At 68.0% G+C, this 57,671-nt stretch carries 47 protein-coding genes, 1 tRNA gene and 1 pseudogene (1 of these 49 running past the window's edge); 21 read left to right on the top strand and 28 right to left on the bottom strand.

Going from position 1 to position 57,671, the window contains the following annotated elements:
* The 5 genes from ATO4_RS17470 to mutS all read right to left on the bottom strand — a co-directional run.
* Positions 1-240, bottom strand: partial view of a VOC family protein gene (locus tag ATO4_RS17470; protein WP_083592824.1) — the 5' portion only. It extends 153 nt beyond the left edge of the window; 240 of the gene's 393 nt are visible here — the first part of the coding sequence; the start codon lies at positions 238-240; its stop codon lies beyond the left edge, outside the window.
* Entirely contained in the window at positions 237-1,877 is a 1,641-nt protein-coding gene (murJ, locus tag ATO4_RS17465; protein WP_083592823.1) for a murein biosynthesis integral membrane protein MurJ, read from the bottom strand. Before murJ ends, ATO4_RS17470 begins: the two co-directional genes overlap by 4 nt.
* Positions 1,874-4,747 (bottom strand): [protein-PII] uridylyltransferase, encoded by a 2,874-nt coding sequence (locus tag ATO4_RS17460; RefSeq protein WP_083592822.1) that lies wholly within the window; start codon positions 4,745-4,747, stop codon positions 1,874-1,876. The genes murJ and ATO4_RS17460 overlap by 4 nt, the downstream gene beginning before the upstream one ends.
* 138 nt (positions 4,748-4,885) lie before the next feature.
* Entirely contained in the window at positions 4,886-5,314 is a 429-nt protein-coding gene (locus ATO4_RS17455) for a hypothetical protein (RefSeq protein ID WP_083592821.1), read from the bottom strand.
* 182 nt (positions 5,315-5,496) lie between these two features.
* A complete protein-coding gene (gene mutS, locus ATO4_RS17450; protein ID WP_083592820.1) occupies positions 5,497-8,205 on the bottom strand; it encodes a DNA mismatch repair protein MutS in 2,709 nt (902 codons plus the stop codon).
* A gap of 378 nt (positions 8,206-8,583) precedes the next feature.
* On the opposite strand from mutS, the gene ATO4_RS17445 reads away from it, so the two are divergent.
* Entirely contained in the window at positions 8,584-8,874 is a 291-nt protein-coding gene (locus ATO4_RS17445) for a hypothetical protein (protein WP_083592819.1), read from the top strand.
* A 258-nt stretch (positions 8,875-9,132) separates the two neighbouring features.
* Here the strand turns inward: ATO4_RS17445 and ATO4_RS17440 are convergent, their stop codons facing one another.
* From ATO4_RS17440 to ATO4_RS17425, 4 genes are all read right to left on the bottom strand, one after another.
* Positions 9,133-9,975 carry a GNAT family N-acyltransferase gene (locus ATO4_RS17440; RefSeq protein ID WP_245308804.1) on the bottom strand — a complete coding sequence of 281 codons (843 nt, stop codon included), beginning with the start codon at positions 9,973-9,975 and terminating at the stop codon, positions 9,133-9,135.
* Positions 9,976-10,380: 405 nt separating this feature from the next.
* On the bottom strand, positions 10,381-10,884 hold the full coding sequence (lspA, locus tag ATO4_RS17435; protein WP_083592817.1) for a signal peptidase II: 504 nt from the start codon (positions 10,882-10,884) through the stop codon (positions 10,381-10,383).
* Positions 10,881-11,750, bottom strand: coding sequence for an RNA methyltransferase (locus ATO4_RS17430; protein ID WP_083592816.1), 870 nt, complete (start codon positions 11,748-11,750; stop codon positions 10,881-10,883). Before ATO4_RS17430 ends, lspA begins: the two co-directional genes overlap by 4 nt.
* Entirely contained in the window at positions 11,747-12,889 is a 1,143-nt protein-coding gene (locus ATO4_RS17425) for a class I SAM-dependent methyltransferase (protein WP_083592815.1), read from the bottom strand. The genes ATO4_RS17430 and ATO4_RS17425 overlap by 4 nt, the downstream gene beginning before the upstream one ends.
* A gap of 164 nt (positions 12,890-13,053) precedes the next feature.
* Between ATO4_RS17425 and ATO4_RS17420 the strand changes: the two genes are divergently transcribed.
* Entirely contained in the window at positions 13,054-13,521 is a 468-nt protein-coding gene (locus ATO4_RS17420; RefSeq protein ID WP_083592814.1) for a carbon monoxide dehydrogenase subunit G, read from the top strand.
* A gap of 180 nt (positions 13,522-13,701) precedes the next feature.
* Here ATO4_RS17420 and ATO4_RS17415 read toward each other — a convergent pair whose 3' ends face one another.
* On the bottom strand, positions 13,702-14,907 hold the full coding sequence (locus tag ATO4_RS17415; protein ID WP_083592813.1) for an IS110 family transposase: 1,206 nt from the start codon (positions 14,905-14,907) through the stop codon (positions 13,702-13,704).
* 254 nt (positions 14,908-15,161) lie between these two features.
* On the opposite strand from ATO4_RS17415, the gene ATO4_RS17410 reads away from it, so the two are divergent.
* Positions 15,162-16,133 (top strand): alpha/beta hydrolase, encoded by a 972-nt coding sequence (locus ATO4_RS17410; protein WP_083592812.1) that lies wholly within the window; start codon positions 15,162-15,164, stop codon positions 16,131-16,133.
* A gap of 7 nt (positions 16,134-16,140) precedes the next feature.
* Here the strand turns inward: ATO4_RS17410 and hisN are convergent, their stop codons facing one another.
* Both hisN and ATO4_RS17400 read right to left on the bottom strand, forming a co-directional pair.
* The gene (hisN, locus tag ATO4_RS17405) at positions 16,141-16,932 is read right to left on the bottom strand and encodes a histidinol-phosphatase (RefSeq protein ID WP_083592811.1); all 792 of its coding nucleotides are present in this window, start codon (positions 16,930-16,932) and stop codon (positions 16,141-16,143) included.
* A 271-nt stretch (positions 16,933-17,203) separates the two neighbouring features.
* On the bottom strand, positions 17,204-18,067 hold the full coding sequence (locus tag ATO4_RS17400; RefSeq protein ID WP_245308801.1) for an N-formylglutamate amidohydrolase: 864 nt from the start codon (positions 18,065-18,067) through the stop codon (positions 17,204-17,206).
* 194 nt (positions 18,068-18,261) lie between these two features.
* On the opposite strand from ATO4_RS17400, the gene ATO4_RS17395 reads away from it, so the two are divergent.
* Both ATO4_RS17395 and ATO4_RS17390 read left to right on the top strand, forming a co-directional pair.
* The gene (locus ATO4_RS17395) at positions 18,262-18,627 is read left to right on the top strand and encodes a response regulator (protein ID WP_083592809.1); all 366 of its coding nucleotides are present in this window, start codon (positions 18,262-18,264) and stop codon (positions 18,625-18,627) included.
* Positions 18,628-18,856: 229 nt separating this feature from the next.
* Positions 18,857-18,931: transfer RNA gene (locus tag ATO4_RS17390), tRNA-Val, on the top strand.
* 171 nt (positions 18,932-19,102) lie between these two features.
* On the opposite strand, the gene ATO4_RS17385 is transcribed toward ATO4_RS17390, so the two are convergent.
* From ATO4_RS17385 to blaOXA, 6 genes are all read right to left on the bottom strand, one after another.
* Positions 19,103-19,549 (bottom strand): RbsD/FucU domain-containing protein, encoded by a 447-nt coding sequence (locus ATO4_RS17385; protein ID WP_083592808.1) that lies wholly within the window; start codon positions 19,547-19,549, stop codon positions 19,103-19,105.
* 131 nt (positions 19,550-19,680) lie between these two features.
* Complete coding sequence (locus ATO4_RS17380; protein WP_083592807.1) at positions 19,681-19,860, bottom strand: hypothetical protein; 180 nt, start codon at positions 19,858-19,860, stop codon at positions 19,681-19,683.
* 165 nt (positions 19,861-20,025) lie between these two features.
* Positions 20,026-21,060, bottom strand: a complete 1,035-nt coding sequence (locus ATO4_RS17375; protein ID WP_083592806.1) for an NAD-dependent epimerase — start codon at positions 21,058-21,060, stop codon at positions 20,026-20,028.
* A 172-nt stretch (positions 21,061-21,232) separates the two neighbouring features.
* Entirely contained in the window at positions 21,233-22,021 is a 789-nt protein-coding gene (locus tag ATO4_RS17370; protein ID WP_083592805.1) for a polysaccharide deacetylase family protein, read from the bottom strand.
* A 16-nt stretch (positions 22,022-22,037) separates the two neighbouring features.
* On the bottom strand, positions 22,038-23,288 hold the full coding sequence (locus ATO4_RS17365; protein ID WP_245308800.1) for a glycosyltransferase family 4 protein: 1,251 nt from the start codon (positions 23,286-23,288) through the stop codon (positions 22,038-22,040).
* Positions 23,289-23,412: 124 nt separating this feature from the next.
* Positions 23,413-24,225: a class D beta-lactamase gene (gene blaOXA / locus ATO4_RS17360; protein WP_083592804.1), complete on the bottom strand. Its 813-nt coding sequence runs from the start codon at positions 24,223-24,225 to the stop codon at positions 23,413-23,415.
* Positions 24,226-24,334: 109 nt separating this feature from the next.
* Between blaOXA and ATO4_RS17355 the strand changes: the two genes are divergently transcribed.
* Genes ATO4_RS17355 through ATO4_RS17345 form a run of 3 tightly spaced genes read left to right on the top strand, consistent with a single transcriptional unit; the run spans position 24,335 to position 28,498 of the window.
* Positions 24,335-26,335 (top strand): ABC transporter substrate-binding protein, encoded by a 2,001-nt coding sequence (locus ATO4_RS17355; protein WP_083592803.1) that lies wholly within the window; start codon positions 24,335-24,337, stop codon positions 26,333-26,335.
* Positions 26,332-27,330: an ABC transporter permease gene (locus tag ATO4_RS17350; RefSeq protein ID WP_083592802.1), complete on the top strand. Its 999-nt coding sequence runs from the start codon at positions 26,332-26,334 to the stop codon at positions 27,328-27,330. The genes ATO4_RS17355 and ATO4_RS17350 overlap by 4 nt, the downstream gene beginning before the upstream one ends.
* Positions 27,331-27,340: 10 nt before the next feature.
* The gene (locus ATO4_RS17345) at positions 27,341-28,498 is read left to right on the top strand and encodes an ABC transporter permease (RefSeq protein WP_083592801.1); all 1,158 of its coding nucleotides are present in this window, start codon (positions 27,341-27,343) and stop codon (positions 28,496-28,498) included.
* Between the two features lie 264 nt (positions 28,499-28,762).
* Here the strand turns inward: ATO4_RS17345 and gndA are convergent, their stop codons facing one another.
* The 3 genes from gndA to ATO4_RS17330 form a co-directional block, all read right to left on the bottom strand.
* Positions 28,763-30,190: an NADP-dependent phosphogluconate dehydrogenase gene (gene gndA, locus ATO4_RS17340; RefSeq protein ID WP_083592800.1), complete on the bottom strand. Its 1,428-nt coding sequence runs from the start codon at positions 30,188-30,190 to the stop codon at positions 28,763-28,765.
* Between the two features lie 86 nt (positions 30,191-30,276).
* Positions 30,277-31,038 carry an ABC transporter permease gene (locus ATO4_RS17335; protein WP_083592799.1) on the bottom strand — a complete coding sequence of 254 codons (762 nt, stop codon included), beginning with the start codon at positions 31,036-31,038 and terminating at the stop codon, positions 30,277-30,279.
* On the bottom strand, positions 31,035-31,979 hold the full coding sequence (locus tag ATO4_RS17330; protein WP_083592798.1) for an ABC transporter ATP-binding protein: 945 nt from the start codon (positions 31,977-31,979) through the stop codon (positions 31,035-31,037). The genes ATO4_RS17335 and ATO4_RS17330 overlap by 4 nt, the downstream gene beginning before the upstream one ends.
* Positions 31,980-32,293: 314 nt before the next feature.
* Between ATO4_RS17330 and ATO4_RS17325 the strand changes: the two genes are divergently transcribed.
* From ATO4_RS17325 to ATO4_RS17290, 8 genes are all read left to right on the top strand, one after another.
* Positions 32,294-33,184, top strand: a complete 891-nt coding sequence (locus ATO4_RS17325) for a neutral zinc metallopeptidase (protein WP_083592797.1) — start codon at positions 32,294-32,296, stop codon at positions 33,182-33,184.
* 60 nt (positions 33,185-33,244) lie between these two features.
* Positions 33,245-33,622 (top strand): DUF559 domain-containing protein, encoded by a 378-nt coding sequence (locus tag ATO4_RS17320; protein WP_083592796.1) that lies wholly within the window; start codon positions 33,245-33,247, stop codon positions 33,620-33,622.
* 225 nt (positions 33,623-33,847) lie between these two features.
* On the top strand, positions 33,848-36,109 hold the full coding sequence (gene glyS, locus ATO4_RS17315; protein ID WP_083592795.1) for a glycine--tRNA ligase subunit beta: 2,262 nt from the start codon (positions 33,848-33,850) through the stop codon (positions 36,107-36,109).
* A gap of 461 nt (positions 36,110-36,570) precedes the next feature.
* Positions 36,571-38,085: a glycoside hydrolase family 25 protein gene (locus ATO4_RS28105; protein ID WP_083592794.1), complete on the top strand. Its 1,515-nt coding sequence runs from the start codon at positions 36,571-36,573 to the stop codon at positions 38,083-38,085.
* 139 nt (positions 38,086-38,224) lie between these two features.
* Entirely contained in the window at positions 38,225-39,190 is a 966-nt protein-coding gene (locus ATO4_RS17305; RefSeq protein ID WP_083592793.1) for an L-threonylcarbamoyladenylate synthase, read from the top strand.
* A gap of 83 nt (positions 39,191-39,273) precedes the next feature.
* A complete protein-coding gene (locus ATO4_RS17300) occupies positions 39,274-40,731 on the top strand; it encodes an FAD-binding oxidoreductase (RefSeq protein ID WP_083592792.1) in 1,458 nt (485 codons plus the stop codon).
* A 180-nt stretch (positions 40,732-40,911) separates the two neighbouring features.
* Entirely contained in the window at positions 40,912-41,487 is a 576-nt protein-coding gene (locus ATO4_RS17295) for a DUF6101 family protein (RefSeq protein ID WP_083592791.1), read from the top strand.
* Between the two features lie 374 nt (positions 41,488-41,861).
* Positions 41,862-43,472 (top strand): caspase family protein, encoded by a 1,611-nt coding sequence (locus tag ATO4_RS17290; protein ID WP_210191092.1) that lies wholly within the window; start codon positions 41,862-41,864, stop codon positions 43,470-43,472.
* Between the two features lie 270 nt (positions 43,473-43,742).
* On the opposite strand, the gene ATO4_RS17285 is transcribed toward ATO4_RS17290, so the two are convergent.
* The 4 genes from ATO4_RS17285 to ATO4_RS17270 are packed head-to-tail and all read right to left on the bottom strand — an operon-like array spanning position 43,743 to position 47,414.
* The gene (locus ATO4_RS17285) at positions 43,743-44,165 is read right to left on the bottom strand and encodes a DCC1-like thiol-disulfide oxidoreductase family protein (protein ID WP_083592789.1); all 423 of its coding nucleotides are present in this window, start codon (positions 44,163-44,165) and stop codon (positions 43,743-43,745) included.
* Positions 44,162-45,499, bottom strand: coding sequence for an SDR family oxidoreductase (locus ATO4_RS17280; protein WP_083592788.1), 1,338 nt, complete (start codon positions 45,497-45,499; stop codon positions 44,162-44,164). Before ATO4_RS17280 ends, ATO4_RS17285 begins: the two co-directional genes overlap by 4 nt.
* Complete coding sequence (locus ATO4_RS17275; protein ID WP_083592787.1) at positions 45,496-45,963, bottom strand: DUF2269 domain-containing protein; 468 nt, start codon at positions 45,961-45,963, stop codon at positions 45,496-45,498. Before ATO4_RS17275 ends, ATO4_RS17280 begins: the two co-directional genes overlap by 4 nt.
* Entirely contained in the window at positions 45,960-47,414 is a 1,455-nt protein-coding gene (locus tag ATO4_RS17270) for a glycosyltransferase family 39 protein (protein WP_176223043.1), read from the bottom strand. The genes ATO4_RS17275 and ATO4_RS17270 overlap by 4 nt, the downstream gene beginning before the upstream one ends.
* Positions 47,415-47,755: 341 nt before the next feature.
* On the opposite strand from ATO4_RS17270, the gene ATO4_RS28810 reads away from it, so the two are divergent.
* The 3 genes from ATO4_RS28810 (at position 47,756) to ATO4_RS17255 (ending at position 50,762) form a co-directional block, all read left to right on the top strand.
* Positions 47,756-49,336: a glycosyltransferase gene (locus tag ATO4_RS28810; RefSeq protein ID WP_176223042.1), complete on the top strand. Its 1,581-nt coding sequence runs from the start codon at positions 47,756-47,758 to the stop codon at positions 49,334-49,336.
* Positions 49,337-49,344: 8 nt separating this feature from the next.
* Positions 49,345-49,677: a lipid-A-disaccharide synthase N-terminal domain-containing protein gene (locus ATO4_RS17260; protein ID WP_083592785.1), complete on the top strand. Its 333-nt coding sequence runs from the start codon at positions 49,345-49,347 to the stop codon at positions 49,675-49,677.
* Between the two features lie 254 nt (positions 49,678-49,931).
* A complete protein-coding gene (locus ATO4_RS17255) occupies positions 49,932-50,762 on the top strand; it encodes a lytic murein transglycosylase (RefSeq protein ID WP_083592784.1) in 831 nt (276 codons plus the stop codon).
* Positions 50,763-50,900: 138 nt separating this feature from the next.
* Here ATO4_RS17255 and ATO4_RS17250 read toward each other — a convergent pair whose 3' ends face one another.
* Complete coding sequence (locus ATO4_RS17250) at positions 50,901-51,632, bottom strand: glutathione S-transferase (RefSeq protein WP_083592783.1); 732 nt, start codon at positions 51,630-51,632, stop codon at positions 50,901-50,903.
* A gap of 283 nt (positions 51,633-51,915) precedes the next feature.
* Here ATO4_RS17250 and mepA point away from each other — a divergent pair, with 283 nt between their 5' ends.
* Together mepA and ATO4_RS17240 are read left to right on the top strand one after the other, a co-directional pair.
* Entirely contained in the window at positions 51,916-52,911 is a 996-nt protein-coding gene (gene mepA, locus ATO4_RS17245; protein WP_083592782.1) for a penicillin-insensitive murein endopeptidase, read from the top strand.
* Between the two features lie 304 nt (positions 52,912-53,215).
* Positions 53,216-54,241 (top strand): glucokinase, encoded by a 1,026-nt coding sequence (locus ATO4_RS17240; protein WP_083592781.1) that lies wholly within the window; start codon positions 53,216-53,218, stop codon positions 54,239-54,241.
* Positions 54,242-54,596: 355 nt separating this feature from the next.
* On the opposite strand, the gene ATO4_RS17235 is transcribed toward ATO4_RS17240, so the two are convergent.
* On the bottom strand, positions 54,597-55,835 hold the full coding sequence (locus ATO4_RS17235; protein WP_083592780.1) for a porin: 1,239 nt from the start codon (positions 55,833-55,835) through the stop codon (positions 54,597-54,599).
* A 513-nt stretch (positions 55,836-56,348) separates the two neighbouring features.
* Positions 56,349-57,671: pseudogene (locus ATO4_RS27800) on the bottom strand (hypothetical protein); the annotation flags it as partial.

Below are 57,671 nucleotides of genomic sequence, written 5' to 3'. Positions count from 1 at the left end.
CAGGAAGACGCGGCCGCCGCCCTGCTTCCCGACGACGCTTCGTTGCTCCTCATTCGCCGCTTTTGCCAGCAGAAGCTCTGCGCCGACGCCATCCTTCGGCGCGACGCGCACCCAGCGCTTGCCCTGCCCGAGCGGCGTATCCTCGACGAGGGCGAAATCGAGGCAGCGTTGGAACCAGTCGATCGCCAGCTCATAGTCCTCGACGACGAGTGCGACGCGAGCGATCCGGGTCCGGCTCATTCGTCCTCCGGCTTGGTGGCCGATGGAGCGGCCTGCCGCCGCCGCCGCCGCATCAGGGTCATCAGCTGGCTGCGGTCGGCCGCACCGGTGAGAAAGGCGAGACCGAAATAGATCGCCATCGCCGCAAGCACCAGCGCGCCCAGCGCCGGCAGCTGGCGGTGCACGCCGTCGTCGGAACCCAGCCATGGCGAAAGCTCGATGAGGCCGAAGATCAGGACGACGCCCATGACGGCCGAACAGAGGCAGACGAGGAAGGCCCGCTTCAGCAAGGCGCGGTCGATTTCCCAAAGGCCGCGTCGATAAAGCCCGAGGAACAGGAGGCCGGCATTGAGCCAGCCGGCGATGGTGGTGGCGAGCGCGATGCCACGCTCGGCGAGGAGCCAGAACAGGCCGAGGGAGAGAACGATGTTGGCGCCGGCCGAGATCAGCGTGGCGATCATCGGCGTCTTGGTGTCCTCGCGCGCGAAATAGCCGGGAGAGAACACCTTGATCATCACGAAGGCCGGCAGGCCGAGGGCGTAGAGCCCGAGGACGGCTGCGACGGCGCGTGTCGCCTCGGGTTCGAATTCGCCGCGCTCGTAGATCAGCCGGATGATCGGCTCGGGGATCAGGAACAGCGCGACGGCCGCCGGCACGGTGAGGAACAGCGCGAATTCCAGGCTGCGGTTCTGGGTGTGTTGCGCCTCGCGCAGATGGCCGGCCTTCAGCGCCCGCGCCAGTTCCGGCAGGAGGACGACGCCGATGGCGACGCCGACCATGCCGAGCGGGAGCTGGTAGGGCCGGTCGGCATATTGCAGGATCGACACCGCGCCCGGCTTGAACGAGGCGATCGCCTGGCCGACGAACAGGTTGATCTGGGTGATGCCGCCGATCAGTGCGGCGGGGCCGGCAAGGATCAGGAGCCGCTTCAGGCCCTTCGTCCAGCGCGGGCGCCGCATGGCGACGCCAAAGCCGGCCAACCGCATGGCGACAGCCACCATGAGGAGCTGGGCAAAGCCGGCGGCGAGTACGCCCCAACTCATCATGAAGCCGATGGTCGGCTTGTCGGCATCGACGTGCAGAGCATAGCCGAGCACCGCGATCAGGATGAAGTTGAGCAGCGTCGGCGCCGCGGCGGCGGCAAAGAATCGGCGAAACGCGTTGAGGATGCCCGACACCATCGCCATCAGCGACATGCAGGCGAGATAGGGAAACATGATGCGCGAGAAGGCGACCGTGACGTCGTAGCGGTCGGCGCAGGAGATCACCGCTCCGCCGGCCTCCGGGTCGTCCATGCAGACCGCAAGGCCGGGCGCGATGATCGTCTTCACCAGGAAGGGCATGAAGATCATCGCCAGCACCGTCAGCCCGGTCAAAATGACGAAGAGCGTCGAGAAGACCTCCGAGGCGAAGCGCCGGGCTCCCTCCTCGCCCTCCTCTTCGAGCGACCGCGCAAACAGCGGGATGAAGGCCGCGTTGAAGGCGCCTTCGGCGAAGAGCCGGCGAAACAGGTTGGGAAAGCGAAAGGCCAGGTTGAAGGCGTCGGCGACCGGACCGACGCCGAGCGCCGAGGCCATCAGCATCTCGCGGGCGAAGCCGAAGATGCGGCTGACGAGGGTCGCTCCGCCGACGGTCGCGAACTTCGACAGGAGGCTCATGAACGGGACAGTCCGTAGGCCTTCTCCGCCGACAGGATCCCGGCGGTCATCGGCTCCGAGCCGGGATTTTCGAAGACATGGGTCAGCCAGGCGACGATCCGCTCGGTGCGGCTCTCGCTGGTCACCTTGGTCCCGAGGAGGTCGGTGACGTAGAAGACGTCGACCGCCTTCTCGCCATAGGTCGAGATGTGCGCCGAGCGGATGTCGAGATTGAGATCGGCCATGGCGCGGGTGAGATCGGACAGGAGCCCCGGCCGGTCGAGCCCCTCGATCTCGACGACGGTGAACTGGTTCGACAGCTCGTTGTCGACCCTGACGCTCGGATGGATCGAGAAGGCCGCCGGGGGTCGCTTGGATTTCTGCCCCGAGATCAGCTTGCGGCGCGAATCCTTGCCCTGCAGCAGGCTGCGGATGTAGCCCGAGATGCGCTCGCCGCGGCGCAGCTCGTCCGCGTCCTGGGCAAATTCCCGGTTGAGCACCAGAACGTCGAGCGCGCGGCCGTCGGACATGGTGAAGACCTGGGCGTCGGCGATGTTGGCCCCGGCCCCGGCGCAGGCGCCGGCAAGGATCGACAGGAGCCGCGGGTGATCGGGCGCCAGCACCATGATTTCGGTGATGCCCTGGAAGCTGTCGGTGCGGACGCTGGTCTTCAGGGGCTCCGTCGCCCCGGCCTCGCGGATGAAGGCGGCGTGCCGCACCTGTTCGTCGAGAGGCGTCGTCAGGAAATAGTTCGGATAATGGAGGTCGAGATAGGCCGCCCGCTCCGCCTCGCTCCAGTCCGAGAGGCGTTCGGCCAGGCGCTCGCGCGAGGCGCCGAGCCGCTCGGCCCGGGTCGAGCGGGTGAAGCCGCCGGTCAGCGTCGGCTCGGTCTCGAGATAGAGCGTGCGCAGCAGCTGGCCCTTCCAGCCGTTCCAGACGCCGGGGCCGACCGCGCGGATGTCGCAGACCGTGAGGATCATCAGGAGGTTCAGCCGCTCGAGCGTGCGCACCCGCTCGGCGAAGTCGAGGATGGTCTTGCGGTCGTTGATGTCGCGCTGCTGTGCCGTCATCGACATGACCAGGTGGTCCTCGACCAACCAGGCGACGAGTTCGGTCTCGTGTTCGTCGAGGCCGAGCCGGGGACATAGACGGCGGGCGATCCGCGCGCCGGCGACCGAGTGATCCTCCGGCCGGCCCTTGGCGATGTCGTGGAGAAGCAGCGCCACGTAGAGCGCCCGCCGGTCCTTGATCGCGCCGACGAGTTCGCTCGCCATCGGATGGTCGATGGTCAGGTCGCCGCGCTCGATCCGGGAGAGGTTGTCGATGGTGCGCAGGAGATGCTCGTCGACCGTGTAGTGATGATACATCGAGAACTGCATCATCGCGACGATCTTGCCGAATTCCGGGATGAAGCGCCCCAGGACGCCCGCCTCGTTCATCCGGCGAAGGTGGAACTCCGGATTGTTCCGGTCGGTCAGGACGTCGAGAAACAGGCTGTTGGCTTCGCGATTGTCGCGCAGCTCGCCATTGATCAGCCGAAGCGAGCGGCGGATCAGCTTCAGCGTGTCGGGATGGTATTCGAGGTTGTTCGAGGCGGCGAGCCGGAACACCCGGATAAGGTTCACCGGATCGTCCCGGAAGACCGTCGGCGAGGAAACGTTGATGCGGTTGTTGTCGATGTGGAAGTCGATCGTGCCGGGGATCTTCTTCGCCCGGCCGCGCAGGTTGCGCACCAGATTGCGGATCCCCGCGATCCCCGGGGCCGGCTTGGCGTGCTGCTCTTCCAGCGCCGCGCAGAGGATGCGCGTCAGATCGCCGACGTCCTTGGCGATCAGGAAGTAGTGCTTCATGAAGCGCTCGACGTCCTTCAGGCCAGGATGGGCATTGTAGCCGAGTCGCTCGGCGATCTCCGGCTGGAGATCGAAAGAGAGGCGCTCTTCCGCCTTGCCGGCGGCGAAATGCAGGTGGCAGCGCACCGCCCAGAGAAAGTCCTCGGCCTTCTGGAACAGCTTGAGCTCGCGCCGCGAGATGACGCCGAGTTCGGCCAGCGCCTCGGTCGTCGTCACCCGGTAGTGATACTTCGCGATCCAGAACAGCGTGTTGAGATCGCGCAGGCCGCCCTTGCCCTCCTTGACGTTCGGCTCGACGAGGTATCGCGTGTTGCCGAGCTTGGCGTGGCGGGCGGAGCGTTCGGCGAGCTTGGCGGCGATGAACTCCTCGCTGGTCCCCTCGACGACCTCGCGCTGGAACCGCTCGCCGAGTTCGGCGAAGAGCGACACGTCTCCGACGATCAGCCAGCGCTCCAGGATCGCGGTCCTGATCGTCATGTCGGCGCGGGACAGCTTGATGCACTCGTCGACGGTGCGGGTCGCGTGCCCGACCTTGAAGCCGAGATCCCAGAGCAGATAGAGGAGATATTCCACCACCTGCTCGCCGAGCGCCGTCTGCTTGTAGGGAAGGAGGAACAACAGGTCGATATCGGACCCCGGCGCCAGCGTTCCGCGGCCGTAACCGCCGACGGCGACGATGGCCATGCGCTCGCCGGAGGAGAGATTGGACGAGGGGAAGACGTGATTGAGGGCGTAGTCGTGGATGCGCTCGATCAGGATGTCCTGGATCGATGCCAGGCGCCTGGCGCAGTCGTGGCCGGCGCGATCCTCCCGGAAGGCTTCCTCGACGCGCGAGCGCGCTTCCCGAACGGCGTCCCGCAGCAAGGCAAGAACCTTCGCGCGCGCATCGTCCGAGGCACCGCCCGCGCTGTCCGCCTCCGCGATTGTCGTCAGTCTCGCCGTGATGCCCCCCGCATCGATGAAGCCTGAGACGTCGATCTGCTGGCTGGCATGGCCGGCATCATCGGGGTTGACGCGGTTGGCGACCGCTTGCTGTGACATCTGCAATCCTGCGGCGTCTGGAATGGGCCGCCCGGCTATATCCCAACTCCCCGAATCGGCAAAGCGAAGGGGCCGCCCAGCGTCAGCTGGAGCGGCCCCTCGAAGTTATCCGGCTGGGCGGCGAAGTGCCGCGAAGCCTTACTGGGTCTGGCTGGCCGGCGACTCGTCCTGAAGCGCCTTGCCCGACTGCGTCGTCGGAGGCTGTTCCGGAGAGAAGGTGGCCCCCGAACCCGGGACCAGCGTGTCGCTCTCGACGTTGGCCCCACCGGTGGTGGCGCCGGTCGTCACGGTGTCCTCGTCGGCGACATCGTTACGCTCGTCAGCCCGAAGCAGCTCACGCTGCGACTCGTTACCCGGAACCATGGTCTGGGTGTCGGGGGAAACCGTCTCGGCCGAATTCATGCCGGGATTGTCCCCGACATCGTCGCGGCTCTCGGCATTCTGCAGTTCACGCTGGGCATCGGAGCCCGGAACGATCGTCTGATCGGTGGCAGTCTGAGCAACAGCGCCGTAGCTGAGGAGGGACGCGCCAAGAAAGGCGGCCGAGAAAATGGCGGTCGTCTTCATGATATTCCTTTCAGATGTCCATGGTCGAAATCGTTCGACTTGCTGCTGCTATGCAGCGAAAGCGGTCCGTTTCGACTTGCTATGGTCACACAACGGCATCTCATGGGAATGGTTCCGCCCCACCGCCCGAAGCATGATCACGACCGGAACACGGCACCGTGAGCCATGGCCTGCGATCTCGATCAGTCGGAACCGGCAAGGAGCCCCTTCAACCGGTACAGCTCGTCGAGAGCCGCCTTCGGAGACAAGGCATCCGGTTCGAGTGACCGCACGGCCTCGACGAGCCGAGCATTCGCCTGCGGCACGGCCGCCTTCTCCGTCTCCACGCTCTGGCGGGCGACCGCAGCGGAAAACAGCGGCAGGTCGTCGATGAAGGCGGTGCGTTTGGCCTCCGAGCCGCCGCGCTCGAGCTCGGTCAGGACATGGCGCGCCCGCGCGACCACTGCGGCCGGCAGTCCGGCGAGCTTCGCCACCTGAATGCCGTAGGAGCGATCCGCGACACCGGCGGTGACCTCGTGCAGGAAGATCACCTCGCCCTTGTATTCCTTCACCCGCATCGTCGCATTGCTGATCCGCGGGAGCTTCTTGGCCAGCGCCGTCATCTCGTGGAAGTGGGTCGCGAACAGTGCCCGGCAGCGATTGACCTCGTGCAGGTGCTCGACGGTGGCGAAGGCCAGCGAGAGACCGTCATAGGTTGAGGTCCCGCGGCCGATCTCGTCGAGGATGACGAGGGCGCGCCGGCCCGCCTGGTTGAGGATCGCCGCCGTCTCGACCATCTCGACCATGAAGGTCGAGCGCCCCTCGGCGAGATCGTCGGATGCCCCGACCCGCGAGAACAGCCGGTCGACGATGCCAATGTGGGCCTTCTCGGCCGGCACGAAGGCGCCGATCTGGGCGAGCACCGCGATGATGGCGTTCTGCCTGAGAAAGGTGGATTTGCCGCCCATGTTGGGGCCGGTGAGGAGCCAGATCGCGCCCGCCGCCTCGCCGGTCCCGGCGCCGCCGTCCCGCGGCGAGAGATCGCAGTCGTTGGCGACGAAGGGATCGGCGGAGCCGGCCTTCAGCGCCGCCTCCACCACCGGATGCCGGCCCCCGACGATCGCGAAGGCGAGCGAGAGATCGACGACAGGCCGTGTCCAGGCCGCGTCCGCCGCCATCTCGGCAAGTCCCGCCGACACGTCGAGGACGGCGAGCGCCTCGGCGCCCCGGCGCAATGCCTCGCCCGCCGCCAGCACGGCTTCGCAGAGTTCGTCGAAACAGGCGAGCTCGATCGCCAGAGCATCGCTCGCCGCCCCGGCGATCCGGGCCTCCAGCGCGCTCAGCTCCTCGGTGGAAAAGCGCATCGCATTCGCCATGGTCTGGCGGTGGACGAAGGCCGCAGCCCCTTCCCCCGCCATCAGGGTCCTGGCGTTCGGCTCGCTCAGCTCGACGAAATAGCCGAGCATGTTGTTGTACTTGATCCGAAGGCCGCGAATGCCGGTCTCGGCCGCGTAGCGCGCCTCGAGTTCGGCGATCACCCGGCGCGAGTTCTCTGCGAGCGCCCGCGCCTCGTCGAGACCGGCGATCGCGCCCTCCCGGACGAAACCGCCGTCGCGCTTGTAGGGCGGCGGGGCGTCGGCGAGGTGGGAGGCGAGCGCTGCGGCGAGATCGCGCGGCAGGGCCAGCAGCGCCCGGCGGGCCTCGTCGATCTCCGCCGGCAGGTCCGCGGGCAGCGTCTCGCCGAGCGCCAGCGCCGCGGCGAGGCAGTCGCGCACCCCTGCCAGATCGCGCGGGCCGCCGCGCCCGAGGGCAAGGCGGGAGAGCGCCCGCTCGCAGTCCGGCAGGCCGGCGAGCGCCTTGCGCAGGCCCCGCCGCAGATCCGGGTCCTCGACAAGGCAGGCGACGGCGTCCTGCCGCCTGGCGATGGCGGCCGGATCGGTGAGCGGGGCGGCGAGCCGGGACGTCAGCAGCCGGGCGCCGGCGCCGGTGACGGTCCGGTCGATGGTCGACAGCAGCGAGCCCTGGCGCTTGCCGGACAGCGTGCGGGTGAGTTCGAGGGATCCGCGGGTCGCCGGATCGATCTCCATGATCGTTCCGGCCGAGACCTGCACCGGCCGCTCCAGCATCGGCCTGGCGGCGAGCTGGGTCTTGCCGAGATAGGCGATCAGCGCGGCCGCTGCCGAGAGTTCGGCCCGGGAGAAACGGCCGAGGCCTTCCAGCGTCGCGACCTTGAAGAAGCGGCAGATCCGCGCCTCGGCGGTGGCCCCGTCGAAGAAGGCCTGCGGCTCCGGGCGGACCGTGCGGCCGAAGCGCTTCAGGCGCGGGGCGAAGGCGGCGTCGTGGAAGAGGCTCTCGGCGACGACGATCTCGCTCGGCTCGACGGCGGCGATCTCCGCCTCGACGCGCTCCGCGGACACGGCTGCGGTCCGGAACACGCCGGTGGACAGATCGGCCCAGGCGATGGCGTAGTCGGGGGCCTCGCCGCCGCCGATCCGGGTGAGCGTCATCAGGTAGTTGGCGCGGCCGGGCTCGAGCAGGGCCTCCTCGGTGATCGTGCCGGGGGTGACGAGACGCACGACATCGCGCTTGACGACGGACTTGGCGCCGCGCTTCTTCGCCTCGGCCGGGTCTTCCATCTGCTCGCAGACCGCCACCCGGTGGCCGAGGGCGATCAGTTTCTGCAGATAGTCGTCGGCGGCGTGGATCGGCACCCCGGCCATGGGAATGTCCTCGCCGAGATGCTTGCCACGTTTCGTCAGCGTGATGCCGAGGGCGCGCGAGGCTTCGGCCGCATCCTCGAAGAACAGCTCGTAGAAGTCGCCCATGCGGTAGAACAGCAGGCAGTCGGGATTGGCGGCCTTGATCTCGATATACTGGGCCATCATCGGCGTCGGGGCGGCGTCGCTGGTCATCGGCCGGGTGTCACCTCGTGGCGGGTCTTGGCGTGTGGCTCGTCGGCCGTCGAGACGGCAAGGGCTCGGCGGCGGCCGGAAGAACGAGCCGAATCGCTATCGGGGGGATCGGCGCAGCGCAAGCCGCGCCGAAGCGCCGTCCCCGCCATTCGCAGGCAGGCCGTCCGGGCGAACCGGCGGAACGAGGAGGAACGGCAGGCAATCTTGCGCACGCTCCTTCAACTCGGCCTTCGGCATGGCCAACTAAGGTCGTGGTTCGGCCCCTGCAGGCTTGCAATCGTCGACCTGGTCAGCTTCCGTTCATCGGGGCGATGCGATGAAGAGGCAAGAGTGCCCGTACGCCGGTGGCGTGCGGTACTCGACAAGTGAGGAATGCTGATGTTGACGAGAACCACGCGCCTAGCGATCGCCGCGCTGTTCGGGCTCCAGATCGCCGCCCTCGCCCCGGCACAGGCTGCCGACGAGCGGGTGAACGTGCTGCAATACGCACTCGCCCATCCGACCGACAATGCCCGCCTGCCGGCCCCGCCGGCGCTCGGCGATTCGGTGCCCGGCGCGATCAAGCTGCAGCAACCGGAGGGCAGTAAACGCTTCGCCTATTTCTACTATGGCGGCCAGCCGGTCATCGTCGATCTGAAGACCCGCAGCATCGTCCGCATCGGCGGCTGAGGGCGCCCGCGGCGAGCGAGGCGCGCCGGTCTGCCGGGCGGACGGCTGCCTTGGACGGCCGATCCTGACCCTGCTGGCATCGTCCCTTGCATGACATCCGGCAGCGAGCGAGGCTCGCCGAGCCATGCTGCCGATGGCGCCGAGCGACGCCTCGCCGCGGCCCCTCAAACAGCTGCGGACGAATTGCGATGAGCATGACGCGGCGGCCTGAGGCCGCCTCGGGCCTTGCGACCGGTCAAGCCGGCGGCCGGAGAGGCTTCACGCCGCGAAGCGGCTGGCATCGGCGCCGTAATGGCCGACATAGCGCGGATTGATCCTGTCGCGCGGCAAGACGATCAGGACGTCGGTCGTGCCGAACTGATGATCGACCACAGCCCCCACGCCGACATAGCCGCCGAGCCTCAGATAGCCCTTGAGCAGCGGCGGCAGCACGGCGAGCGCCTTGCGCGGATCGAGATCGACCGGCGGATCGGCGAAGAACGTGCCGCGATGGGCAAGCGCCCGCACGCGCCATTCCTCCGGCGCGGCGGCATTGGTCTGCAGGAAACCGAGCGGGGCTGCGAGCATCGCCGGATCGGTGCCGGCGAGCGAGGCGCAGCCGAACAGGACGTCGACATCGTGGGCGATCACATAGGCCCAGATGCCCTGCCACAACAGTTCGACCGTGCGCTTGCCGCGATAGTCCTTGAGGACGCAGGACCGGCCGAGTTCGAGAAAGCGCTTGCCGGAATGGCGGGCCAGCATCGGCGCGATGTCGAATTCCTGCGCCGTGTAGAAGCCCCCCGCGAGCATCGCCCGCTCGCCGCGCATCAGCCGGTAGGTGCCGACGATGCGGCTGAGGATCGGGCCGCCGCGGGCATGGTCGATGACGAGGAGATGGTCGCAGTAGCGATCGAACGAGTCCCGGTCCCGCCGGGTCATCTTCTGCAGCTTCGAGGGCTGGGCGTTCATTTCCTCATAGAAGACCCGGTAGCGCAGCTGCTGCGCCGCCTTCACCTCGGCTGCGTTGCGTGCCAGCCGCACCTCGAGGTCGCCGAGCCGGCCGAGTAGCGGGGCGGCAGGATCGAAGCGTCGCACGAGATGGAGGATCTTCGCCGGCATCTGGCCGAAGCCGCCGCCGCCGCCCTCGAAGCCGATCCTGCGGAAGCCCATCGGGCTGGACCGCCGAACCCTGCTGACGGCTGCTGCGGCCTCCTCGAGGACGAGATGCCGGGGGTCGTTCGCGTCGTTTGCGATCCCGAGACTTTGAGCCGTCATCCCTGTTCTCCATCCACCACCGGGTGTTCCCTGAGGTTTTACGAATTTTCAGCAACGATTTCGTGACTGGACCACAATCCATATGACGCTCGACGTTACTGCAAAACAAGGCCGCATCACGAAGGTTGTCTCTTTGTGCAGGGGACAGGCCGCGGCAGATCCCCGCCTGCGCCCTCTCCCATGCAACTCGGCGACCTGGTTCGGCGGGAAGATTCACCGAGCCGGTTCAACGGGATCGTCGGCGCGCCATCACTCGGCGTCGCCGGAGCCCACGGCTCCATCGCGCCCTGTCCGGGCGAGGACGAACTCGTCCAGGAGAATGATGATCGCGCCGATGGTGATGCAGGCGTCGGCCAGGTTGAAGACGGCGAAGTCGAAGGCCGGCGTATGGAAATAGACATAGTCGACGACGTAGCCGAGCCGCACCCGGTCGATCAGGTTGCCGATCGCGCCACCGACGATGATGGCGAGGCCGAAATGGGTGAGCCGTCGATCGGCCGGCGTCTTCCACCACAGCGCCAGCACGACCACGAGAACGCCCGAGGCGAGCAGAGACAGCCCGACATCGCCGAGATCCGCGAACATCGAGAAGGCGATGCCGGTGTTGCGGGCGTGAAACAGCGCCAGGAAGGGCACGAGCTCGATCGCCGCGCCGAGCGGCATCGTCGCGACGACGAGCGCCTTGATCGCCTGGTCGAGGGCGACGGCGAAGAGGACGACGAAAAAATTCACGATCATCAGCGGGCGGGTCATAGGGTCAAGGCTCCGCGGCGCGCCTCGAACAGCATCACGCCGGTGGCGACGGCGAGGTTGAGGCTGTCGGCGCGTCCGGCCTGGGGAATGCGCACGAGGACGTCGCAGGCGCCGGCCATCTGGTCGGACAGGCCCGCCTGCTCGTTGCCCATGAAGAGAAGCGTCGCGGAGCTGGCATAGTCCGGGTCGCGGAAGTCGACGGTCCCGGCCATGTGGGTGCCGACGATCGTTCCGGCAAAGCCGGAGCGCCATTCCAGAAACTCGGCCTCCCGCGCCTTCACGACGGGGACCGCGAAGATCGAGCCCATGGTGGCGCGCACGGTCTCGATGGCGAACGGATCGACGCAGTCGCCGACGAGGACGACGGCCTTCGCCCCGGTCGCATCGGCGGTGCGCAGGATGGTGCCGAGATTGCCGGGGTCGCGCACCCGGTCGAGGGCGACGGCGACCTCGCCGGGCTCGAGCCGGATCCGGGCGAGCGGCGTCAGCTGGCGCTTGAAGACGCCGATCGCGCTCTGCGGATTGTCGCGCCTTGCGATCGCCTCGAGCACCTTGGCGCTCGCCTCGACGACGTCGGCGCCGAAGCCGACGGCGCGCGAGACGGCACGGGTGAGGACGTCGCTGCCGCCCTGCAGCGCCGCCTTGGAGACGACGAGGGTCTTCAGCTCCCAGCCGGCCTCGATCCCGTCGAGGACGAGCTTCAGGCCCTCGACCAGGAACAGGCCGGTCTCGTCCCGGTGCCGCTTCTGGGCGAGTGCCCGGATGTCCTTGACGATCGGGTTGGAGACACTGGCGATCTCCTTGATCCGGCCGGGCGCGGCGAGCGGCCCGGACGGACGGCGCGGTTTCATGGTGTCATCGGTCATTCGGCAATCCAGCGGCAGAACAGCGAGGTCGACAGGAGCCTCGGCTCCTCGCCCGCCTCGCCGATCACCAGTTCGCCCGCCTCGATGGCGCCGCCGAGGCCGCGGAAGGCCTCGCCCATCACGGCACCGAGGGAATAGAAGGAGGCGCGGATCGAATAGGCGGTGAGGACGACGCAGTCGGGCGTGTCGGACAGGAGTGCCCGGGTCAGGGCGACGAGATAGGGCAGATCCTCGAAGAGCTGCCAGGTCTCGCCTTTCGGGCCCCGGCCGAATTTCGGCGGATCGAGGAGGATGACGTCGTAGCGGCTGCCGCGCTTCACCTCGCGTTCCACATAGCGCACCGCATCCTCGCAGATCCACCGGATCGGCCGGCCCGAAAGGCCGGCGATCTCCTGGTTCTCCCGGGCCCAGCCGATCGCCTTCTTCGAGGCGTCGACATGGGTGACCTCGGCTCCCGCCCGTGCGGCGAGGAGCGAGGCGAGGCCGGTATAGCCGAAGAGGTTGAGAACGCGCGGCGCCTCGCCCTGCTTCGCCCTTCTCCGGATGCGGTCCTCGACGAAGGCCCAGTGGGCCGCCTGTTCGGGGAACACGCCGACATGGCGAAACGAGGTGAAGCGGCCGAGATAGGACATCCCGTCATGGGCGAGCGGCCAGGTCTCGCCGAGGGGTTCGCGCGGAAACTGCCAGCGTCCGAGCCCCTCCTCCTCGACGTCGCCGGTGAACAGCGCGTCGGCGTTCTCCCATTCCGGCGCGCCCAGCCGGCGCGGCCAGATCGCCTGATTCTCCGGCCGGCGGACCCGCAGGTCGCCGTAGCGCTCGAGTTTCTCGCCGTCGCCGCTGTCGAGGAGTTCGTAGTCCCGGCCCGGCGAAACGGCGAGGACGACGGGCGCGACGAGCCTTGGCCGCGCACCTCCGGGCGGCTCCAGTTCGAGCCGCTTGGCCGGCGCTGCGGGATCCTCGCCCTGAGGCCGGCCGCCGCGTCGCTCGCGTCCGCCGGCATTGCCGGCATCGCGTTCCGGACCGGGGCGATCGCCGGTCTTCGCGGGCGGCCTGTCGCCAGCGCCGCCACGCCCCTTCGCGCGGGGCGCCCGAGGCTCCTGCGGAACGCTCGATTGCTGCGGGCGGCGGCTTCGCGCCAAGGGCGTCCTCCTTGCGGGTCGAAATGCCGGCTCGCCGGCTCGTCGGCCTCTCTATCGGTTCTCGCACGGCTTGGCAAAACAGCGAAAACCGTCAACTTATGACGGCTCGTGATAAAGGGGAGATCGGCCGCATCGACCGGCCGAGAGCACAAGGGAGGACCGACATGGATCTGAAGGGCGAATACCGGCTGCCGGCAAGCCGCGAGACCGTCTGGGCGAAGCTCAACGACCCGGAGGTGCTGAAACGCTGCATTCCCGGCTGCGAGGAGCTGGAAATGACCGGCGAGAACGAGATGAAGGCGACCGTCATCGCCAAGGTCGGGCCGGTGAAGGCGAAGTTCAACGGCGAGGTCCGGCTCGAGAACATCAATCCGCCCGAGAGCTACTCGATCGTCGGCGAAGGCAAGGGCGGCATCGCCGGCTTCGCCAAGGGCGGCGCAGACGTCCATCTCGCCGAGGACGGCGCCGAGACGATCCTGACCTACAGCGTCAGCGCCCAGGTCGGCGGCAAGCTCGCCCAGCTCGGCGGAAGGCTGATCGATTCCAGCGCCAAGAAGCTGTCGGGCCAGTTCTTCGACAATTTCGCCAAGGAGGTCGAGGCGGCCGAGACGGGCGCTGCGCCGGCGGCCTGAGGACGGCGCGGGCACGGTCCGGGCCGCCGGCCGCCCTGGCCGGACCCGGCCTTGACGAAATTCGAACGAGATCCGGATCAGGATGACCGGTGCAGCCAGGGCAGGCAGGCCGGACGCATCCGGTCGCCTGACCGGCGTCGAGGACGGACGATGAGACACCCTGTGTCCACCCCATTTGTTTCAGGCAGCGATTTGAGCTGCGGCGCGATGTTTCTGCGGGTCGTAAAGGGCGTGGTTTTGCCATGCTTTCCAGAGGACGCGGAGCCAGGCCCTGGCGAGAATTCGGATGGCATGGGGATGTCTGCAGCCGCGGTCTCGGGCTTTTCGGTAGGTGGCGGCGGCCCATGGGCAGGCGTGTCGCGAGTTGTCCGCAAAGCAGGTGACGGCGGCCCTGAGGTTCTTGTTGCAGGCCCATCGGAAGACGACGCCGCGACTTTTGCCGGAGGCATGGGTTACAGGGCAGACGCCGGCCTCTGCGGCGAGTTGGTCTTCGGTTGGGAAGCGTTCGCGGACGTCGCCGAGTTCGGCGAGGATCTGCGCGGCGCAGATGCGGCCCGAGCGCGGGAAGGACATGACGACCCTGCCGTCCGGCAATTCGGCGACGGCGTGTTCGATCTTCGCGGACAGTTTGGCGATCTCGCCGACGATGCGTTCGAGAACGATCGCAAGGGCCCGGGCGAGTTCGCCTTTCGCCTCGGCTTCGGCGTCACCGGCAAGGCCGGCCGGCGCGGCGCGCAGGCGGGCCAGGAGCTCGGCGGGCGAGCGCCGGCCGCAGTAGGCGTTTTGGGCCATGAAGCTGGCGAGGCGCTTCTCGCCGAGGCGGCTGGCGCTGTCGGGTGTGGGATAGCGCAGGATGAAGGCGAGCGCGATCGGGCTGTCGATGGCGGCGAAGATGGCGGCCGCGCCCGGCCAAAAGCCCTCGAGCAGGCTGCGGAGTTGGTTGGCGATCGCGGTTCGCGCCGCCACCAGATCGCCCCGGCCGCGCACCAGCGCCCGCAAGGCCTTGATGTCGTCGGACACCGGCAGCAGGGGACGGAAGCGGTGGCCGTCGGTGCGCAGGATGTCGGCAAGCATGAAGGCGTCGCCCGGGTCGCTCTTGGCCGCGGCCGCCCGGTAGCGGGGCCGGCAGGCTTTGACCACATTGGGATGGACGGGCACGACGGGATGTCCGGCTTCGACCAGCGTGTCGACGATCAGGCCCGATGGCCGCTCGATGGCGATGGGCAGGTCGGCTGGCGGGGCGATGCGCTCCAGCCGCGCCACCATGTCGGCAAGCCCCGCCGCATCGTGGCGAACGTCGAGCCGGCCGACGACCTGACCGGCGCCGTCGATGATGCACAGGGCATGGCTTGCGCCGCCCCAGTCCAAGCCTCCATGAAAGGGCATGTGCCGATCTCCTCGGATTGCGTTACACTGACCCGAGCTGGGAGATCGTGCGGATCGCTCACTGACAGGCGCTCTGGCCGACAAGCACTGGCGCTTCACCCTGTGGTCCGTCCCGGTCTCCCGGCACCTGCCGTGCGGCGGGTCTCATCGGGGCCGTCGAGCGGCAAGCGACACGGGCCGTCACGGCAGATGCTCGGGTTGGCGGATGCTACGCCATTTGATCGCTCCGCACCCGCCAACCCGAAGGTGCACCAGTGAGCGACAACGAAGACCAGACGAGCTTTGTCGAGGTGCCCGGCAACCCCGCGCCCCGCAGGCTCACCTGCGGCACGCTGGTGACCTCCGACGGGCGACGGCTGCGTCATGCGCTCGCCAGGGTCTCGGGCGCCTCGCGCGGTACCGTGATTCTTCTGCAGGGCCGCAACGAGACGATCGAGAAGTATTTCGAGACGATCGCCGACCTCAACGAGCGGGGCTTTTCGGTCGTCACCTTCGACTGGCGCGGCCAGGGCGGCTCGGACCGCCTGCTGCGCCGGTCGCGGCTCGGCCATGTGAAGCATTTCGGCCAATATCTGGTCGACCTCGAATGCGTGATCCAGGAGATCGTGCTGCCCGACTGCCAGCCGCCCTACACCATCCTCGCCCATTCCATGGGCGGGCTGATCGCGCTCCACGCCGCCTCGCGGCTGGCCAACACCATCGATCGCATGGTGCTTCTGGCACCGCTGGTGGGCTTTGCGTCCAGCGTTCCTTCGGTCGCGACCCTCGGGCGTCTGTCGGCGGCGGCGCGCTGGCTCGGCCTCGGCACAAGGCCGGTCCGCCGCTCGATCCCGAGCCGGATCCCCAATCCGGCGGACAACCCGCTCACCTCCGATCCGCGGCGTTTCCGGCGCAACCGGGAACTCGCGGAAACAGCGCCCGACCTCTTCGTCGGCAGCCCCACCGTCGCCTGGCTCGCGGCGACCACCCGGGCGATGCGGCGGCTGGAAAGCTCGGCCGAGATTGCGGCGCTGTCGGTTCCGACGCTCGTCGTCATCGCCGGCGCCGACCAGGTCGTCTCATCGGCGGCTGCCGAGCGCCTCGCCTTCCGCATGCGCTGCGGGTCGAGCCTGACGATCCCGCTGGCCCGCCACGAACTGCTGCAGGAGGCGGACCGCTTTCGCGAAGAGGCGCTGGAGATCTTCGACGCCTATGTCGGCGGCCAGGCGGCGCTGGCGGCGCAGTAGAGGGGCATCAGCCCGCCAGCATCGCCACGGCCGCCGCGTGCAGTTCGGGCGTTGCCGCCGCGATCACGTCGCCGCCCTGTTCCGCCCGCCCGCCGGCAAGGGTCGTGACCAGGCCGCCGGCCTGCTCGATCAGCGGGATCAGCGCGGCGATGTCGTAGGGCTTCAGGCCGCTCTCGACGACCAGGTCGACATGGCCGGCGGCCAGCATCGCGAAGGCATAGCAATCGGTGCCGAAGCGGGTGAGGCGTACGGTTCGCTCGAGCGCCTCGAAACCGCCGAGGAGATCGACGGAAAACAGCCGGGGCGAGGTGGTGAACAGCGCCGCGTCGCGCAATTGCGCCACCTTGCGGGTGAGGAGCGGCCGCGCCTCGCCGTCGCCGCGCTTGAGGAACGCGCCGGTGCCGTCGGCATAGAAGCGCTCGCCGGTGAAGGGCTGGGACATGATGCCGAGCCGGCCGCGGCCGGCGACATAGTGGCCGATCAGCGTCCCCCAGACGGGAATCCCGGTGATGAAGGCCCGCGTGCCGTCGATCGGGTCGATGACCCATTGCCGGCCTTCGCCGTCGCCGCGACCGGCCACCGTGCCGAATTCCTCGCCGAGGATGCCGTGGTCCGGAAAACGATCCGTGATCAGTGCCCTGATCGCCGTCTCGGCGGCCCGGTCTGCCTCCGTCACCGGATCGAAGGCGCCCGGCCCGAGCTTGTTGTCGACGCCGCCGCCGCTGCGGAACCGCGGCAGCGTCTCGCGATCGGCGGCGTCTGCCAGCATCAGAAGAAAATTCGCGTCGGGCTCGCTCATGGGTCCTGCTTTTCTGCCTTGCTGGGGCGACGGCACGATGAATGCGGAAAGTTCTCACCACAATGTGATGATTCGGACGCGGCAGATTGGTCAAGGCTGTTGACACATTTGGCAGCGCAACATAGCTTTTGCGTTGCGGCATCCGTGCCGTTGCCCTTATGGGCGTTTCCTCCCTAGACTTCAGACCGCGCTGCTTCAACGCAGTGCGGTTTTTTTTGCCCGGCGCAATCCGTTGCAGATGCCACGATCCGGGTGGTCTCGGGACCGGCCTCTATTCCGCGGCGGCCGGGCGGGCGCCATATTGCGCCGCGACATCGGCGGCAAAGCGCTCGACGAAGGTCTGCAACTGCTCCTTCAGGCGCGGAAAGCCGTGATGGGGGCGGAAGGTGCGCTCATCCGCATAGAGCCCGCGATTGATCTCGACCTGGATCGCATGAAAGCCTTCGGCCGGGCGCCCGTAATGCTCGGTGATGTAGCCGCCGGCATAGGGCTTGTTGCGGGCGACGTCGAAGCCAAAGCTCGACAGATGCGCGCTCGCCATGGCAACCAGCCGGCCCGAGGCGCTGGTACCGTAGCGGTCGCCGATCACGATGTCGGGCCGCCGGCCGCCGGGCAGCGCCCGGACGCTCGACGGCATCGAATGGCAGTCGATCAGGATCGCGAAACCGAACCGGTCCCGGGTGCGCGTGAGGAGTTCGTCGAGCGAGTGGTGGAACGGACGGTAGATCGCGTCGATCCGCCGCAGGGCCGCGGCCACGGGCAGCATCCCCCGATAGATCTCCTCGTTCTCCGCGACGATCCGCGGCACGGTGCCGAGCCCCCCCGCCACTCGCAGCGAGGCGGAGTTGACGAAGCCCGGCAGGGCGTCGCTGAACATCTTCGGATCGAGCTCGAACGGCTCGCGATTGACGTCGAGATAGGCCCTTGGAAACCGCGCTCGGATCAACGGAGCGCCGAATTCCGGCGCAAAATCGAAGAGTTCGTCGACGAAGACGTCTTCGGACCGGCGGATGGCCTCGCGGCCGAGCCTCGTTGCGGCCATCAGGTCGCTGGGATAGTCGCGGCCGCTGTGGGGCGAGCAGAAGACAAAGGGGATTGCCGGTTCGGACGGCTCGACGATTTCGAAAGCCGGCACCAGGCCATCACTGGTCTTGAGTGTCGGAATGTCCCTCAATCGTCCCTCATTCAAAGTTCGTACCGGAAAACTAGGGCCGAAGCCGCCATTTCGCCAATTCCTTTTAGAAAATATTGGACCTCTCTGGTATGAAATTCGTGTAAGAATAGGGTGATGAACGAGCCGGACACACCGGTCGGATTCGGGTTTTGGGAATGTCGAAGATACTGCTTGCTGAAGACGACAACGACATGCGCCGCTTTCTGGCGAAGGCGCTGGAGCGCGCCGGCTATGAGGTGGTCGCGTTCGACAATGGCGGAAGTGCCTATGAGCGGCTGCGCGAGGAGCCGTTCTCGCTGCTCCTGACCGACATCGTCATGCCGGAAATGGACGGGATCGAACTGGCCCGCCGCGCCACGGAGCTCGATCCGGACCTGAAGGTGATGTTCATCACCGGCTTTGCCGCGGTCGCCCTCAACCCCGATTCGAAGGCGCCGAAGAACGCCAAGATCCTGTCGAAGCCGTTCCACCTGCGCGAGCTGGTCGACGAAGTCGGCAAGATCCTCGAAGACGCCGCCTGAGGCGGCCCCCAGATAGCCGCGGCCGCCCGAATCAGGCGGCCTCGGCGCCACAGGCCCGGGATGGCGCCATCTCGCCCCCTGCCCGCAAAAGTCCTGCGAAGGGCCCGCGGCAGGCCCGTTTCAGCCGCCGAAAACCCCGCATCCGCCGCTGTCGCATTTGTTTCGCGAAAGCCGGTTTTTCCCTGTTGACGGATCGCGCGGTCATGTGATCTATGCCGCTCCGTCGGATGGGCGTGTAGCTCAGCGGGAGAGCACTTCGTTGACATCGAAGGGGTCACAGGTTCAATCCCTGTCACGCCCACCATTCGACGCCTTCCCTTCTTCGGAACAATGATCCGTCGCCGCGTTGCGGCGGGTGATGCCACTCGCGGCGCGAGCCGGCGCCGCCTTGGATACGGTTCGACCGTGGAGGCGCCTCGACCGTTCGGCTCCCGCGCCTGCCGTCCGATTCGCCGGCTGCTCGCACCCCGACCGCTCAGTCGAAGATGACGCCCTTCTTGAAGATGAAGCAGCCATAGGGCCGCGATTCGCCGGTGCGCACGACCGCATGGGCGCCCTTCGCCTCCTCGTAGAAGTCGAAGCGCTCGACCGCCTCCATGACCACGGCCCGGCCCTCGGCGGCGTCGGCGATCGCCTGCATGTCCCGATGGACCTCGAAATCGGCCTCGGGCTCGCCTTCCGGCGCCATGTAGCGCAGCGGGGCCTCGACGAAGCTGTCCAGCGGCAGCAGCGACAGGATCGCCGTCGCAGCTTCGTTGGTGCCGACGCCTGACAGCTGCACGAGGACGCCGGTGACGGTTTCGGCCGCGACCGAGGCGGCGGGGAAGTTGCGGTCGACGAGGACCAGCTCATCCCCGTGGCCCATCGCCGCCAGGATCTGCAGGAGCTCGGGCGTGACGAGCGGCGGAATGGTCTTCAGCATGGCGAGCCCCCTTGGCGCTTGCGGCAACGATCGCCGCCCACACGGCTGTTATGGGGAGCCTCGTCCCGCCGACCAGACGGAGCAAGCGCTGATTCGCGCCGGCAACGGCGCCCGTTGCCGGACGGCGACCGTCAGGGACGATCCGCTGCCTCTTCCTCTTCGGCGTCCTGCTCGTCGTCCGGCACGTCCCGGCCGATCAGCCGCTCGTCGTCCTTCTTGCCGTCGAAACCATTGTCCGTACGCTCGACGGCGTTGCCGACGATGTCGGGCTGGTGGATGTCGTCGTCGCGTCGCTGCTTCGGATCGGCCATCGCCGTTTCTCCCATGTTCGTTCGATGTGGGGAGAAAGTCGGATCGGCGCCGAGACGTTCCCTGGCGCAGGTTCCTGGCGACGGAGCCGGTCCGGCAAGGCGATCGGGCCGCCGCCCGGCGGAGCCGGCCCTCGGGCGCCCGAGGGTGCGCCGTGCCCGGCGGCTTCAGCCCGCGTGCCGCCTGTAGGGGAGGAACCAGTCGACGAAGGCGGCGATGCCTTCCTCCACCGTGGTGGTCGGGCGATAGCCGAGGGCCGCCTCGATCTCGCTGACGTCGGCGAGCGTATCCTCGATGTCGCCGATCTGCATCGGCTTCATCTCGATGATCGCCTTCCTGCCGAGCGCCGCCTCCAGCACCTCGACATAGTGCTTCAGCTCCACCGGCCGTCCGTTGCCGATGTTGAAGATGCGGAACGGGGCGCTGCTCGACGCGGGGTCGGGAAGGGCTGGGTCGAAGCCGGCATTGGGCGGCGCGATCCGGTCGCTCGCCCGCACCACGCCCTCGACGATGTCGTCGACGAAGGTGAAGTCGCGGCTGTGGCGGCCGTGATTGAACAGGGCGATCGGCTGGCCGGCGAGGATCCTCTCGGCGAAGGAGTAGTAGGCCATGTCCGGGCGGCCCCAGGGGCCATAGACCGTGAAGAAGCGCAGGCCCGTCACCGGAAGATCGAACAAATGGCTGTAGGCATGGGCCATCAGCTCGTTGGAGCGCTTGGTCGCGGCATAGAGCTGGAGCGGATGGTCGACCCCGTCATGCTCGGAGAACGGCACCTTGCGGTTGGCGCCGTAGACGCTGGAGGACGAGGCAAAGGTCAGATGCGGCACCTTCGCATGGCGGCAGACTTCCAGCATGTTGGCGAAGCCGACGAGGTTGCTGGAAACGTAGCTCTCAGGATGGGTCAGCGAATGACGCACCCCGGCCTGGGCCGCGAGATGGATCACCCGGTCGAAGGGCCCGTCGGCAAAGGCGCCGTCCAGCGCCGCACGGTCCGCCAGATCGGCCTCGACGAAGCGGAAGTCGGCGCCGGTCGCCTCGCGCAGCCGGGCGAGCTCGGCGAGCCGCGCCCGCTTCAGCCCGGGATCGTAATAGTCGTTGACGCTGTCGAAGCCGACGACGCGGTCGCCGCGGCGAAGAAGCTTGCGGGCGGTGTGGAAGCCGATGAAGCCGGCGGCGCCGGTGAGAAGGACACGCTGAGACATTTTCGCCTCTTATTCTCCTTCGACCGGAGAATCAAAGCGCGTGGTTCCCGCATCCGCCGCTGCCGCAGCTTCCCGAGCCAATGGCGTCCACCGATCGGGTCAGCCTCGGGACGAGCGACGACTTTCGATCGATCCGTCGCGACCATAGCCGCCAGGGCGGCGTGTTCCGCTTCTACGGGAGGTGCTCGCCGGCCGGCACCGACGGCAGCAGGTCCGGCCATGCGGCGGCGGGATGATTCGCCAGCAGGGCGAGCAGCCGGTCGGTCAGCGACCATGCCGCTTCGTCATGCTGGAGATGGTGGGTCAGGAGCCCGATCGGCTCGCCGCCCCCCGCCGCGTCGCCTCTGGCGCTATCGGCGCGGCTTGCGAGGAGCTGCGCGAGACGCGCGTCCGCAGCCTCGCATGTCAGGCCTTGCATGGCCCGCCAGTCCATGACGTCGAGATGGGTGTTGATCTCCGCCGGCCCGCCGGGTGCGGCCGGCTTCGGCGAACCATAGACCGAGACGACCTCGAACCCGAGCCCCGGCAAGAGCGCCCGGGCGATCGGCCCGATACGGTTCCAGGGCGGCACGAAGACCGGCCGGAATTGCCCGCCGAAGAGGGTTTCCAGCTTCGCCCGGCCCGCCGTGATCTCGCCTGCCATGTCCTCCGCGGGGCGATGATCGCCGAATTCGGCGCGCTTCTCGCCGGTGGGCGCATGATTGGCGTGGGCATGGCCGTGGAGAAGCACGGATACGCCGCGCCCGGTGCTGATCCGCCCGGCCAGCGCCGGCTCGGCGCCCTCGGGAATGACGGCGACGGCCAGCGGCAGGGCATGCCTGCCCGCCAGATCCAGGAGCCGCTCCAGCTCCGGCGTCACCCGGCGCGCGTCGTCGTCCCGCCACCAGAAGGTCACCTTGCGCCCCGCGCCGGCCAGCCGGTCGAGCGCTTTGCACGCCAGCGGGAAATCACCACCACTCATCGGCGCCCGGTCCCGGTCATGCGGCCCTGGCGCCGAGCGCCTCCCCGAGCAGCGAGGCCACCCGGTCGAGCCCCGGCTCCGGCGAGAATTGTTCGCGCACGCGGATTTCGCCGGCTTCGGCCAGCCTGAGGGCCAACGGCTGGTCGTCCATCAGCCGGGCGATCGCCTGTCCCAGCGCTTTCGGATCGCGCTCCTCGACGAGCAGCCCCGTCTCGCCGTCGGTGACGAGTTCGGGGATTGCCGACACCCGCGTCGAGACCACCGGCAGCCGGTGCGCCTGCGCCTCCATCAGGACGTTGGGCAGCCCGTCGCGGTCACCGGACCTGGCGATCCGCGAGGGCAGGACGAACAGGTCGGCCTTCTCCAGGAGATCGAACACCTCGCCGCGCTCGCGGCTGCCGTGCCAGGTGATCCGGTCGGCGATACCGGCCTTCTCCGCCCGCTCCTTCAGCGTCTTCGCCAGCGCGCCGCCGCCGACATGGTCGAACCGCCAGTTCCGGCCCTTCAGCCCGGCCAGCGCCCTGATGAGGTCGCCATAGCCCTTCTTCTCCACCGCGCGGCCGACGGAGACGATGCGGAACGGCCGCTCGCCATTCCAGGGAACGCGCTCCGGCGGCACGATCCCGGCGAGATCGAGCCCGTGATAGACGAGCTCGACCCGCTTCGGCTGGCTGGCCAGCGAACGCAGGTAATCGAGATTGCTGGCCGTACAGGTCACGCCGAAGGCCGAGGAATCGAGCTTCTCGGACAATTCCCACGCCTGCGACGTCCAGATGTCCTTGGCATGGGCGGAGAAGGACCAGCCGAGGCCGAGGATCGTCGCGGCATAGCGGGCGACCGAGGCCGGCGTGTGAAGATAGTGGGTATGCAGCCAGCCGACGTCCTTCGGCAGCTCCGCGGCGAGGACGCAGGCCTGGCCGAAGCGGCGATAGCGGTTGGCCGTGCGGTCGCGCGCAAGGTCGGCCTGAAACAGTCTCTCGGCCTCGGCAAAGCCCGGCTGGCGCTCGGCGAACTCCCGGCCGCGCTTCACCCGCGGCGGGTCGTCCTTCAGATATTCCGGCAGGTAGAGCACCGGCGCGGTGATCCGCCGATGCACCGGATGGACCTTGGTCTCGCCCGGCTGGCGCAGCGAGACGATCAGCTGGCCGAGACCGCGATCCTGCAGCCCGGCGATTTCCTGGGCGATGAAGGTTTCCGACAGGCGCGGATAGCCCTTGACCAGAATTGCCACCCGGCGCTGCATCATGCCCGTCCCGTCTCGTACCATCTCGTTCCGTCTCCGGCCCCTCGGATCGGCCTGTCGCCCCGCTTATGCGAGGCGGCTGCAGGCGGCAAGGACGGGCATTCTGCGAATGGCGCGCCGCGCTTGCGCCTCGGGCTCAAGGTCGGACCTAGCCGAGCAGGCCACCCCGGACGAACAGCTCCTCGAACAGCGCGTCCCGTGCCCGAAACCCCGGCGCCACGGACTGTCTTTCGGAATCCTGGATGAGCTTGGCGAAGGCCACCGTGCGCTCGCCCTTCGTCGCCCAGCCGACGAACCAGCCATAGGGTCGTCCACGCAGCGGCTTGCCGTCGGCGCCGCGCGGCAGGCCGGCGCCGGTCTTGCCATGGACCTGCCAGCCGTCGCCCCTGACGCCGTAGGACGCCAGCGTCGCGGTCGCCTCGTAGGCGTGCTCGGACACCGGCAGCGCGCGCTGGGCGATCCGGCGCATGAAGACGGCCTGTTCGCGCGGCGAGATCTGCAGCGAGTTGCCGAGCCAGGCGGTGGTCAATCCGTCGCCCTCGCCCGCCATGCCCGCAATGTCCTGGTTGCCGTAGTCGAAGGCGGCGAGGGTGCGTTGCACCCGCTCCCGCCCCAGCCGCTCCATCACCCGCTGCGAATACCAGACGACCGAGTCGCGCATCCATGTCGTCGGCGTCGTCGCCTGCCGCCATTCCGGCCGCCAGTCGACATAGCCTTCCTCGAAGGGCAGCCTGGGCTCCTCCGGGTTCTTCAGGACGCCGGCGTCGAAGCCCATCAGGCTGATCGCCAGCTTGAAGGTGGAAGCGGGCGTCACCCGTTCGTCGCAGGCCGGCCCTATGTCGACCAGCGTCTCGCCGCTCGATGCGTCGAGGACGGTGAGGCAGAGCGTGCGGGTTTCGGCGCGGGCGGGCTGGGCGAGGCAGAAGGCGGCGATGACGCAGAGTGCGGGCAGACGTTTCATCGTGGAACTCCGGATGGGCGCAACGCACGCTCATGCGACGACCCGAATGATTGACAAAGCGTCAACGCCGCAGCTTACTGCGCGAACATCTACGGAATGGGAGCCGGCAATGCCGCTTGGGCAGGAAGTGAGCGCCAAACGATTCGGCGCCTCGCGCCCGTCGCTTGTCTCTGTCGTCGCGGCTCTGTGCGGGCTGGTCGCCGTCTTCTCATCCGCCCTCCCGTCGGCTGCCAGGGCCGAGGGCGTGCCCGAGCCGAAGTCGCTGGCCGCCGCCGTCGCCAGCGGCGAACTGCCGCCGGTCCTCGAGCGGTTGCCCCGGGTGCCGCGGGTTCTGGGCGTCGACAGCGCCTGTTCGGCGGAAGATCTCGGCGGGACGCTCAACATGCTCGCCGGCAGCACCAAGGACACCCGCCTCATGCCGGTGTTCGGCTATGCCCGCCTCGTCGGCTACGACACCGACTACAAGATCGTGCCGGACATCCTCGAGAGCTACGACGTCGAGGAGGGGCGGGTCTTCACCTTTCATCTGAGGCCAGGGATGAAATGGTCGGACGGCGCGCCGTTCACCGCGGAGGACTTCCGCTACTTCTGGCAGGACATGGCGAAGAACCCGAAGATCGCCAAGTTCGGCGTCCCGCCCGAGCTGATGGTCGACGGCGAGGAGCCGGAGGTGACGTTTCCGGACGAGGTCACCGTGCGCTACGCCTGGAAGAAGCCCAATCCGGGCTTCCTCGCCTCGCTGGCCGCGGCGACGCCCTTCGACATCTACCGGCCCGCCCATTACCTCAAGAAGTACAATCCGAACTACACCGACCCGAAGAAGATCGAGGCAAAGGTCGAGAAGTCCGGCCAGCGCAACTGGGTGGCGCTGCACTTCAAGAAGGACCGCGCCCAGCGCAACGACAATCCCGACATGCCGACGCTGCAGCCCTGGATGCTGGTCACCGAGCCGCCGTCCGAGCGGCTGATCTTCGCCCGCAACCCGTATTTCTTCCGGGTCGACCAGGCCGGGCGGCAGCTGCCCTATATCGACGAGGTGGCGCTGACCATTTCCAATTCGGGCCTCATTCCGGCCAAGGTCGCCAATGGCGAGGCGGACCTGCAGGCCGCCTATCTGTCCTTTCCGAACTACCCGTTCCTGAAGAGCGGCGAGAAGCGCTCGAACTACCAGGTGCGACGCTGGAAATCCGGCAAGGGCGCCCATGTCGCGCTCTATCCCAATCTCAACGCCAAGGACCCGGTCTGGCGCGAGCTGCTGCAGACCGCCGACTTCCGCCGCGCGCTGTCGCTGGCGATCAATCGCAAGGACATCAACCAGGCGATCTTCTACGGCCTTGCCGAGACCGGCGGCAACACGGTGCTGCCCGGCTCGCCCTTCTTCGACGAGACGCTGCGCGCGATGTGGGCGACTTATGACCCGGAGCGCGCCAACCAGCTGCTCGACGCCCTCGGCCTCGAGCGCGACGGACCGGACGGCCTGCGCCATCTGCCGGACGGACGCGAGATGAGCATCGTCGTCGAGACTGCCGGCGAGAGCCGCGAGCAGAGCGACGTCCTCCAGCTCGTGCGCGACGACTGGCGCAAGATCGGCATCGAGCTCCTGATCCGCGAAAGCCAGCGGGAAATCTTCCGCAACCGCATCAAGGCCGGCTCGACGCTGATGTCGGTCTGGACCGGCCTCGACAACGGCCTGCCGACGCCGAATTCCGATCCCGGTGAACTCATGCCCTCGACGGCCGAGCAGCTGGAGTGGCCGGGCTACGGCATGTGGGTCGAGACCCACGGCACCGGCGGCGAGGCACCGGCCGACACGCCGAATCTGGCCCCGCTGAAGACCCTGATCGGCCTGCACGAGGCGTGGAAGATGTCGCTCGACGAGGCCGAGCGGGCGCGGATCTGGCGCGAGGCGCTGACGATCTTCGCCGATCAGGTCTACACCATCGGCATCGTCTCGGGCGTCGACCAGATCGTCGTCGTCTCCAACGATCTGGAGAACGTTCCCGAGCAGGGCGTCTACAACTACGACCCCGGGGCGTTCTTCGGCCTCTACCATCCCGACACGTTCCATTTCGCCTGCCCGGGCGTCGACACGGCGGACAAACGCCCGTGATCCGCTACGTGACGAACCGCCTGATGACCATGGTGCTGACGCTCGTCGCGATCAGCGTCCTCGTCTTCGCCATCATCCAGCTGCCGCCCGGCGACTACCTGACCAGCTACATCGCCGAGATCCAGTCCCAGGGCGAACAGGTCACCGCCGACAAGATCCAGTTCCTGCGCGAGGAATACGGTCTCGACAAGCCGCTCTGGCAGCAATACCTCGTCTGGGCCACGGGGCTCGTCCAGGGCGACCTCGGCTATTCCTTCGAATACAACCAGCCGGTGGCCGACGTCGTCGGCGAGCGGATGCCGCTGACGCTGCTGCTCAACGCGGCGACGGTCGTCTTCATCTATCTCGTGTCGTTCCCGATCGGCATCTATTCGGCCACCCATCAGTACAGCTGGGGCGATCACGGCCTTTCCTTCCTGGGCTTTCTCGGCCTCGCCACGCCCAACTTCCTGCTCGCGCTGATCCTGCTCTACTTCGCCAACGTCTGGTTCGGCACCTCGATCGGCGGGCTGATGGCGCCCGAATTCATCGACGCGCCCTGGACGCTCGCGAAGATCGGGTCGGTCTTCGCCCATCTCTGGGTGCCGGTCCTGGTGATCGGCACGGCCGGCACCGCCGGCATGATCCGGCGCCTGCGCGCCAATCTCCTCGACGAGCTGCACCGGCAATATGTGACGACGGCCCGCGCCAAGGGCCTTTCGGAGCGCCGCATCCTGTTCAAGTATCCGCTGCGCATGGCGATGAACCCGTTCATCGCCGATCTCGGCTCGATCCTGCCGCAGATCGTCTCGGGCTCGGTGATCATCTCGGCGGTGATGAGCCTGCCGACGACCGGGCCGATGCTGCTCTCCTCGCTGAGGAGCCAGGACATGTATCTGGCAGGGTCTTTCCTGATGTTCCTGGCGCTGCTGACGGTCGTCGGCATGTTCGTTTCCGACCTGCTCCTCGCCGTCCTCGACCCGCGTATCCGCCTCGGGGTCAAGAGCGCGCGATGAAAGGCACCCGGTGAGCCAGATCCCGCATTTCATCTCGACCGAGCCCTTCGATGCGGAGGCGACCGTCGCCGTCGGCTCCAGCGTCTCGGAGCGCTATGCGAAAGCCTCCCAGGCGCGGCTGATCTGGTGGCGGTTCCTGCGCCATCGTCTCGCCGTCGTCAGCCTCGCCTTCCTCGTCGTCAGCTACGTCGCGATCCTCTTCGTCGAGTTCCTGTCGCCCTACGAGCTGTCGTCCCGCCACACCGACTTCATCTTCGCGCCGCCCCAGAGCGTCCATCTCTTCCATGACGGCGCCTTCGTCGGCCCCTTCGTCTACCCCCTCGACTATGCCCTCGACATGGACACGCTGAAGCGGACCTATGCCGAGGACCGCTCCCAGCCGATGCCGATCCGCTTCTTCTGCGAGGGCGAGACCTACCGGTTCTGGGGCCTGTTCGAGGCGGACACCCATTTCGCCTGCCCGCCCGAGGGCGGCACGCTGTTCCTGCTCGGCACCGACCGGCTGGGGCGGGACATGCTGTCGCGCATCGTCTATGGCGCGCGGATCTCGCTGACCATCGGCCTCGTCGGGGTGACGCTGTCCTTCATCCTCGGGATCACCATCGGCGGCCTTGCCGGCTATTTCGGCGGCTGGGTGGATGCCACGGTGCAGCGGGTGACGGAGATCCTGCGCTCGATCCCCGAGCTGCCTCTCTGGCTCGCCCTGTCCGCCGCGCTGCCGCTCACCTGGAGCCCGCTGCTGATCTATTTCGGCATCACGCTGATCCTCGCTCTGCTCGACTGGCCGGGGCTCGCCCGCGCCGTCCGCTCGAAGCTGTTCGCGCTCAGGGAGGAGGATTTCGTCGTCGCCGCCGAGATGCTCGGCGCCAGCCCGCGGCGGATCATCTTCCGGCATCTCCTGCCGAATTTCATGAGCCACCTGATCGCCTCGGCCTCGCTGTCGATCCCGACGATGATCCTCGCCGAGACCGCGCTGTCGTTCCTCGGGCTGGGGCTGCGCCCGCCGATCACCTCCTGGGGCGTCCTCCTGTCGGAGGCCCAGAACATCGAGGCGGTGGCGCTCTACCCCTGGCTGCTCCTGCCGATGCTGCCGGTGGTGCTGACGGTGCTCGCCTTCTCCTTCGTCGGCGATGGCTTGCGGGACGCGGTGGACCCCTACCAGCACTGAGACGATGCCGGTCGAAGCTGGCGCAACGCCCCTCGCCCTTCGAGGCTCGACTCGCCTTCGACAAGCCGAGTACCTCAGGATGAGGGGCAGGGGGCCGGTCCGAGACGATGCTCGGTTCCGTCCTCACCCCGCGCTTCCAGCGTAGTACCCGTCCCCCTCTGAAGTGGGCCGGGACGATTGCCCCATGCCCTCATCCTGAGGTGCTTGGCCGCCCGCAGGGAGGCCGAGCCTCGAAGGGCGATGGAATGGCGGGCGCCGCCGCTGTCACACCGCCGGCCACTGGTGGTGCACCGCCCCATCCTTGTCGAAACGGCGGAAGGTGTGGGCGCCGAAGAGGTCGCGCTGGGCCTGGATGAGGTTGGCCGTGCCGCGCTCGCGGCGATAGTCGTCGAAATAAGCGAGCGCCGCCGCCAGCGCCGGGACCGGAATGCCGCCCAGCGACGCCTTGGCCACCACCCGGCGCAGCGCCGACTGGCCCTTGGCCACCCGCCCGACGAAGTCCGGCGACTGCAGGATGTTCACGACGGTGTGGCCCTTGTCGTAGGCCTTGGCGATGTCGTCGAGGAAATGCGAGCGGATGATGCAGCCGGCCCGCCAGATTTCCGCGATGGTGCCGAGCGGCAGGTTCCAGCCGTTTTCGTCGGAGGCCGCCGCCATTGCCGCATAGCCTTGCGCATAGGCGATGATCTTCGCCGTCACCAGCGCCGATTCGAGCTCCGACAGTCCCGCCTCGTCGGCGAAGAACTGCGCCTGGCCGAGTTCGACGCCGTCATAGAGCTTGGCCGCATCCGCCCGCTCGGAACGGCGCGAGGAAAGCCCGCGGGCCGCGACGGCGGCCTCGAGCGTCGTTGCGCCGACGCCGAGCTTTTCCGCCTCGATCACCGCCCAGCGGCCGGTGCCCTTCTGGCCGGCCTCGTCGACGATCACGTCGACCATCGGCTTGCCGGTTTCCGGATCCGTCTCGTCGAGATTCACCGCGGTGATCTCGATGAGATAGGAGGCGAGTTCGCGGGTGTTCCAGTCCCGGAACACCTCTGCCATCCTCGCCGGTTCGAGCTTCAGCCCGTCGCGCATGATGCCGTAGATCTCGGCGATCATCTGCATGTCGGCATATTCGATGCCGTTGTGGATGGTCTTGACGAAATGGCCCGCGCCATCCGGCCCGAGCCAGGCGACGCAAGGGGTGCCCTGGTATTGCGCGGCGATTTTGGTGAGCACCGGCTCCAGCAGAGGATAGACCTCCCTGGCGCCGCCGACCATCATCGAGGGGCCGTGCCGGGCGCCGAGCTCGCCGCCGGAGACGCCCATGCCGACGAAGTTCAGACCCGTCCCCTCCATTTCCCGGGAATGGCGGACGGTGTCGTTGAAATCGGCATTGCCGGCGTCGACCATGACGTCGCCGGCTTCCAGAAGCGGGCGGATCCGCGCGATCTCGTCGTCGACCGGCTTGCCGGCCGGGATCATGAAGACCGCGATGCGCGGCGTCTTCAGGCTCTGGACGAACGCTTCGAGCGTCTCGGCCGGGATGAGGTTGGCGGCAAGCTCGGGATTGTCGTCGCGCACGGCGAAGGCCTTTGCCGGGTCGCGGTTCTGGACCGCGACCTTGAAGCCCTTCTCGGCCATGTTGAGGGCGAGGTTGGCGCCCATGACGCCCATTCCGATGACGCCGATATCGGCGGTTCCGTCGCTCATGATCAGTCTCCTCGGCCGCTTCCGGCCTCTCATGATGCCTCTCGCAACCGCATGGGGCGAAGGCGAATCGGGTGCCGGCCGCCGTTCTAGCTCTTCAGCCGCCAGCCGGTCTTGAAGATATAGGTCACCGCTGCGAGCGTCGCCCCGAGAAACACCAGCGTCATGGCGAGGCTGACGCCGATCGACACGTCCGACGTGCCGTAGAACGCCCAGCGGAAGCCGGAGATCAGATAGACCACCGGATTGACCAGGCTCACATCCTGCCAGAACTCCGGAAGCATCGAGATCGAATAGAAGCTGCCGCCGAGAAAGGCCAGCGGCGTGACGATCAGAAGCGGCACGATCTGCAGCTTCTCGAAGCCGTCGGCCCAGATACCGATGATGAAGCCGAACATGGCGAAGGTGACGGCGGTGAGCACCAGGAACAGCATCATCCACAGCGGGTGCTCGATGCGCAGATCGACGAAGAGCGTGGCCGTGGCGAGGATGATCAGGCCGAGCGCGATCGATTTCGTCGCCGCCGCCCCGACATAGCCGAGCACGATCTCGATCGGCGAGATCGGCGCCGAGAGAAGCTCGTAGATCGTGCCGGTGAATTTCGGGAAATAGATGCCGAAGGCGGCGTTGGTCAGGCTCTGCTGCAGAAGCGTCAGCATGATCAGCCCCGGCACGATGAAGGCGCCGTAGGACACCCCGTCGACCTCCTGGATCCGCGAGCCGATCGCCGCGCCGAAGACGACGAAGTAGAGCGAGGTGGAGATCACCGGCGAGATGATGCTCTGCATCAGCGTTCGGAAGGTGCGGGCCATCTCGAACTTGTAGATGGCGACGACGGCGGTGAGGTTCATGCCCTCTCCTCGACGAGGTTGACGAAGATCTCCTCCAGCGTCGACTGCTTGGTGGAGACGTCGCGGAAGCGGATCCCCTGCTCCGCGAGCCGTCGCATGAGGCTGGCGATCCCCGTCCGCTCGGCATTGGTGTCGTAGGAATAGGTGAGGCTGTGGCCCTGCGCCGAGAGCGACAGGTCGTAGTCCGAGAAGCCGGGCGGGAGTGCGGCCAGCGGCTCCTGCAGATGCAGGATCAGCTCCTTGTGGCCGAGCTTGCGCATCAGTTCGGCCTTCTCCTCGACGAGGATCAGCTCGCCCTTCGAGATGACACCGATGCGGTCGGCCATCATCTCGGCTTCCTCGATGTAGTGGGTGGTCAGGATGATGGTCACGCCATTCTCGCGCAGCTTGCGCACCACCTCCCACATTTCGCGGCGCAGCGCCACGTCGACGCCGGCGGTCGGCTCGTCGAGGAAGAGCAGCTCCGGCTCGTGGGACAGCGCCTTGGCGATCAGGACGCGGCGCTTCATGCCGCCGGAGAGCGTCATGATCTTGTTGTCGCGCTTGTCCCACAGGGACAGGTCGCGCAGCACCTTCTCGATATGCGCCGGGTTCTTTTTCTTGCCGAACAGGCCGCGGGAGAAGGACACCGTATCCCACACGCTCTCGAAGGCGTCGGTGGTCAGCTCCTGAGGCACGAGGCCGATCTTCGATCGCGCCGCCCGGTAGTCCCGGCCGATGTCGTGGCCGTCGACGGTGATCTCGCCGGACGAAAGATTGACGATGCCGCAGATGATCGAGATCAGCGTCGTCTTGCCGGCGCCGTTCGGGCCGAGCAGCGCGAAGATCTCGCCCCGCGCGATCTCGAGATCGACGGACTTCAGCGCCTGAAAGCCGCCCTCGTAGGTCTTCGACACGCCGCGGACGGCGAGGATGGGATGAGCGGCGTTGGTGGATTGCATCAAGTTCGACCGATCGCAGTTCGTCCGGGCGCGCCGGCGGGAGCTTTTGGCCACATAGGCGGCAAGGGCTGCGGGGAAAGTGGGTAGCCGGCTCCGATCGAGCCTGCGGTTCTGTCGGCCTCGTCCCGGAGGGCTCCGTCGGTCTCGATATCCACGGATCCCGCTACCGGCTTTCCGCGGGCTGGAAGGCCGTCGGCAAGGCCGGCCGACCGATCATTTCACGTGGGGGCGTGACACTTTCGTCGTGGCCGCTCTAGTTCCGCCGCCAAGGGACGACTTCGCCGCGATGCCGGCACGATCGAGGGATTCACAGGATGCGTTGGCGCGGGCGACGGCAGTCGGACAACATCGAGGACCGGCGCGGCGGCGGCGGTTTCGGCGGCAGGGGCGGAGGCGGCATGCGCATTCCGGTGCGGGCCGGCGGCGGCGGCGGCATCGGCCTCATCATCATCGCGCTGGTCTTGTGGCTCGGCTTCGGCATCAATCCGCTGGCGCTGCTCGGCGGCATGGACGACGGCGGCGGCAGCGTCCAGACCACCCAGCGCGGGCCGGGGGTGGCCGGCACCGCCGACGAGACCGACGACTTCGTCGCCACCGTCCTCGCCGAGACCGAGGACACCTGGGGCCAGAGGTTCCAGGCGGCCGGCGAGACCTATCCGAAACCCACCCTCGTCCTGTTCGACGACCAGGTCCGTTCGGCCTGCGGCAGCGCCGGATCGGCGACCGGGCCGTTCTACTGCCCGGCCGACAGCAAGCTCTATCTCGACCTCACCTTCTTCCGGCAGCTGAAGAACCAGCTCGGCGCGCCGGGCGACTTCGCCCAGGCCTATGTCATCGCCCACGAGGTCGGCCATCACATCCAGAACGTCACCGGCGTCCTCGATCGCACCAACCGGCAGCGGCAGAACGTCTCGGCGAGCGAAGGCAACGCGATCTCGGTGCGGGTCGAGCTGCAGGCCGACTGCTATGCCGGCATCTGGGCCCATGACGCCAAGGGCGACGGCATCGTCGAAGAAGGCGACATCGACGAGGCGCTGAACGCCGCCGGCCAGATCGGCGACGACACGCTGCAGAAGCGGGGCCAGGGCGTGGTGGTGCCGGACAGTTTCACCCACGGCACCTCCGAGCAGCGGCGGAAATGGTTCCGGACCGGCTACGAGACCGGCGAGGTCGCCGCCTGCGACACGTTCGGCGGGGGGATCTGAGGGGAAGAGACCCGTAGCGCCTCGGCCCGTCGGGCGATACAATCGCCGAGGGGGGGCACGATGAACGGCATCGACAAATTCAAACGCCGTAGAGCCAACGACCTGCGAGCCAACCAAACGGATTGGGAGCGTAGGCTCTGGCGGCATCTGGAGAAAATACCGGTCGATGGGACGCATTTCAGGCGTCAGGTTCCTCTCGGGTCATATATCGTCGATTTCGCCTCCCATCGTCTGAAACTGGTCATCGAGATCGACGGCGCACAGCACGGCCATCCTGCTCACGCGAGAGCGGATTTCGAAAGAGATCGCTGGCTCGAATCCCAGGGCTATCGCGTCCTGCGCTTCCGGAACGACGATGTTCGTTTTGAACTGAACGCCGTCCTGGACACGATATTTGCAGCGGTCGAGGAGCGACGAAGCATGGTTCGGCGAGGCTGACGCTCATCATCCAACCTAACCAAAGCTGCATGCTTGACACAACTCTTGGCCTGGCCGAAGAGCGGCGGCAAATAATGCGCGGCGGCTGACCCTCCGCCCCACCTCCCCCAGCGTGGGGAGGTCGCCGCGAAGCGGCGGGTGGGGGGTGGCGGCGGCGTCCCACCCCACCCCGGCGCTGACGCGCCGACCCTCCCCATCGAGGGGAGGGTGAGGACCGTCGAAACCATGCCCGACCTTCTGCTCGAACTCCGCTCCGAGGAAATCCCCGCCCGCATGCAGCGCAAGGCGGCGGGGGATCTGAAGAAGCTCGTCACCGACGCCCTCGTCGAGGCCGGCCTGACCTATGAGGGCGCGCGGGAATACTGGACGCCGCGCCGGCTGACCCTCGATGTCAGGGGCGTCGAGGCGCGCTCGAAGGACGTCGTCGAGGAGCGCAAGGGCCCGCGCACCGATGCGCCTGAAAAGGCCATCGAAGGCTTTTTGCGCGGCGCCGGGCTGGCCTCGATCGAGGAGGCCAGCGTCCAGTCCGACCCGAAGAAAGGCGACTTCTACGTCGCGATCATCAGGAAGCCGGGGCGGGCGGCCGAAGAAATCATCGCCGAGGCGATGCCGAAGATCCTCCGCGACTTTCCCTGGCCGAAATCGATGCGCTGGGGTCCCGCCTCGGCGGCGCCGGGCTCGCTTCGCTGGGTGCGCCCGCTGCAGTCGATCCTCTGCACCTTCGGGCCGGAGACCGAGGAGCCGATCGTCGTCGACTTCGAAGTCGGCGGCATCCGGGCGGGCAACATGACCGCCGGCCACCGCTTTCATGCGCCGGAGCCGTTCAAGGTGCGGCGCTTCGACGACTATGCGGCGGGGCTCGAAAGGGCCTTCGTCGTGCTCGACGCCGAGCGCCGCAAGGACATCATCCGCCACGACGCCGAAAACCTCGCCTTCGCCAAGGGGCTCGAAGTGGTGCCGGACGAGGGGCTGCTCGAGGAGGTCTGCGGCCTCGTCGAATGGCCGGTGACGCTGATGGGCGCCTTCGAGGCGGAGTTCCTGCAAATTCCGCCGGAGGTCATCCAGCTCACCATCAAGGCGAACCAGAAGTGCTTCGTCACCCGGCCGCAAGGCGGTGGCCAGACCTCCACCCTCTCCAACGACTTCCTGCTGGTCTCCAACATCGCCGCCAGCGACGGCGGGACGGACATCGCCCGCGGCAACGGCAAGGTGGTCCGCGCCCGGCTGTCCGATGCTTTGTATTTCTGGGAGACCGATCAGGCCGACCTGCCGGACGTCGAAAGCCTGAAGTCCTCGGCGGACAAGCTCGGCCTCATCCTTGCAAAGCCGCTCGACCAGCGGATGGCGAAACTCGACACGCTGGGCGTGACGTTCCACGCCAAGCTCGGCACGCAAGGCGAGCGGGTGCAGCGGATCGCCGCGCTGGCCGAGACGATAGCGGCGACGGTCTATCCGGACGGGGCGGAGCTTGCCGGCGAAAAGGTCTCGGCCGATGAGCTGACGCGTCACGTGAAACGCGCGGCGGTGCTCGCCAAGGCCGACCTCACCACCGAGGCGGTCGGCGAGTTTCCGGAGCTGCAGGGCCTGATGGGGCGCTACTACGCCGCGCTGCAGGGCGAGCACCCGTCGGTCCAGGCGGCGATCGAGGACCACTACAAGCCGCTCGGCCCTGGCGACCAGGTCCCGGCCGACCCGGTGGCGATCTGCGTCTCGCTCGCCGACAAGCTCGACATGCTGGTCGGCTTCTGGGCGATCGACGAGAAGCCGACGGGGTCGAAGGATCCGTATGCGCTGCGGCGGGCGGCGCTGGGGGTGATCCGGGTGGTGCTGGAGAACGGGCTGACGCTCCGCCTCGGCGGCTTCACACCGGCGGGCGACCTCCTCGCCTTCTTCCACGACCGGCTGAAGGTCCAGCTGCGCGATTCCGGCGCCCGCCACGATCTCGTCGACGCGGTTCTTTCGGGAGGCGCCGAGGCCGACGCTTCGACCTCCCCCCTTGTTGGGGAGATGGGCAGCAGCCCGGAGGGCGGCGCGGCGGGCGCGACCTCTGCGATGTCGACGCACAACGACGACCTCCTCGACGTCACCCGCCGCGTCGAGGCGCTGGGCTCCTTCCTCGCCACCGAGGACGGCCTCAATCTCCTCGCCGGCTATCGCCGCGCCGCGAACATCCTCGCCGCCGAGGAGAAGAAGGGCACGGCAATCGCCGCCTCCGTCGATCCCGCATTGCTGACGCAGGCCGAGGAGACGGCCCTCTTTTCCGCCATCGGGACCGCCGAGGCTGCTCTCTCCGCGGCCCTGCAGACTGCCGACTATGAACGGGCGATGGCGGGCCTCGCCCTGCTGCGCGCGCCGGTCGACGCGTTCTTCGATGCGGTGCTGGTGAACGCCGAGGACGATGCGGTGCGGGCCAACCGCCTGGCCCTGCTCGCCCGCATCCGCGCCGCCTGCGCCAGGGTGGCGGACTTTTCCCGCATCGCAGGGTGATCCGGGCGGACGCATCCGCGTCCCTGCCCCTCGGCATGCGAGCGACCGCCACGCCGGCGGCCATCGCCCGGGAAGCGGCCGCCTCGACGGTCGCTTCCGCAACGAAGCTGAACCGAGGCTTAATCCCGAACGGCACGGCTGTGCGCGGCGACTAGGGGCGATCGCGCCGAGCCGACGCGGCGGGATCATGCGTGGAGGCGCTGCGGGGACGTTAACCCTCTGCAAGAACTAACGTGTCAAGATTGCATCAAATTCGCCATACTCTGCATTGATGATGCGGGACCGGTGCAACAGCGCTCACGAAACGGTAGCCTGTAACAATTCGTGAAGCGCCTCGCCCGGAACCTGCCTAATTCTCAGGGGAAAGAGGCAGTCACGGTCAGGAGTGGAGGCGCAAGCCTCGGGGATACGCTCCTGACATCGTAACATTCGCCGAGCGACTTCGAGGGGGCTTCGAAGACATGACGAACCAAAGCGCTGCATTCGCAGCCGCGATGAGTCTCGCGCTGTTCCTGGCATACGGTCTCGTATTTGCGAGCGCGACGCCGGCCACTGCCGCCTGGGACGAGCCATGGAAGGCTTCCGACAAGGCGCTGGTCATCGACGCCTACGAGTTCAATCCGATCGACTGGCAGGAACTCACCTCGGACGAGCGCATCGCAGGGTTCATCAACAAGGCGTCCGACGGTCTGCCGCCGGAGTGGAACTGCAGCAAGCTGAAGGACGACGACTACAAGCTCTGCCAGAACCGCTGGTGGAAGTACTCGGTCACCAAGGAACTCTACCAGACCCGCCGGCAGATGGCGAAGATGAAGGGGCTGCTCTGGGGCGCCTACCATCTCGGCCGCCCCGGCAATCCGCGGGCCCAGGCGGATCACTTCGTCGATTTCGCCGAGCCGGCCGAGGACGATCTCCTCGCCATCGACATCGAGGACAATTCCGACGAGTGGATGAGCCTGTCCGACGCCGAGATCTTCGCCGACCAGATCAAGATCCGCACCGGCCGCTATCCCGTCCTCTACACCAACGGCTCGACCGCCCAATACATCTCCGACAACCGGGCGGACTACCCGCTCCTGTCCCGCCTGCCGCTCTGGTATGCCCGCTATCGCGGCGACATCACCGGCAAGTTTCCCGAGGAGACCTGGCCGTCCTACGCGCTGTGGCAGTTCTCCTCCATGCACAACTGCAACAAGTCGTCCTGCCCGTACCGGGTGAAGGGCGCCCAGATGGACATCGACGTCAACGTCTCGACACTCGACACCGCGGGCCTGAAGAAAGCCTGGCCCTTCGACGAGCTGATCGAGACGCCGGGCACCGGCGAGGCCGACGCGCTGATCGCCTCGGTGTCGCAGGAGACCCGCAAGGCCGTTGCCGCGGCCAACGAGATCGGCAAGCAGGCGACGCCGTCGGATCCCGGTGACACGCTCCTCGCCGCCTATGGCCCGGCCGAACACCGCGCCACGATCGACCCGCTGCAGATGCTGACCAACCTCGCCAAGGGCCATGCTGCTGGCGGCAAGGACGGCGACGGTAGCCTCGCCGGGATGCCCAACGGAGCCGCGTCTGCGACGGCATCGGTTCAGGCATCGACACCGGCGCAGGAAGCTGCCGCCGCGATCGCGCCGCACCTGAAGTCGTTCCGGGAGACCATCTCCAGGGCTGCCCGCAGCCTCGACCGGATGCTCGCCTCCCCGGCCGAGGCCGCGGTCCGGCACCAGGCCGACACGCCGGCAGAGACCCTGCGCAAGGACGAGCGCGCCGGCCTCGAGAGTTCCCGAGTGCTGGAGGTGATCGCCACCGCCGAGGCCGAGCGCCGGGCCAACGCCCTGCCGATGCCGGCCCGGGTGCTGTCGCAGCTCGGCGCCGATCGGTCCGATCGCGGCAGCCGCGTGCGGCGTGTGTCGCATGACCATCTCGCCGCGCTCGGCATCGCCGACCGCCGCATCTTCGGCGCCTTCGAAGCGACCCGCTGAAGCCGGGTTTTCCAACGCCCTCATCCCGCACCGCATTGCCGGCGCGTATGGCCGGGTCGGCCGTTTTGAACGGCCGCGCAAAAGGCCGCACGAAGATCGGGGCTTTCCTTCGGGCGCCGGGTCTGCGATCCAACGCCTCATGCAGACCGAGATCCTCGCCCTTTCCGATCCCGAAGCCGAGCCCCGCGCCGAAGCTCTCCTGCGCGCCGGCGGCCTCGTCGCCCTGCCGACGGAGACCGTCTATGGCTTGGCCGGCGACAGCGCTTCGGGCACGGCCGTCGCGGCGATCTTCGCCGCCAAGGGTCGGCCACGCTTCAACCCGCTGATCTGTCACGTCGATTCAATCGAGATGGCGCGGCGCACCGGCATCTTCGACGACATCGCGGCGGCTCTTGCAGCGAGGTTCTGGCCCGGGCCTCTCACCCTCGTCGTGCCACTGGCGCCGGACGCGCCGGTCCATCCGCTGGCGACGGCCGGCCTTGCCACCGTCGCGATCCGCCTGCCCCGCGGCGTCGCCGCACGGCTCGCCGGCCGGCTCGGCCGGCCGATCGTCGCCCCCAGCGCCAATCCCTCCGGCCGCGTCACCGGCACCAGCGCCGAGGCGGTCATGCGCGGGCTTTCCGGCCGGATCCCGCTGATCCTCGACGCCGGCCCCTCTCCCGTCGGCGTCGAATCGACCATCGTCCGGCCGGAGGGCGACCGGCTCGTCCTGCTGCGCGCCGGCGCGATCTCGCGAGAAGACCTGACGGAGGCGTCTGGCCTCCCGGTCGAAGATCCCGAGGCCGGCGCGTCGATCAGCGCGCCGGGCGGTCTTGCCTCCCACTACGCGCCGCGCGGGCGGGTGCGGCTCGATGCCGAGGCGATCGAGCCCGGCGAATTCGTCATCGCCTTCGGCCCCGGCCGGCCGAGCGGCCTGGAGAACGCCATGGCGATCGTCAATCTCAGCCCGACCGGCAATCTCGCCGAGGCGGCGGCCAATCTGTTTGCCGCGCTGTCGGCCTTCGATTCCGCCGACGTCGCGAGGATCGCGGTCGCACCGATTCCCGAAACGGGCCTCGGCGAGGCGATCAACGACCGGCTCCGGCGCGCCGCCGCCCCGCGATAGGCCAGCCGGCGACGGCCGATGCCTTCGCCCGCCGAGGCGCCGGCGCTATCTTCGGCCCGACAAGAGACAGACGGACCATCTCCATGACCGCACAGATCGACCTGCCCCCGGATCCCGAGGATGCGCCGCTCGCAGACGACCTCAAGCGACGCTTCGCCGCCATCGTCGGCGATGCGAACGCCTTCACCGAGCCCTCCGACATGACCCCCTATCTCACCGAGACGCGGGGGTTGTTCGCCGGCACGGCGGCGATGGTGCTGCGACCGGGAAACGTCGGGGAAGTCGCCGCGATCGCCCGCCTCGCGAGCGAGACCCGGACGCCGCTGGTGCCCCAGGGCGGCAATACCGGCCATGTCGGCGGGCAGTCGCCCCGCTCGCCGGGCCAGATCCTCCTCTCACTGTCGCGGCTGGACACGATCCGCGAGATCGACCCCGTCGGCCGGACGATCACCGTCGATGCCGGGGTGGTGCTGCAGCGGGTGCAGGAGGCGGCGGAGGAAGCCGGGCTGTTGTTCCCCCTCTCCCTCGGCTCGGAAGGATCCTGCGAGATCGGCGGCAACCTTGCCTCGAATGCCGGCGGCACCGGCGTCCTCGCTTATGGCAATGCGCGCGACCTCTGCCTCGGCATCGAGGCGGTGCTGGCCTCGGGCGAGATCCTCCACGGCCTCCGGCGCCTCAAGAAGGACAATCGCGGCTACGACATCCGCAACCTTCTCGTCGGCTCCGAAGGCACGCTCGGCATCATCACCGGCGCCGTCTTGAAACTCGTGCCGCGCCCCGCCGGTCGCGAGGTCGCCTATGCGGGCGTCGCCTCGCCCGAGGATGCGCTCGAACTGCTGCGCATCGCCGAGCGCCACGGCGGAGCCGGGCTGACGGGCTTCGAATTCATGCCCCGCCTCGCCCTCGAATTCGTCCTGCGGCACATCGAGGGCGCCCGCGATCCGATGCAGGCGCCCCATGCCTGGTACGTGCTCGTCGAGATCTCCTCCAGCCGCTCGGCCGAGGATGCGCGCGAGACGATGGAGGCGCTCTTGTCGGAGGCGATGGAGGCCGGCGTCGTCGAGGACGCGGCGATCGCCAAGTCCCTCGGCGAGGCGAAAGCCTTCTGGCACATGCGCGAATCCATGAGCTGGGCGCAAAAGCCCGAGGGCGGTTCGATCAAGCACGACGTCGCCGTGCCCGTCGCCATGGTGCCGGCCTTCCTGCGCGCCGCCGACGCGGCGGTGCTGGACGCGATCCCCGGGGCGCGGATCTGCTCCTTCGGCCATCTCGGCGACGGCAACGTCCACTACAACATCTCGCAGCCGGTCGGCGCCGACACCGAGGCCTTCCTGTCGCGCTGGCGCGAGATCAATGGGCGCGTCCACGCCATCGTCGCCGGGATGGACGGCACCTTCTCGGCCGAGCACGGCATCGGCCTTCTGAAGCGCGACGAACTCGCCCGCACCAAGCCCCTCGCCGAGATGGATCTGATGCGCGCCATCAAACGCGTGTTCGATCCGAACAATATCTTAAACCCGGGCAAGCTTGTTCAGGTTTGATTCAAATTTCTGTTCTGATAACCCTCGATAAGGTCAGGAAGACTTAACTGACTTTCTTAGCGGGAGGGCAAGAGCCGCCATCTATTCTGAACCCATCGAAAGGCCGGGAGCACATCGGCCGACGACACAGGGTTCCCGGGCTGCACCAGCGGCTCTCAGGAGAGACAGAAGGCGTCCATCATGACCATCGCGCAGAACGCTCAGACCTCCGCCCGCCCGATCTGGGCCGGCGCTCCGGTGCGGCTCGATCCGCGCAATTGCGACCGGCACCAGAGCTTCGTCACCGTCGAGGACGGCGAAGAGGTGACCTATCGCGTCGATCGGCGCGGCGCCGTCATCCGCCGCAAGCTCCAGGCTTGCGGTCTGCCGATTTCCATCGCACTTCCCCCTCGCGCATTCCGCGGCGTCGCAGCCCGGGCGATGGAGACGGAGGCGGGCGAGGTGACCGTCACCCTGGAATTGCATCATCCGGACGGCAAGTGCTCGGTGCCGCTGCTCGTGGCGAGCGACCTGTTCGACGTGGCGGCCGACTGGCGCGGCTGGTCGGAGCTGTTCGGCCTGCCGATGCTGATGATCGAGGCGGATGGCAGCGTCGTCACCCTCGAAGAGACCGTCGGCCAGGTTCGCTCGGCACCGCCCGCCGCCCGCCGCGCCGCGCCGCACCGGCAGCGTCGCCCGCGCTTCCTCGCCCGCCGCAAGCCCGGCCTCGGCGTCAGGATGATCGTCGAGGGCGAAGAGATCATCGCCCGCCGCTGACCGTCTCCGGCGATGGGTCGCACAGACCTCGCTCGAACCAGATGACGCACGGACCGTTCGGAAGACTTGGATTTTCCGGATCGACGACATGCACCCGAAGATCCGGAGCCGTTCTTTCCGCAAGGAGAGGACGGCTTCTTTGCACCGACGACTGGTGCGAAGCTGTTGCCAATCTGGGGCAATTCGATTACCCTTGCGTGCGTACCCTATGGGAATTGGCTACTTAGAAGGGTAGGCGCGTGAAAAATCAAAGCGGTAGGTCTCATCTGCTCCGCAATATCGTCGGCAGCCTCTCGCAGGCCTGGCGGTCGCGTCGTCCGGATGATCGTTCCGAAGCTCTGGCGCGTCCGTCCGCGCCCATGCTGCGAGGCGCGGTGCTTCGGACATGCCTCATCGCCTTCGGCGGGGCCATCTTCGGCGCGCTTTCGGTGCTGGGAGCGGGCACCGCCGGGGCGGCGACCGAGGAACGACGCGTCGCCCTCGTCGTCGGCAACAGCGCCTACGTCAATACCGTCACCCTCGATAACCCGTCGCGGGACGCCCGCGCCATCGCCCTCAAGCTCCAGGGTCTCGGCTTCGAGGTGATCGAGGGCTACGACCTCGACAAGCCCGGGATGGATGCGACCATCCAGGAATTCGCCAAGGCGGTGCGCGGCGCCGACATCGGCATGTTCTTCTATGCCGGCCACGGCATGCAGGTGAACGGCAAGAACTATCTGGTGCCGATCGACGCCGCCTTCGAGGATCCCTCCGACCTCGACTTCAAGGCGGTTTCCCTCGACACGGTCACCAAGCAGCTGCGCTACGACGTCGCCGTGAGCCTGATGGTTCTCGACGCCTGCCGCGACAACCCCCTGTCGCGGTCCCTCGCCCGCTCGCTCAAGGGCCTCAGCCGCTCGGCCAACGTCGCCGACGGACTCGCCAAGATCGAGATCGACGGCGAGGGCGGAGAAGGCTCGGCGATCATCTACGCCACCAGCCCGGACGAGGTCGCCCTGGACGGCGAGGGCACACCCCACTCCCCCTTCACCCAGGCCTTTCTGGACAACATCGAGGCGCAGGACACCGACATCCAGGTGGTCATGTCACGGGTGACCGGTCAGGTCCTGCAGTCCACGAAGAACCAGCAGCGTCCCTGGATCAACGCCTCGCTGACCGGCGAGGTCTTTCTGAACCCGAAGGCGACCAGGGTTGCCTCGCTGGAGCCGACCGTGACGCTCGCGCCGGTGGCTGAACCCGCGGCAGCTGCTGTGGCGAAGGGCGCGGACGACGCCGACACGCTGCAGCGCGAGACCGCGCTCTACAACATGGCTCGCCAGTCCGGGCAGCGGGCCGACTACGAGGCCTATGTGGAGACCTTCCCGAACGGCCTCTACGTGGCGAATGCCCGCAAGCAGATCGAGCGGCTTCCCGCCGCCCCCGCCGACTCGAGTCTCGTCGCCAGCCTCGGCAATGCCGCACCCGCCCCGCAGCCGGCGACGGAGGACCTCCAGGCCGGCCTGCCGGCCGCTGGGCTGGCCGCCGGCGCCGCGGCGGCGGTCATCTCCGGGGAAGGCACCGAGGCCATTGTCGGCCTAGACCGCGCCCTTCGCAAGGAGGTGCAGCTCCGGCTCAACCTCGCCGGCTACAATTCCGGCACGCCGGACGGCGCCTTCGGACCCAACACCCGCAATGCCATCGTCGCCTGGCAGAGCGCCCGCGGCGTCCATGTCAGCGGCTATCTCAACCGGCCGCAATACGACCTCCTCGTCAGCCAGACCCAGGCGGCGCTCGCGGCCTACACGCCGCCGGCGCCTCCCAAGGCCCGCAACGTCGCCCCGCGGCGGGAGACCCGCAGCTACCAGCAGCAGCGGCGCCAGCAGGCCAATCCGCGGGTGGTGCGCCGGGTCTCGCCGCGCGGCCGAAGCAACGGCCCGAGCGCCGGGGAAGCGGCCTTCTTCGGCGGTCTCGTCGGCGGCATCATCGGCGGCGCCATCGGCCGTTAAGACAGAAACAGGACAATCGAGGCACCGGCCGCGGGCGGCTCAAGAACCGCCCGCCGGGCTCTTGCCGAGCCACAGGAACGGTCTCGTCAGCCTGATGACAGCCATCGACTCTCCGGCCGGCCTTGCCGGGTGGACATCGCTGTTCTGGACATCCGCGTTCCGTCATGCGGCGTTCTGCGGTCGGGACGAGGTCGGGCAGCGGCGCCCGCGGGTGGCAAGCGTCGCCATCGCCGATCGCGCGCTCCGCCAGCCCCCTCACTGCCAGACCCCTCACCGATCGACGATGACCCTGTCGGCCAGGCCTGCGGGCGCGAGTTCGCAGGTCGCATGCTTGCCGAAGATCCGATAGCGGTGTCTCGCGACCAGCCGATAGAGCGGGTCGCGCAGGGCGGCGGGCACCGCGAGGGCGATCCGCGTCCAGCCCCAGCCCGGCAGGCGGGAGACGACGGCGATCGCCGCGTCGGACCGGAAGAAGGCGAAACCATCCACCACGACGGCATTGGTGTCCGGGTCGGACGGATCGATCGCCAGCGCCCTCGCCATCGCCTCGCCATAGGGCGACTGGATCGGCGTGAACCGGAAGCGGCGGGCGGCGTCACGTTTGGCGACGAAGCGAACCCAGCCGGAGCAGAGAACGCAGACGCCGTCGTAGAGAATGACGCCGTCGTCCGGCCAGGGGGAAGCCTGCTTCATCGGTCCTCCAGGATCGCGAGAGACACAATCATCAGGACGATGGCAGGACCGGTCTTCACCAGCGCGCCCAGCGGCTCCAGCCACATGGCGGGCGTCAGCACCGCCGCCGTCGCCATGTAGAACAGCGAGACCGCGATGCCGGCTAGAAGCCCGATCCGGCACGTCCGGCGGCACGCGATCAGGCCGCCGACCGCGATGTCCATGAGGCTCGAGACGAGCGTGACGGCGCCGGCGAGCGACATGCCGAATCCGGCCTCGACGAGGATGTCCCGCGCCGCGCCGAAGGAGCGGAGGGCGATCAGGCCGGAGGCGATCCAGAAGATCGCCAGAACCGGGATCATCAGCCCTTTCAGGAGATAGAGCCGGGCGAACCATCGCTCCTGCACGTCGCCATCCAGCGATGCGACGACCTCGCGGGCAGGCCGCGGCAAGATTCCCGTCGCGGTGATCCACGGTTCCGGATCCGCCGCGATGCCGCGTCTCATCTCGGCAAGAGCGGTCGAGCGGATCGGCGGCCGCCAGCCGAGACGTCCGGCGAGGTCCCCTGCCCGGCATCCGGCGACGAGCAGGATGTTCGGCAGGCGCCAGCGTCGCGTTGGCCCGCCAAGCCGGCGGACGAAATGGCCGACCATCGCGCCGACATCGGTCTCGCTGCGCTCGACGATGTCCCAGCCTTCGCCGAAATCGCGGCTTCCGGCCTGCCACCGTCCGGCAAGGAACCCGATGGTGCGGGCGATGTCGAAGACGTCGCAGGCCCGGAATGGCCGCTCCGCCAGATCCCTGGGCAGGTCGAAGGGCGACATGGCGATGGCGCGCAACAGGGCACTGCCGCCGAAGGCCGCCGGTGCGACGACGAAGCCGGGGCGCAGGATGACATGGGGCAGGTCCGCCGCCGCAATCAGCCGTTCCGCCGACCGCTTGGTCCGGCTGAACTGCGTTTCATCGTGGTCGGCGATGCCCGGCATCGAGACCTGCACCAGGAGGCAAGGCTGCGAACACTGCCTCACCGCCGTGACGAGCCGCCCGGCAAAGCCCAGATGCACGTCCTGCGCGCCGCCGCCCGGCCCATCCTGCAGGACACCGATGGCATTGACGAGGATGGCCGCGCCGCTGTCTTCGATGAGATCGCGCAACTCCTCGGCCGGCAGATCGACCACCGCCCGCTCGAGGGCCATGCCCGCGAATCGCGCCTTTTGCGCCGGCCCGAACCGCCGCGCCACCGGCACCACCGGATAGCCTCTCTCCTGCAGCCATGCGGCGACGGCCTCGCCGATCAGGCCGGAGGCGCCGAGAACGAGGATGCGCGGCGGAGCAGGCTCGGCGGTTGCGGTCATAGCGCGGGCCTCGCGATCATCAGCCAGACGATGAGGAGCACCGAGCCGAAGCCCGGAAAGCCGAAGACGAACCACACCCGGAACAGCCGGTGATAGGCGGCGGGAAGCGCCTCGCCCCGCAGCGCCGCCGCGACCGCCAGATCGCGCATGCGCATCTGGATGACGACCACCGGGATCCAGAAGAGACCGGCAACGCCATAGAGAAGCAGCGCCGCGCCGAGCCATCCCGTCAGGAGATCCGCCCCGGTCTCGCGAGCGAGCCAATAGCCGGTGAGCGGCTGGGCGACCACCGCCGTCGCCGTGAACAGGAAGTCCGCCGTCACCACGATGCCCGCCGTGCGGGCGACGAAGGCCGCGTCGCGGGTGAGATGGGCCGCCAGCATGAAGAAGGCGATGCCCATCCCCGTCCCGAGGATCACCGTGGCGCCGAGGACATGCAGGTATTTCAGGACGAGATAGGTCACGGCTCGGCGAAACCATAGACCGGCATCGTGCCGTCCTTGTCCGCGGCATAGATCGGCGCCGCGATGGTGGCGATCTTCGTCGCGCCGAGACGCTCGATGTCCCTCGCGGAAAATCCGAGAAGCAGGGTGCCCTGCCTCTCGTCCTCGCCGTTCCAGGGCTGGTCGAGTTCGAACTGGTCGCCCGGCGCCTCGCCCTTCGGCAGGTGGGCGAGGACTTCGAGATCGGAACCCCGCAGCGCATAGGCGATCCCCGCCGTCAGCGCCCGGCTCTCGACCACGATGCGCCTTGCGCCGGTCCTCGCTGCCAGATCCTGAAGGCTCTCGGCGGTCTTCTGCCACCCGGCGAGCTGGCGCAGCTGCTTGCCGGCGCCGGGCGCCTCGCCGGGATTGTACAGCGCGGTGCCGAGGAGAATCACCAGCGAGGCGAGACCGCAGACGACGAGATTGGTCCAGAAGAAGAAGCGCCAGCGATGGCGGATGACGAGGGCCGTGGCGACGATGACGCCGGCGGGATAGGCGGTGGCGCCCCAGTTGACGTTGGCCTGGGCGAGGAAGCCCTGGATGGTGATGGCGAGGAGGATCGGCCAGGACAGGATCAGGAGGAGGACGTCGGTGCGCGGCGTCTCCGTCCGCGCCTTGAGGAACAAGGCGTTGAGCATCGCCCCGAAGATCACCGGACCGGCGATGCCGAACTGCGCGCCGAAGAACTCGAAGCCCTTCTTGGCGTTCAGCCGCGACAGGCTCCAGCCGATATTGTCGTTGGCGGTGTGCTCGAAGGTCGCAAAGCCGTTGAGGGCGTTCCAGACGAGGTTCGGCGCGATGAGGAGAAACATCACGCCAAGCGCGAGGAGGCTCTCGCGGCGAAACAGCCGGCTGCGAAGGTCCGGCATCATCGCCCCCGCCAAAGCGACGAGCACCGGCAGGTAGATCATCGCATATTTGGCGTTCAGCCCCAGCCCGGCCGCGACGCCGAAGAGGAGCGCCGGCTTCAGCCCCGGCCGTTCGAGCTGCAGGAGGATGGCGAGAAGCCCGATGCTCCAGAAGAACAGCAGGAACGGATCGGTGGTGACCAGGAAGGACGAGACCGCGATCCCCGGCATGATGACGAAGAACAGGCCGGTCCAGAAGCCGGTCCGGGCGCCGTAGAGCCTTGCAGCGACGAGCGCGAGGATGAAGGCGGTCGCCGAGTTCACCACGGGCACGATCGAGCGGACGCAGGCCGCCCCCGAGCCGCAGACCCTCGTCTCGAGGCCGATCACCCAGGCGATCAGCGGCGGCTTGGTGAAGTAGCCGAAATCGAAATGCTGCGACCACAGAACATACTGCGCCTCATCGAAGCCGAGCTCGCTCGGCGAGAGGAACAGCGCCAGGACCCGCAACGCCGCGACCGCGGCGAGGATGAGGGCCAGCGACGACAGCCCGAGCCAGCGGTCCTGTAGCCGATCGGTCACTCTGGCGCCCTTGCGGGCCTCGGTGGTCGGGAGCGTCATAATGGCTTGTGATCGGGGCGCTAAAGGCCGTCGGAACGGTCGACTTGCGGGGAGTATCGCATGGCTGAAGACCGTATGGGCGGCAGGGGTCGGCGCAAACTGACCCATGCCGCGATCCAGTGCAAGGACAGTTTTCCATGGATGCACGAGCCCCATCGCCGCGTCGGCCGGGCACCCGGCCGCACCGACCGACGAGCGGATGGACGCGTTTCCGGGCAAGTGAGCCGGCAGACGCCGAAGGTGGCCGCAACGCCGGCGCCGGAGGCTTCGCCGGCGGCCTCCGGCGCCGCCCGCTCGCCGCATTGACGATCGTCCTCGCCCTCGTCAGCCTGTTCTTTCTCAGCTTTCCCGGCATCGACACCGCCGTCAGCGCCCGCTTCTACGACGCCGGCCACGGCTTCTTCGGGATCGGCGATCCCGACCTCAACATGGTGCGCGAGTTCGGCAACGCGATGACGATCGCGATATTGTCGGCCAGCGTCCTCGCCCTCTTCGCCGGCCTCCTGGCGCGGCCGCCGCGCTGGCTGATGCGGCCAAGCGAAGGGCTGTTCATCATCTGCGTCTATGCGATCGGGCCCGGCCTCATCGTCAACGCCGTCCTCAAGAGCACCTCCGGCAGGGTCCGCCCCCGCGATCTCACCCAGTTCGGGGGCAGCCTGGATTTCACGCCGGTCTGGCAGTTCGGCGGCCAGTGCCTCGGCAACTGCTCCTTCTCGTCGGGCGAGGCCGCGGCGGCCGCTTCGGTGCTGGCGCTCGTCTTCGTGGCGCCGCGGGGCGACCGCCCCGCCCTCGCCCTCGGCCTCGGCGCGATCGCAGCGATGATCTCGGCCGCGCGAATCGCCGCCGGCGGCCATTTTCTCTCCGATGTCCTCATTTCGTGGATCATCGTCCTGGCGCTGATCGCGGCGTTCCGGCCGTTCTTCCTCGGCCCGCAGGGCCGGCTGATCGACGCGGCGCTTGCCCGTTTCGGGGCGCGGCTGCGCCGCCTGCTGCCGAAGGCCGCGGCAACGCTTCGGGCCGTCGAGGCCCAGCCGACGGACATTCGGCCGCAGAGCGACGTTGCGGCGCTCGCGACATTTCCCTATGACGGCCGACATTCGATGGACAACGCGACATCCCCACCCCCGATGAGGACGCGGCCACGGCGCTTCGCCATGGTCAGCGTCGTCGTGCCGGCAAAGAACGAGGCGGACAATCTCGGCGTGCTCGTGCCGGAGATCGCCGCGGCGCTGGCGGGAAGGGACCATGAGATCGTCGTCGTCGACGATGGATCGACCGACGGCACGGCGGCGATGATCGAGCGCCTGCGCGCCGACCGAATCGCGGTCCGCCACATCCGCCACGAGCGCTCCGCCGGCCAGAGCCGGGCCGTGCGCACCGGCGTCCTGCATGCGGCGGGCGACTGCATCGTCACCATCGACGGCGACGGCCAGAACGATCCGGCCTTCATTCCGGCGATGGTCGAGCAGCTGGAGGCGAGCGGCCCGGCCTGCGGCCTCGTCGCCGGCCAGCGCACCGGGCGCACCGACAGCCCCGCCAAGCGTCTCGCGTCGAGGGCGGCGAACCGGCTGCGCACCGCGATCCTGAAGGATTCCACCCGCGACACCGGCTGCGGCCTGAAGGCCCTGCCGACGGATCTGTTCCGCAGGCTGCCCTATTTCGATGGCTGGCACCGCTATCTGCCGGCGCTGGTTCTGCGGGAAGAATTGACGATCGGCCATCTCGACGTGAAAGACCGTCAGCGCCGGTTCGGCCAGTCGAACTACGGCATCTTCGACCGGGCAGCCCGGGGCGCCCTCGATCTGTTCGGCGTCTGGTGGATCCTGCGCCGCGGCCGCAGGACGCCGGGCCGCGTCGAGGACGTCACGGCCAGCAAGGAGTAGACAAACCGATGTGGGCCTACATCAACCATGTCTTCATCGAGCAGTTCGATCTGTGGATCGCCCTCGGCTTCGTCGCCCAGGCGATGTTCACCGCACGGTTCATGATCCAGTGGATCGCCTCGGAGCGGGCGCGCAAATCCGTCGTGCCGGTCGCCTTCTGGACGTTCTCGCTGCTCGGCGGATCGCTGCTCCTGATCTATGCGCTGCACCGGAAAGACCCGGTCTTCATCATCGGCCAGGCGGCGGGACTCGTCATCTATACGCGGAACCTGATGCTGATCTCCGGCGAGAAGAAACGCACCCTTGCCGAAACCGATGGCCTGAAGATACCGGGATCGTGAGCAATAAAGGCGTCGGCAGGCCGCTTTTTCCGCCGATCGCCCGACTGTCGCCGCTTTCGACCCCGAAGCGTTCTGGCGGGTTAAGGACGATGCGTCGAAGACGCTATAGTCTTGAGCCGAAAGACGATAAGTTTCGCGACAGAGTTCTTCGCGTCGAACCATGCAGGGGTCTGCGGGTTGCGCTTCCATCAGCGCCCGCCTGCGGCCGCACCCGACGCCGACGATGAAACCCCAAGAGGAGAGACGATTCCGACATGCTCCGACGCACGAAATTCACGAGCCTCGCCATTTCGGCCATTGCCGCTGTCATGCTCGGCGCCGCGGCGCTTCCGGCCGCTGCCGCCCAATGCGGCAACTCGGCGGCCGGCTTCGACCAGTGGAAGCAGCAGATGGCCCAGGAGGCAGCGGCCGCGGGCATCTCCCAGCGGACCATCCAGTCGGCCCTGATGCCGACCCGCTATTCCTCCAAGGTCGTCAGCCTCGATCGCAACCAGCATTCGATGAACCTGTCGCTCGACGCCTTCATGGCGCGGCGCGCGCCGGCCTCCTTCGTTGCCAAGGGCAAGCGGATCATCCAGCAGAACGCCCGTCTGCTCGATTCCATCGAGCAGCGCTACGGCGTGCAGAAGGAAGTGCTCGTCGCGATCTGGGGCATGGAGACCGGCTTCGGCGCCAATTCCGGCAACATGCCGGTGTTCAGTTCGCTGGCGACGCTCTCCTACGACTGCCGCCGTTCGGCCTTCTTCACCGAAGAGCTGCTCGCCGCCATGGCGATCGTCGACCGCGGCGACATGCAGCCGAACCAGATGCGTGGCGCCTGGGCCGGCGAGATCGGCCAGACCCAGTTCCTCGCCAAGAACTACCTGCGCTTTGCCGTCGACGGCGACGGCAACGGTCGCCGCGATCTGATCAATTCCAAGGCCGACGTGCTCGCCTCGACCGCGAACTTCCTGCGCCAGCACGGCTGGCGTCCGGGCGCCGGCTACCAGCAGGGCCAGCCGAACTTCGCCGTCCTGCGCGAATGGAACAGGGCCGGCGTCTACCAGAAAGCCCTGGCGCTCTTCGCCTCCAAGCTCGCCGGCTGACCGGCAGAGCACCGCTCCACCGACCGGAACGGCACCGGATCTTCGGCCCGGGCCCGGCGCGTCATGCGCCGGGCCCGGCTCGTTCAGGGCCAGGGCAGGCGGCCGATCGGCGACACCGCCGACTCGGCAATCCTCGCCTCAATCGCCATCGAGCTCCGGATAATGCCGGAAGATGCCGTCCTCGTTGAAGGCGAGGCGTCGGTCGCTCTCGAGATAAGCGCGGATGCGCGGGGCGGCGGCGACGCGCTCGCACAGCGCCGCGACCAGCGGAAAGTCCGGCATGAGGCCCGCCATCCGGCGCGGAAAGGCGTAGCCGAGCCCGGCGACGGTCTGGAACAGGCCGAGATCGGCATGGGTCATGCGGTCGCCCGCGAGATGGTCCGGCCCGGAAGGGTTCGCGGACAGCAGCCCCTCGTACCATCCGAGGAATTTCGGCATCCGCCTGTCCCGGAACTCCTGCGCACGGCGGGCGGCCTCCGGCCTCTGGTCGTCGTAATAGAGCGAGACGCCCACCGGATGATGGACGTCGTGCGCCTCGGCGACGAGATCGGCCGTTGTCAGGGCAATGGCGCGAGCGAACAGCCGTTCGGCCTCCGCCTCGGGCGCAAGGCCGTGCCGTTCGCCGAGATAGGACACGATCGCGGCGGTCTGCGACAGGACGAGGTCGCCCGCCACGAGGAAGGGCGGCGCAAGGGGAATGTGCGGCCCCTTCTCGCCTTGCAGGAAGGCCGACATTGCCTCCATGCCACCGCCTTGCGCGGCGGGAAGCCGCGCCATGTCGCGATACTCGATGCCGGCGGCTTCCAGCACCAGGCGGACATATTCGCCGCGCCCCGGCAGGCCCGGCCAGTAGTAGAGGTCGTAGGTCATCGTGCAACAGTCTCCTGGAAAGCGTGACACCGGTGGACTGCGTCGGGATTCGGTCGCAATTTCCGGCAATTCCTCGTTCGAACGCACCGGGTTCATGCGCCCGGCCGAAGCGCGCTGCAGCCGGGCCTGATCGTCGTTGCGCCAATCGTCCTCGCTTTGCGTGATCGCGTGGCGAAGAGGTCGGCACTCCTGGCGATCAGCCCGCGCGGCCAAGGCGCTCTGCGATGCTCGCGCGCCACGCCGGTTTCAATAGGGCGCCGATGCCGCCTTTGAAGGAGAGACGATGAAGACTGCGAGCCGCCTCCTTGCCGCCATCCTCGCTGCGGCGGTCTTCGGGAGCGCCACGGCCGCTTTGGCCGAAACGCCGGCGAAGCTGCTGTTCTCGGCGGAGAGGAGCCCCGCGCCAGGGGCGGCCCGAAGCATCGGCTTCTATTCCAATGGCTGCCTTGCCGGCGGCGCGGAACTGCCGCCGGACGGCCCTCACTGGCAGGCGATGCGCCTCTCGCGCAATCGCAACTACGGTCATCCGGACACCGTCGCCGTGATCGAGCGGATCGCCGGCGAGGCGGCGCGCACGGGCGTCTGGCCCGGCCTCCTCGTCGGCGACGTCTCGCAGCCGCGGGGCGGCCCGATGGCGTCGGGCCATGCCTCCCACCAGGTCGGGCTGGACTTCGACGTCTGGCTGCAGCCGATGCCCTCGCCGCGGCTGAGCGCCGAGCAGCGCGAGACCTATCCGTTCCGCTCGGTGCTGAGAGAGGGCACGTTCACCGTCGACGACCGCGTCTGGAACCCGCGCTACCGCGACCTCATCAAGATCGCCGCCTCCCAAGGCGAGGTGGAGCGGATCTTCGTCCATCCGGGCATCAAGCGGAAGCTCTGCGAGACGGCCGGACGCGACCGCGGCTGGCTGGCCAAGGTGCGCCCCTTTTACGGTCACCACGAGCATTTCCATGTCCGCCTGTCCTGCCGGCCGGGCTCGTCCGGCTGCAAGCCGCAGCCGGCGATCGGGGCCGGCGACGGCTGCAACGAACTCGACTGGTGGTTCAACGTCGCGCTCCAGCCCCCGAAGCCCGGCGCCAAGCCGGCCAAGCCGAAGCCGCCCTTGACGCTCGCCGGCATGCCGAAGGCCTGCCGTTCGGTGCTCGGGGCGGCGGATGCCGGCGGTTCTGCCGTTGCAGCGGGCGGGTCATCATCAGGAATGCAAGCGCCTTCCTATGCCAGCGCCTTTGCCCCGCCGGCGAGCGCCGTGCCCGTCCCGACACCGCGCCCCTTCCGCTAGAGCATGATCCCGAACAGTGGGAACCGGTTTTCGGGGAAGATCATGCGGCAAAGAGAGGATGAGGATAGAGCGGGATGTCGATCGACGCTGATCTCATCCCGCTCTAGCGGCGTCCCGGCCGGCCGCTCGGCCACGGCGCGCCGGGTGCGTCAGCTCCGGCATGCGGGGACGATGTTTCGGCATGCCTCGCCGGACGAGAGGAAGCGCCCCGAGCGAAGCCACGAAAACGCCGCTTCGGCTTTGCCTTCGGCGCGGCGATGTCCTATGTCGATCGGCATGCGAATCGATTGAAGCGGCGGGCACCATGGTATCGACACGCGACGTCAACGACGCGCTGAAATTTCCGATTCTCATCGGCGACATCGGCGGGACCAACGCCCGGTTCGCCCTCATCGTCGATGCCTATGCGGAACCCAAGATGTTCCCGGTCGTCCAGACGGCCGACTTCGGCAACATCGACGAGGCGATCCAGGTGAGCGTCCTCGACAAGACGTCGGTGCAGCCGAAGACGGCGGTGCTGGCCGTCGCCGGGCCGATCGACGGCGACGAGATCGACCTCACCAACTGCCCGTGGATCGTCCGGCCGAAGGCGATGATCGAGTCCCTCGGCATATCGGAGATCATCGTCCTCAACGACTTCGAGGCGCAGGCTTTGGCGATCTCCTCGCTGAAGGAGGAGGCGCGCACCCAGATCGGTGGCGGCGTCATCCGCGAGGGCGCAAGCCGCGCGGTGCTCGGACCCGGAACCGGGCTCGGCGTCGCCGGCCTCGTGCGCGCCCGCAACATGTGGATCCCGGTCGCCGGAGAAGGCGGCCATATCGACATGGGGCCGCGGACGGAGCGCGACCTCGAGATCTGGCCGCATCTCCAGACCATCGAGGGCCGCATCTCCGGCGAGCAGATCCTCTGCGGCCGCGGCCTCGTCAATCTCTATCAGGCGATCTGCGCGGTGAAGGGCGTCGAGCCTTCGCTCGACGCGCCACAGTCGATCACCGAGGCGGCGATCAACCGCATGGATGCCGAGGCCGGCGAGGCCGTCGATCTCTTCGCCACCTATCTCGGCCGGATCGCCGGCGACATCGCACTGGTCTTCATGGCCAGGGGCGGGGTCTATATCGGCGGCGGCATCTTCCAGCGGCTGATTCCGGTGATCAAGAAGGTCCATGTCCGCGCCGCCTTCGAGGACAAGGCGCCGCACAGCGATCTGATGCGGGAGATCCCGCTCTATGTGGTCACCGAGCCGCTGGCTGCGCTCGCCGGCCTTGCGACCTATGCGCGGACGCCGCGCTTCTTCGGGCTCGAGACCACCGGCCGTCGCTGGGTGGGCTGACTTTCGACGGACCGGTCGCAAGACGGACAGAAAGGAACGAGGCGCGGGCGACCGCGCCTTTTTTGCGTCCGGCGTAGCCCCCTCTGGATCCTGTCACCTCCTGAATCCGCGCCGGCGTCGTCAAGACCGCCCGGCCTGATGCAGCGCGCGGCACAAGCCGCTGTCAGTTGCGATCTCGCGGCCGATCCTGCGCCTGATCAGGGGAAGGTCTGTCTCACAGTTCCCGGAGTCCCATCGCCATGGCAGCCCCTTGCGCCGGCGATGTTCGGGACGAACGTGCCGATGAACAACGAAAAAGGGCCCGGCGCATGGCGCCGGGCCCTTCATCAGCTTGTCTCAGCCGTGGCTGCTTCGATCAGAAGGAGCGAACGAACTGGAGGAAACCAGCAACCTGGTCGAAGCTCGTGTCGGTGTCGGCAATGACGTCGTTGCCGTTGAAATCGAACTTCGCGTAGGAAACTTCGGCGAGCATGTCGAAGTTCTTGGTGATCTCGTAACCGACGTTGCCGACGAGCTTGTAGTAGTTGCCGTCGCCGATCTCGGGGTTACCACCGAGCGCCGCAGCGTTGTACTCGAAGGTCTCGCCGTACACACCCGATGCAGCGAAGCCGAGCTTGCCGAACGACTGGGCGTAGCCGGCACCGATCTGCCACTCGACAGGAACGGTGTCGAGAACCAGGCTGTTGGCAGTCGTGTTGGCGGTGAACAGGCCGATGGTCGAGTAGGAGCTCGGATCGAACGCGTAGCTACCTTCGATCTTCAGCTCGGAGTCGGTCGCGATGAGATCCTTCAGCGACAGGCCGGCCTTCAGAGCGAAAGCATCGCCCGAGTTGTCGACGTTGAGACCCGGAACGACGGCAAAGAACGGAGCCGGTGCGCCGTAGACGGTGCCATCGACGCCGAAGATGTCGTCGCTGTTGGTCTCTTCGTCGTAGGAAGCGGCGAGGTAGATCGAACCCCAGCCACCTTCATAGGCCAGGCGACCGACGACGTCCGGAGCGAAGTCGCCGGTGTTGTCGTCTTCGATCGACAGAGCGGCCGAGAAGCCGTCCGCGGCGTAGGTGTAGGAGATGCGGTTGACCTGGAAGTCGCCGACCGGAAGATCGGTGTCGGTGAGCAGGCCGTCGCCCTCGGTCCACAGCGTGTCGAGGTAACCCATGGTCAGGCCACCGAGCTGGATGTAGCCCATGTCCATGCCGTAGGAAGCGTCGGAGAAGCTGCCGTTGTTCTCGGCCTGGACGCGAGCGAAGGCGCGCAGGGTGCCGAGCTCGGTCTCTTCACGGGCGTCGAAGTTCAGACGAACGCGAACCCGCGAACGGACGCGATAGTCGTCATCTTCGGTGTTGATCAGGTAGTTGACGCCGAAGTCGTCTTCGAGGTTGCCGGCGGCGATGATCTTGTAGCGAACGTAGCCGCCGATCTTCAGGCAGGTCTCGGTGCCCGGGATGTAGTAGAAGCCGGTGCCGTAAACGTCGCAAACCTTGACGTATTCGGCGGGTTCCGGGGCGACCGGCACGATGACGTCCGCAGCGCGGGCGCCGGAGACTGCGACGAGAGCCGCAGCGGAGCCGAGAAGAAGGCTCTTAATGTTCATGTCCTGACCTCCAGTCAATTAATAGGTTAGGGTTGGGCCTTGTATGAAGGACAGCCTTCCCTGCCCCATCCCCTCTGCGAAAGTGCGAAGCGTCTGCCCCTGCGGTCTTTCTGAAAACGACAATATCCACCGAGGGATTTGATGCAATCGCATAACTGCCACACTCGCCCCTTGGGGACGCTTTGGACACACCCCTGTTGCGGGGATGCCACTTTTTCGTTCACCGCCCGGTAACCACACGCGGAAATCCGAGGTTTCCATGGGTTTCGGCAGGTTTTGGCGGGCCTGGGCATGCGGCTGGTGACGGTTCCCGTCCCGAGCGGCCGGAGCTGTGCCCCGTGCAGCTGTGGACAAGGCTGGGCCGAGGCTTGCTCGGGGCTTGCCATCGGCCTTCGAAGGGTTTGCGCTCCGGGTAGACGCGGGTGGGCGATCGGCGTCGTCTTTCGGGAATCAGGCGCGATTTCCGGCCTTTTCGCCCTTCTCGGCCCGCGAATCGCTTCGCGCCGCGCGCCCTCAGAGCCGGAACATCGGCGCGCCGAGATCGCGGAAATCGCGTTCGCGGCAGGTGAGGACGATCACCTGCAACTCGCGCGCCGCCTCCCGCAGCACCCGGTGCATGCGTTCGAGCCGGATCTCGTCGGTGTTGACCAGCGCGTCGTCGAGGATGACCGTCGCCGGATGGCCGCCCTGTTTCAGCACCTGGGCAAGCGCCAGCCGGGTGACCACCGCCACCTGCTCGCGGGCGCCGGCGGAAAGGCGCTCGAAGCGCTCCTCGACGCCTGCCCTCAGAATCCCCTTCAGTTCCAGCGTCTCCTCGTCGAGGTCGATGTCGCTTTCGGGGTGGATCAGCTTCAGGAACGGCGCGACCCGGGTCTTGATCGGCCCGAGCCAGTGCTCGCGCGCCGCCCGCTGGGCTTCGATGAGCGTCGTATAGAGAAGCCGCGAGGCTTCGGCCTCGATCGCCACCCGCGCCCGCCGGCGCTCGAGGTCGACGATCCGCTCCTCGAGCAGCCCCGCCGCCTCGCCGACACCGCTGCCGCCGGCGACGCGCACCTCGCCTTCGAGGCCGAGCGTCTCGTCGCGCAGGCGCTGCACCGTCTCGCCGATCTGCCGCAGCGCCTTCTCCGCATCCCTGCGGCGGGCTTCGGCCGCATCCGGCCCCTCCGCGCCGCGCTCGCTGTCCCGCAAGGCGAGCCGGCCGCGCTTGGCGTCGCAGTCGATGTCCGCCTCGGCGAGCCGGGCGACCAGAACTTCGCGCGGGATCGCGGCCTCGGCTGCCGCGATCTCCGCCGACAGGCGCTCGGCCTGGGATTTCAGATGGGTGAGATCGCTCTCGGCGGCGACCCGTCGCAGCGTCGCCGCCTCGCTGCCCCGCCGCGCCGCATCCAGCGCGCGATCGGCAGCCGAGGCATGGCGCCGCGCCGCCTCCAGCGCCACGACAAGCCGCTCGGCAACCGCTTCGCCTGCTGCGGCCGGTTCCTCGTTAGCTGCCGCATCGTCCCCGGCCGCGTCGTCCTGGGCGGAGGCGGCGAGCCGGCCGAGCGCCGCCTCCGCGGCGCGCAGCCGCGCCCTGGCCGCGTCGAGCCCGTCCGGCACCAGGGCATCGCGGCGGGCCGACAGCAGCTTCATTTCCGCTTCCAGTTCCTGGCGCTGCGCGAAGGCCTGGCGCGCCTCGGCCTCGCTCGCGGCCCCGGAGCCTCGCAGCAGCCTGGTCAGCGCCGCCTCCGCCTCGCGCAGCTCGGCCTCGAGATTGGCGGCGCCGCCGCCGGGCTCGATGGTCACGGCGCCGAACCCGTCCAGCTCGAAGCGGCTGCGCGACAGGATCCGGCGCGGCTC

The sequence above is a fragment of the Aurantimonas sp. 22II-16-19i genome, assembly GCF_002088275.1.
Taxonomy (GTDB): domain Bacteria; phylum Pseudomonadota; class Alphaproteobacteria; order Rhizobiales; family Rhizobiaceae; genus Jiella.
This window is presented reverse-complemented; position numbering and strand designations above follow the sequence as displayed.

Coding starts and splice junctions, on each gene's coding strand:
- ATO4_RS17280 (WP_083592788.1), bottom strand. CDS start 45,499: ATGACCGCAACCGCCGAGCCTGCTCCGCCGCGCATCCTCGTTCTCGGC.
- ATO4_RS17285 (WP_083592789.1), bottom strand. CDS start 44,165: ATGAAGCAGGCTTCCCCCTGGCCGGACGACGGCGTCATTCTCTACGAC.
- ATO4_RS17455 (WP_083592821.1), bottom strand. CDS start 5,314: ATGAAGACGACCGCCATTTTCTCGGCCGCCTTTCTTGGCGCGTCCCTC.
- ATO4_RS17420 (WP_083592814.1), top strand. CDS start 13,054: ATGGATCTGAAGGGCGAATACCGGCTGCCGGCAAGCCGCGAGACCGTC.
- ATO4_RS17250 (WP_083592783.1), bottom strand. CDS start 51,632: ATGACCTACGACCTCTACTACTGGCCGGGCCTGCCGGGGCGCGGCGAA.
- ATO4_RS17460 (WP_083592822.1), bottom strand. CDS start 4,747: ATGTCACAGCAAGCGGTCGCCAACCGCGTCAACCCCGATGATGCCGGC.
- ATO4_RS17395 (WP_083592809.1), top strand. CDS start 18,262: ATGTCGAAGATACTGCTTGCTGAAGACGACAACGACATGCGCCGCTTT.
- ATO4_RS17295 (WP_083592791.1), top strand. CDS start 40,912: ATGACCATCGCGCAGAACGCTCAGACCTCCGCCCGCCCGATCTGGGCC.
- ATO4_RS17375 (WP_083592806.1), bottom strand. CDS start 21,060: ATGTCTCAGCGTGTCCTTCTCACCGGCGCCGCCGGCTTCATCGGCTTC.
- ATO4_RS17235 (WP_083592780.1), bottom strand. CDS start 55,835: ATGAACATTAAGAGCCTTCTTCTCGGCTCCGCTGCGGCTCTCGTCGCA.
- ATO4_RS17355 (WP_083592803.1), top strand. CDS start 24,335: ATGCCGCTTGGGCAGGAAGTGAGCGCCAAACGATTCGGCGCCTCGCGC.
- ATO4_RS17305 (WP_083592793.1), top strand. CDS start 38,225: ATGCAGACCGAGATCCTCGCCCTTTCCGATCCCGAAGCCGAGCCCCGC.
- hisN (WP_083592811.1), bottom strand. CDS start 16,932: ATGAGCGAGCCCGACGCGAATTTTCTTCTGATGCTGGCAGACGCCGCC.
- ATO4_RS17240 (WP_083592781.1), top strand. CDS start 53,216: ATGGTATCGACACGCGACGTCAACGACGCGCTGAAATTTCCGATTCTC.
- ATO4_RS17365 (WP_245308800.1), bottom strand. CDS start 23,288: ATGGTACGAGACGGGACGGGCATGATGCAGCGCCGGGTGGCAATTCTG.
- ATO4_RS28105 (WP_083592794.1), top strand. CDS start 36,571: ATGACGAACCAAAGCGCTGCATTCGCAGCCGCGATGAGTCTCGCGCTG.
- ATO4_RS17445 (WP_083592819.1), top strand. CDS start 8,584: ATGTTGACGAGAACCACGCGCCTAGCGATCGCCGCGCTGTTCGGGCTC.
- ATO4_RS17330 (WP_083592798.1), bottom strand. CDS start 31,979: ATGCAATCCACCAACGCCGCTCATCCCATCCTCGCCGTCCGCGGCGTG.
- ATO4_RS17440 (WP_245308804.1), bottom strand. CDS start 9,975: ATGCCGGCGAAGATCCTCCATCTCGTGCGACGCTTCGATCCTGCCGCC.
- ATO4_RS17320 (WP_083592796.1), top strand. CDS start 33,245: ATGAACGGCATCGACAAATTCAAACGCCGTAGAGCCAACGACCTGCGA.
- ATO4_RS17380 (WP_083592807.1), bottom strand. CDS start 19,860: ATGGCCGATCCGAAGCAGCGACGCGACGACGACATCCACCAGCCCGAC.
- ATO4_RS17385 (WP_083592808.1), bottom strand. CDS start 19,549: ATGCTGAAGACCATTCCGCCGCTCGTCACGCCCGAGCTCCTGCAGATC.
- ATO4_RS17325 (WP_083592797.1), top strand. CDS start 32,294: ATGCGTTGGCGCGGGCGACGGCAGTCGGACAACATCGAGGACCGGCGC.
- ATO4_RS17335 (WP_083592799.1), bottom strand. CDS start 31,038: ATGAACCTCACCGCCGTCGTCGCCATCTACAAGTTCGAGATGGCCCGC.
- murJ (WP_083592823.1), bottom strand. CDS start 1,877: ATGAGCCTCCTGTCGAAGTTCGCGACCGTCGGCGGAGCGACCCTCGTC.
- ATO4_RS17430 (WP_083592816.1), bottom strand. CDS start 11,750: ATGACCGATGACACCATGAAACCGCGCCGTCCGTCCGGGCCGCTCGCC.
- ATO4_RS17370 (WP_083592805.1), bottom strand. CDS start 22,021: ATGAGTGGTGGTGATTTCCCGCTGGCGTGCAAAGCGCTCGACCGGCTG.
- ATO4_RS17415 (WP_083592813.1), bottom strand. CDS start 14,907: ATGCCCTTTCATGGAGGCTTGGACTGGGGCGGCGCAAGCCATGCCCTG.
- ATO4_RS17300 (WP_083592792.1), top strand. CDS start 39,274: ATGACCGCACAGATCGACCTGCCCCCGGATCCCGAGGATGCGCCGCTC.
- blaOXA (WP_083592804.1), bottom strand. CDS start 24,225: ATGAAACGTCTGCCCGCACTCTGCGTCATCGCCGCCTTCTGCCTCGCC.
- glyS (WP_083592795.1), top strand. CDS start 33,848: ATGCCCGACCTTCTGCTCGAACTCCGCTCCGAGGAAATCCCCGCCCGC.
- ATO4_RS17260 (WP_083592785.1), top strand. CDS start 49,345: ATGTGGGCCTACATCAACCATGTCTTCATCGAGCAGTTCGATCTGTGG.
- ATO4_RS17255 (WP_083592784.1), top strand. CDS start 49,932: ATGCTCCGACGCACGAAATTCACGAGCCTCGCCATTTCGGCCATTGCC.
- gndA (WP_083592800.1), bottom strand. CDS start 30,190: ATGAGCGACGGAACCGCCGATATCGGCGTCATCGGAATGGGCGTCATG.
- mutS (WP_083592820.1), bottom strand. CDS start 8,205: ATGACCAGCGACGCCGCCCCGACGCCGATGATGGCCCAGTATATCGAG.
- mepA (WP_083592782.1), top strand. CDS start 51,916: ATGAAGACTGCGAGCCGCCTCCTTGCCGCCATCCTCGCTGCGGCGGTC.
- lspA (WP_083592817.1), bottom strand. CDS start 10,884: ATGACCCGCCCGCTGATGATCGTGAATTTTTTCGTCGTCCTCTTCGCC.